Raw genomic sequence first — 57,671 nt, forward strand, 5'->3', positions numbered from 1 at the left:
GGCAAAGCCGCGAGAGTTGTGCTAAACACCTAACAAGTAGTTCAATCGGACTTGTAACGCTTGTCTCGGTTTTTGCAAAAAACGCAAAAACACAAGCCAATCATTACAAGCCGGTTAACTAAAGCGTTAGCTTTACCATGAACCTATTCGAAGATTGCAGAAAATTATTATCTTATTTTGATGCGGGATACCTCAAGGCTGAAAGTGTTGTGTCTTGGGCTGATAAACAAGTTTTAAAATATAACGGTGACTTACCTGATTGGTTGATGGATTTAAGTACCTATGGCCCTGAGAAATACAAAAAGATAAATGGTTTAAATTATCCTGAGAGTTACAAGCTTTCTTATATAGAAATTTTCGATCTCGAAGTTGAAATTACAGATTATAAGAACTCACTTGAACTTAGAAATTTTATAGACAAAATATCTATGTTGGCTATGGGAGAAGATACAAATATAGAAAAAGTTTGGGTTGGCTATCGTATCGATGATGCAGAAAGCTCTGATAACCCTTGTGATGCTTTTTTAATAGCCAAAGACGCAATTATTAAATTTAAGCCACATTGCTTAAATCTAAGTAAATTAGTAGGGTAAAGCTAACAAGTAGTTCAATCGGACTTGTAACGCTTGTCTCGGTTTTTGCAAAAGACGCAAAAACACAAGCCAACCATTACAAGCCGGTTAACTAAAGCGTTAGGTGTCATTCGTATTGCATTGAAGTTGTTAATCTTTCAGGCAATTTTTGATATCAAACACAGGCATACTTAAAAAGGAGTTTTCTCTAGCGTTAATGGATTAATTCAACGCTCTACTTTCCATTTGCCAGTTAACCTTTTAAGTGTCGTTAAAAATATAAACTTAGGTGTTTTTCCAATTACTCGGGTGTTGGCGGCGAAGCCGCGATAGATTGGCTGAACACCTAACAAGAGACTATGGCGTCAACAACTAATTTTTAACTGTTGGCGCTTCCCATATCACACCGTCTCTGAGCATCGAATTTAATATCACCACCATCTTTCTGATACAGGCAATTATCGCCACTTTTTTGGGTTTGCCTGCAACGACTAATCGTTGATAGGTGTCTTTAAACACGGGATTACTTTGAATCGCTGACAGCATCGCCATGTATAACACCGTGCGTACTTGGTGCCGTCCACCTTGGATTCTCCGTTGTCCTTTATAACGCCCACTTTCTCGGTTCATCGGTGCAACGCCAACTAAACTGCTCGCCTGTTTACCCGTCACATAGCCAAGCTCTGGTAAATTACTGATGATTGACGCTGCCGCTATTTTGCCAATACCTGTCAGTATCGTATTTTTCGCCTGGTATTCGGGGCAAGATTCGATAAGCTCAACGAGTTTATTTTCAATTTTTAAGATTTGATTTTTCAACGCGGTGAGTATTGGTTTTATCGTCATTAATAGGCTTTTCGGCAGCGATTGAAGGCGGTTCTTTTCCATCGTTTGCATCACAAGTAACTGATTTCTTCTGGCGACTAAATCACTCATGGCCTGCATGGTGCTTGGTTTGAGCTGTGACAGTGCTGGTTTGATGGCTTCCCCATAGTGCGCAATAAGCTGTGCATCAAGTTTGTCTGTTTTAGCACGTTGACCAATGGCACCTGCAAAGCGTTTGATGTGAATAGGATTAGCGATAACAAAAGGCAGTTTGCTGTTCGCACACGCCATAATAAAGGGCATTTCTAACCGTCCTGTGGCTTCAATAACGATGCGTTCAATGGGGTATTGCTTGAGTTTTGTTATTGCTTCTGCAATGCCTTTTTCGTCATTGGGGACGGTGAAGTAAACCTCTAACGGACGAAGGTAAATATCCAGTTGGTATTTACCTGTATCAACACCAACGTGAATCTTTTGATTGATGGCTGTTTTCATAATAAGCTAACCCTTGCTTGCATAATGCGGGTTCGAGACCCAGTAGACTATTCGAGTATGTTGCTTGGAGTCTTTTACAGCGTTCGTTCTTGTTACCGGTCTCTCAATTGAGGAGCCATTAATCAATCGAACTACTGTAAAAGAAGGCCTTAGTTGCCGCTAAGGCTTGGGTCTCACTTTACCGAAAATGGTTATTTAGGTGGGTTATTATCCATACAAGAAAATCAATCGGACTATGCAGTTCCCCCGTTTTAGTGGACACCTCCTGATTTAAATGAGGAGGCCATTATGCCCAGATACACCAAACACAAAAAAGGCGCTTATAGCGCCTTTTCAATACTTTTTTAAACCATATGTTTAAAGCTATGAGCTCAAAGCCAAAAACAAACTAGCTTTGGCTTACGCCCCTAATTTTTCATCTAGCTCTTCAATTTTCGCCTGCCAAATAGCAGGACCAGTCACATGAGCAGATTCACCTGTGCTGTCTACAGCAACGGTTACTGGCATATCTTCAACGTCGAACTCGTAAATCGCTTCCATACCTAAGTCTTCAAAGGCAACCACTTTTGCGTGTTTAATCGCTTTTGATACTAAGTATGCGGCGCCACCTACAGCCATTAAGTACACAGATTTGTTGGCCTTAATAGACTCGCACGTTGCTGGACCACGTTCCGCTTTACCGATTGAACCAATTAAGCCGGTTTGCGATAACATAAGGTCAGTGAACTTATCCATGCGAGTTGCGGTTGTTGGGCCTGCTGGGCCTACTGCTTCATCGCCAATAGCATCTACTGGGCCAACGTAGTAAATAAACTTATCAGTGAAATCTACTGGTAACTCTTCACCGTTTGCCATCATTTCTTGAATGCGCTTATGAGCTGCATCGCGACCGGTTAAAATCTTACCGCTTAGTAACAAGGTCTCACCAGTTTTCCACTCGCTCACATCGGCTTTTTTCAAGTCGTTTACATTAACGCGGCGTACGTTTTCACCGACTTCCCAAGTGATTTCTGGCCAGTCTTCTAATTTAGGCGGTGTTAAGTCCGCAGGGCCTGAGCCATCTAAATGAAAGTGCACGTGACGCGTTGCCGCACAGTTAGGGATCATCACCACTGGCTTAGACGCCGCGTGTGTAGGTGCCGAGTTGATTTTCACATCAACGACAGTGGTTAAACCGCCAAGGCCTTGTGCGCCAATGCCTAGCTTGTTAACACGTTCGTAAATTTCTAAACGCAATTCTTCTTCAGCATTTTGTGGGCCACGATCAATCAGTTCTTGAATGTCTACTGGATCCATTAAGCTTTCTTTGGCTAATACACCTGCTTTTTCAGCGGTACCGCCAACACCAATACCAATCATACCCGGTGGACACCAGCCAGCGCCCATTTTGGGTAAGGTTTCAACCACCCAGTCAGCGATTGAGTCAGAAGGGTTTAACATCGCCATTTTGGTTTTGTTTTCACTACCGCCACCTTTAGCAGCAATCATAACTTCAACTTCGTTGCCTTCCACTAGGTCGATATGGACAACTGATGGCGTGTTATCTTTGGTATTTTTACGTGTGCCTGCAGGATCAGCCACAATCGACGCACGCAATGGGTTATCTGGGTTCATGTATGCGCGGCGCGTACCTTCATCAACCATTTGCTGAACTGTCATCTCAGTGCTGTCCCACTGAACAGCCATCCCCACTTTCACGAAACAAGTCACGATACCCGTGTCTTGACAAATTGGGCGCTTACCCGTTGCCGACATGCGTGAGTTAATCAGAATTTGTGCAATGGCATCTTTTGCCGCTTGGCTTTCTTCTTTGTGATAAGCCTTTTCAAGCGCTTGAACGAAATCCAATGGATGGTAGTAAGAAATGTATTGCAGCGCATCTGCAATCGATTCAATAAAGTCTTGTTGTTTAATGATAGCCATTTACTTTTATGCCCTCTTAGCGCTCTTGCTGAGCTGATGTTTATGCTTTCAACTTTGCTAAAGCTTGCCCAAGCTTTGCCTTGAGTGTAATGCAGTGAGGTTTATTTACTCGTCACTCAAGAGTTGAAAGTTAAATTTTTGCCGATATGATACCCTGCTTATATCAGTGCTGCTAGTCAATTATTGTGATTGCGACTATAGATATTTTCCATAAAAAGCACTGAATTTTTCAATGTAAACGCTAGCCACACAGGTGTCATTTGCCAGCCCTAGATAAGAGTTTTGAGCTTGTTGCTCGCCCGATTAATGTTTCTGAGCCACAAGCGGTTGTCAGCCTATTTTCCCACTATGCGAATCAGCCTTGGAGCTTTTGGTTAGACTCCAACGAAAGCGATCACCAAGATAGCCGCTTTGATATTATTGTTACAAATCCAGTGCTGACGATAGAAACAACAGCGAAGCGCAAAGAACATAGCAGCGGTAACCTAGCCCATGCAGTAAGCACTAAAGTCGTTGCTCATAGCATTGAATATCAAACACTAGCTGGCGAGTCTTCTGGTGACCCATTAGCACTGTTAAAGCAGCTTGAACGCAGCGTTTTTGAAAACGTCACTCTACCGGAAACTCACTTGCCGTTTAAAACAGGGGCGATTGGTTATTTTAGTTATGACCTAGGTCGCTGTTTTGAGCGCTTACCAACAATCGCCAGTGATGATATTAATTTACCTTTGATGGCGGTTGGTATTTACACTCAGGCACTGGTGTTTGAGCGCCAGCAAAGGCAACTGTATTTAATAGCGCCATCTGAAACGTGGCAACAGCAAGCCGATAAGGTAATGACGCTTGTCGCTGCTAAAATCGACCACAGCGATAAATCAAGTAAAAGTAACAAAAGAGAGCAGCAAAGCTTTTCGTTAACCTCTGATTGGCAAGCGAATATGAGCAAGGCGCAATATCAGCAAAAGTTTGCGCAAGTGCAAGCATATTTACACTCGGGCGATTGTTATCAAATTAATCTCGCGCAACGTTTTCAAGCAAGTTATCAAGGGGATGAATTTAGCGCTTATCTAAAGCTTCGCGAGGCTAATCAAGCGCCCTTCTCGGCCTTTATGCGCTTGCCAAGCCACAGCATTGTCAGTATTTCACCTGAGCGCTTTTTACAGTTATCCGGCAATAAAGTTCAAACCAAACCAATCAAAGGCACGTTAACACGTGGTGAAACTGCCGAGGCTGACAAAGCCAATGCCGAGCAGCTCAGTAAATCAACTAAAGATCGCGCGGAAAACCTAATGATTGTTGATTTACTTCGCAATGATCTGAGCCGCGTTTGCCAAGCTGGTAGTGTTAAAGTACCTAAATTGTTTGATATTGAAAGCTTCCCCGCTGTGCATCATCTCGTGAGTACCGTTGAAGGCGAGTTAGCGAGCGAACACGACGGTAGCGACTTATTACGGGCGGCTTTTCCGGGGGGCTCAATTACAGGCGCACCCAAAATTCGCGCCATGGAAATTATTGAAGAGCTAGAGCCACACCGCCGCAATTTGTACTGTGGCTCGATTGGCTATTTATCGGCATGCGGCAACATGGACACCAGCATCACCATTCGCACCCTAATTTGCCAAAACCAGCAAATTTATTGCTGGGCTGGCGGCGGCTTGGTAGCCGATTCAAAAGTTGATAGCGAATACCAAGAAACTTTTGATAAGGTAAGGAAGATACTACCCGTGCTAGCCAACTAGCAGCAGGGTAAAGGTGCAATATAAGTGCAATAGAACAAAAGTAAGGTGGAAAACAAATTATGAATAAGCAGGATTTTATTCAAAAATTTCAGCTACAACCACTTGAACCGTCAAGCCAAACATTTGTTTTCCCAAGCAAGCTGAAAGAAGCGGCAGTATTAATTGCGCTTTGTGAGATGAATAAAGGTGAAGTTAGCAATGCTGAGGTTGCAAGCGACAAAGCGCAAGACGAACTTTCTTTATCTGTAGTGTTAACCAAACGCGCTAGTCATTTAAAACATCATGCTGGGCAAATTAGCTTTCCTGGCGGTAAAGTCGAAAGTTCAGACACCTCAAAAGCAGAAACCGCACTGCGCGAAGCGGAAGAAGAAATTGGCTTGAATCGCCAACAAGTTACTGTACTAGGCCAACTAAGCGATTATCACACCATTACTGGCTTTAATGTTACCCCTGTGGTTGGCGTGATCAGCGGGGATTTCGATTTATCGATTGATGAAAATGAAGTAGCTGAAGTATTTACTGTGCCGCTTAAACATTTTATCGATGGTGATAGCCACACTAAACTGCCCATGTACCATCGCGGTCACAAGCACTATGTGCACTTTATGCCCTACCAAGAACACCAAATTTGGGGAGCTACTGCGGCCATCATCGCAGATTTAGTCGCTCACCTCATGCCGCAACCTGCTTAACCTTCAAGCACCCACACATCACTAGTCAACTATTCCTGACACTGTCATCTATAATTTAGCTAACAAGCTAAGACACAAGTTTTTAATTGAATAGCTTTTCGGTAGAATTGCCGAATTATATTTCTCAATAAAATAACTATACGATTATTTATTCAGGTATTTGCATGATAAGTGTATTTGATATGTTTTCCATCGGTATCGGCCCTTCCAGCTCTCACACCGTTGGGCCAATGCGAGCAGCAAAATTATTTGCGGAACATTTAGCTGAGCAAGCGCTAGTGGCGAAAACTGATCGCATTCGCTGTGAACTCTTTGGTTCGCTCGGTCAAACCGGAATTGGCCATGGCACAGGCAAAGCGGTAATTCTTGGGCTTACTGGTCAAGCACCAGAGAGCATTCCAGTCGAGTCGATAGAGCAAATTCTTGCAGATACCGTTGCCAGTGAACAAATTAACTTGTTGGGCGAGCACAAAATAGCTTTTCCAAAAGCAAATGCGATTGTCTATCACCGCCGTAAAACCTTGCCTGCTCATGCCAATGCAATGACCCTTTACGCATACCATGCTGACGAGGTGATTTTTGAAGAAACTTATTACAGCATTGGTGGCGGTTTTATTGTCCAAGATTGCGACTTTGAGAAAGAGAAAGACAAAGCACTATCGCTGCACACCAATATTAAACGCCCACATATTTTTTCAACTGCTGACGAGTTAATTAAAGAAGCGAATGAAAAAGGGCTAAGCATCAGTACCATAATGATGAATAATGAGAAGTGTTTATCAGATGAAGCATCGATCCGCACTGGTTTGGTTGCCATATGGCAAGCAATGAAAGACAGCGTTGAGCGCGGTATGCGCACAGAAGGCATTTTACCCGGCGGTTTAAAAGTGAATCGTCGCGCTCCTGCCCTGCATCGCTCGTTATCGGTCGAGAATAACAACGATCCATTAAGTGCCATGGACTGGGTGAATTTATTCGCCTTGGCTGTAAATGAAGAAAATGCAGCGGGTAGTCGCGTAGTTACCGCACCGACCAATGGCGCTGCGGGTATTATTCCAGCTGTGCTTTGCTATTACGACAAGTTTATCAAACCGGTTACCGATGAAGATTGTATCCGCTATTTATTAACCGCCGCAGCGATTGGTATTTTGTATAAAACTAACGCGACCATCTCTGGAGCTGAAGGCGGCTGCCAAGCTGAAGTTGGTGTTGCTTGTTCAATGGCAGCCGGTGCCCTGACCGAAATCATGGGTGGCTCACCAACACAAGTGGAAAATGCCGCCGAAATCGGCATGGAACACAACCTTGGTTTAACCTGCGATCCGGTTGGTGGTTTAGTGCAAGTACCATGTATTGAGCGCAACGCCATGGGCGCCGTAAAAGCCATTAATGCCTCACGCTTAGCACTACGCGGTACTGGTACACATAAAGTTTCACTGGATAAAGTGATTAAAACCATGTGGGATACCGGTAACGATATGAAAACTAAATACAAAGAAACGTCACGTGGTGGCTTGGCGGTAAATATTATCGAGTGTTAACTAGCCGCCCAATCAAGTATAAAAAGCTAGGTATAAAAAAAACGAGCATTAATGCTCGTTTTTTGTTTGTCGTATCAACTTAGACTCACTACTTAGTCGGTAACTCAATATCCGACATCATCTCGTCTATTTCGACATTATTTTTCAACAACATGGCTTTCGTTACTAAGTCGCGATTTAAGTGCGGTGCAAAACGTTCAATAAAGTCGAACATATAGCCACGTAAGAAGGTGCCACGTCTAAAACCAATTTTGGTGGTACTGGCTTTAAATAAATGGCTAGCATCTAATACCACTAAATCGCTGTCGGTTTCTGGATCCATTGCCATGGTAGCAATTACACCAATGCCCACACCTAAGCGTACATATGTTTTAATCACATCCGCATCAGTTGCAGTAAACGCAACTTTTGGCTCACAACCTGCGGCACTAAACGCTTTGTCTAGCTCTGAACGCCCCGTAAAGCCAAATACATAAGTGACTAGCGAATACTGCGCAATATCAGCAATGGTTAAATTAGTCACTTTAGCTAATGGGTGGTCTTTGCGAACAATGATGCTGCGATTCCAGTGGTAACAAGGCAACATAATCAAATCGTTGTATAGGTGCAAAGACTCAGTAGCAATGGCAAAGTCTGCTTCACCTTTTGCTGATGCTTCGCTTATTTGCTGCGGTGTGCCTTGGTACATATGCAGTGATACTTTAGGGTATTTTTTCATAAACCCTTGAATAACATCTGGCAATGCATAACGCGCTTGAGTGTGTGTGGTTGCGATGCGAAGCTTGCCCTCGTCTGGCTGAGTATGCTCGCGGGCGACCGCTTTGATCGCTTCAACTTTATTGAGAATTTCTGTCGCAATGTTGATCACTTCATGGCCTGCTGAAGTGACATGGGTTAAATGTTTACCGCTACGACCAAAAATTTGAATGCCTAATTCATCTTCCAACATTCGAACTTGCTTACTAATGCCGGGTTGCGAAGTGTAAAGGCTCTCGGCTGTTGCCGAGACATTGAGGTTATTGTTTAGTACCTCAACAATGTATCTTAGTTGTTGGAGCTTCATTTTATTCCATTACCACATTGATTTTGAGTATTTTTATTCCAAAAATATATACTTAAATACTGCAATATTCCATATTATTTTTAAAATTTTACAGCTTATAACAAAAGTTTAGCAAGCTTCCGCCATATTGCTTGGAGTTTTTACTGTTTTACTCATCTTCATTTGCAAGTAGCCGTATAAATTAGAATGTTTTTCCTAATTTCAGATATTTAGCGCTATGCTAAACAATACAATTTTTGTAGACTGCTATAAGCTGTATCAGATTATTTAATTGAGAAAAAAACATGATAGCAATAATTGTCGGATTGATTATCGCACTCATTATTATTGTCGTAGTTGTGAGCGCAATCCAGCAACACAAAGAAAAAATGGAAGCTGAAAAGCGTGCACAAGTTGCCAAGCACAAAGCTATCATTGATGAAACAGAAGAGCTGATCATGGCAATGGCATTATTGCCAGAGAACCCAACTGTTGTTGAAGTGCTAAGCCGCCGTAGCTTGAATGCAGCAAAAGCAATTGAGCAAATTATGCCTGAAATGAAAGGTGTTAAAGGCCGTATTCAAGAATTTGAAAATCGCTTAAAAGCGTCTGCTGATATGGCGGCTAGCAATAGTGGCAAAGAACAACAGTTCACCCTACCTGACAATGAACAACAGCTTGTGCAAATTCTACAATGCATTAAAAAGCTGCGCGCAACCTTAAAATCTGAGCAAAATAAAGGCGCATTGGATGCTCAGGTATTTATGCAGCAAGACTTACGTTTAGACTCAATGCAGATCAAGATAAATATTGAGAGCTTACTTAAACGCGGTAACGCAGCATACTCAAAAGAAATGTTGGGCTCAGCTCGTCAGTACTATGAAAAAGCCTTATCTTCGATTGATAATACGGCAAATCAAAATGAGTACACGCAAAGTAAAAAAGCTGAAATTCAAGAAAAGCTGCAAGACATTACTAACGAATTGAAGAACACCAACGCTCGCGACGCAGAAAAGAAAGCCAAGAGCGAAGAGGACGATTTGGACTTGCTATTCCAACCAAAGAAAAAGTGGTAATAGCGAATTACCTTTCGAATACCAACAACCGGCCTAGTGCCGGTTGTTTCGTTCTATGCATAGGCTTTTAAGGGAAACAAAGTTTTCATATACTAGGCGCTTTACCTAATTATCATTAGTTGCTTTACCACTCGTTGTGACAAAACATTCATCATCTACAATCGTGCTGCCGTCGTTTTTACGTAAAACGATGAAAGCCTATGCACTTAAGGCTGCTATTCGCGAGTGTGGCTGTGAGCTCAATCGTATTGGTCGATCGCGCAATTGGCGCCTTATTGCCGACAAATACCAACTCCAAGACATTATTGACTTTATTGAAGCAAATGATGAGCAGAGCTGGTTGTGGCTGGCAAAGCATTTGAAAGCCCAGCAAGAAACACTGACACATGATGACTTAGTGTTTATCGCGAAACAAAATACGGGCATTACAGTTAATCAATTGATTGCAAAAACTGACTGCACAGCTGCGCAAGCCAGACGTGTAATCGACGAGTTAGAGTTTCTTTGATTTAGATGAATTAGATTTAAGCAGACCTACCCTATTCGCTCCTTGTCGCTTTCTCCCTTATCTTCCCTCAAGATCAATCAATAAAACATTTAGCATTTACAATCAATCACTTAAACACCTTTAGCCTCTTGTACATTTCTTATTAGCAACACTCGTTGTGCAGTTTTTCTTTACAAAAAATCACATTAACACTATATTGATATCATATTGATATCACTTAGAGGTGTTTATGAAAGAAAAATTAGGATTTTCACTCAATGGTTATTTAGCAGCGCTGATATTACTGGTGCTACAAGTCCTATCGGTGATCAGTTTAATCAGCTATGCAGATCAGCCTAGCGCGCCAATTGGCAGTATTTTATTCATCCTGATTGTCGGTGTTTGTTGGCCAGGCTTATTTATTATTCAACCTAATCAAGCCAAGGTAATGACCTTCTTTGGCAGTTACGTTGGCACAGTTAAACACAGCGGTTTGCGTTGGACGATTCCGTTATTTGTGCGCCGCAATATTTCACTTCGTATTCGTAACTTTGAAAGCGGCCAGCTTAAGGTTAATGACAATCACGGTAACCCGATTGAGATTGCTGCAGTCGTTGTTTGGGCAGTAGATGACACCGCAGAAGCGGTATTTGAAGTGGATGATTACGAGAGTTACGTCAGCATTCAAAGTGAAGCGGCATTGCGTAATATGGCGACGACCTACCCGTATGACCTGCACGAAGGTGATGCTGTCGCACTACGTAGCCACCCTAAAGAGGTTTCTGAGTCGTTAAAAACAGAAATTCAGCAACGCTTAGATAAAGCTGGCGTACATGTTTTGGAAGCACGAATCAGTCATTTGGCCTATGCACCAGAAATTGCCAGTGCTATGCTCCAGCGCCAGCAAGCGTCAGCGATTGTCGCAGCACGCAGTAAAATAGTTGAAGGTGCTGTTGGTATGGTTGAAGCTGCGCTAGCAAAATTGTCAGAAAAAGAGATAGTTGACCTAGATGAAGAGCGTAAAGCAGCGATGGTGAGTAATTTATTGGTAGTGCTGTGTGGCGAGCATAATACTCAACCTGTGATTAATGCTGGTAGTCTTTATTAGCAGTTGGCACCCTTTGTTACCAATCACTAGGAGATATTATGGCAGCGAAGAAAAGCTTTCCACTACGCATTAACCCAGATGTGCTAGCCGCAACACAGCGCTGGGCAGACGATGAATTGCGTAGTGTTAACGCCCAAATTGAATATCTGCTTAGGGATGCGCTGATTAAATCTGGGCGAATTAAACTCGTTCAGCAAGTAGTGACCGAAATTGAAGTCTTGGATACAAGCACTGCTGACAGCAAGAAAGAAAAGAGCACCAAATAAAAGAGTAAAGAAAATAGCTCAATAAAAAATAAAGTAATAAAAAAGGAGTGAGTTGGCCAACTCACTCCTTTTTAGGTTTACTTGACCCGCCCCAAATATGGCTGTTTTATAAGCTTACTGCTGGAAACGATATACACTGCCTAGCGCTAAAATTTGCGTTAATTCATCAAGTGCCGTGCGCGATTCTGTGACTAACGCAGGGTCACGTAAATCATCGAACGTTAACTGGTCGCGATAATGCTTATCAACCCAAGTATTTAATTCGATAAACTTAGCATCCGTTAATAAACATTGCTGGTTAACGGCATTCACTTCTTGCTCGCTCATCGCTACTCGTAAACGTAAGCACGCTGGGCCACCACCATTTTTCATACTTTCGTTCACATCAAAGTAGTGAACTTGCTTGATTGGTGTATTAAGCGTCACTAATTCATCTAAGTAAGCTTTTACGCTTGGATTATCATGACAATGCATTGGCGCAATGATGGCCATTTCACCAGACGGCAAGGTAATAATCTGTGTGTTAAATAAGTAAGTGCTAACACAATCAGCAACGGATACTTGCTCAGTTTTAACCTCAACCGCGTGTAACTCACCACCAAACTTAGTGCGTAATTCGTTTAGGAACAGCTCGGTATCAAGGAAAGCTTCTTGGTGATAGAAAAGCACATTTTGGTTACCGACCGCGATGACATCGTTGTGGAAAACCCCTTGGTCAATTACGCTTGGGTTTTGCTGTACATAAACAGTTTGAGCGTCAGACAAGCCATGTAAACGCGCGACCGCCTTACTTGCTTCAAGAGTTTGGCGTGCTGGGAATTTACTTGGCATCGGTTTGTTACGATTAAAGGCGTAACGACCAAATGTGAAGATCTCCACACCTGCTTCATGATAATCACCACATAGGCGCGTATGGTTTGCCGCACCTTCATCACCAAAGTGATCATTGTCTGGTAAGTGTTGGTGATGTACGAAGTGGTTTTCGTCGTTAAATGTCGCTTTTAAAATATTGCCTGTCGTATCTGGCTCTAAAGAACGGTGAAACTTATTGGTTAAGTTTGCAGGAGTAAAATGTACCTTACCATCAGCAGTGTCTGCTGCAGGTGATACGGTGGCAGCATTGGCTGTCCACATACTTGATGCCGAACAACACGCTGACAAAAGTGCTGGTGCTTGCTTGTACGCTGCTTCCAATACTTGGGCATCAGTACCGGTAAAGCCAAGGCGACGTAGTGCATACATATCAGGACGTTCTTGCGGCGCTAAAATACCTTGTGTCATCCCCATGTCATGCAAGGCTTTCATTTTTTTCAAACCTTGCTTAGCCGCTTGTTTAGGGCTAGAGGTATCATTAGCGTTGCTTAACGATGCAACATTACCTTCCGACAATCCAGCGTAGTTATGGGTTGGGCCAACCAAGCCATCAAAGTTAACTTCTTTGCTGTTTACTAGCTTTGTATTCATTATTACTCCTAATTTTGACGGCTTTTATTCACTGTGAGTTGCGTGTTATTTGCTAGCTTGTCATCGAATGTTTATTCAATTGCTTAGCGGAAAAATAATTTGCAAAAATTGCGCGCATTACACTAAACATCACTAACAAACATGACTAAATAATGTTCAAGATATAGCACAACGCCTAACTTTTGCGTTTCATTTACGCTTTTGACACTCAACCTAATACACAGGGAAGATTTGTCTAGCTGCACTTTTTAAACGGATAAGGAAACAATCCGCACTAAAATTTGAAGGTTATTATGCCTTTTTTTACTAGCTTACCAAAGTTAAATTGGCTAACGGAAAGCCCTAAACCCCTTATTTTAAAAGGGCTCAAGCAAGCTCTGTGCATAATTATTCATGTGCCGATGATATTAATTCTTTCCTTATTAGTGCAATTCAACGGCCATCACAAAGTGGCAAATCATAAAAACAGAAAAGCCGCAATAAGCGGCTTTTTGTATTCGTTTTGGCTTGCTGTTTTCAGCTTATGCTTGGGCTTTTGTTTCGCCTTGTGCATCAGCTAGGCCCTGCTCGCCAGCAAATTTATCAACCCATAAAGCAATAGCACCATCACCAGTAACATTACAAGCCGTACCGAAGCTGTCTTGCGCTAAGTAAAGAGCAATCATCAGGGCTAATGCTGCATCGGTGAAACCTAGCATAGTGCCGAGTAAACCAAGCGCTGACATCACCGCACCACCTGGTGCGCCCGGCGCAGCAATCATGGTTACCCCTAGCATTAAAATAAACGGCACCATGCCGCCAATACCTGGTAAGGCAATTTCAGGAGTTAATAACATGACCGCAGTCGCACAAGTTACGATGGTAATGGTTGAGCCACTTAAGTGAATTGATGCACAAAGTGGTACGGTAAAGTTAGCAATACCATCGCGTACTTTGTTTTCTTTGGTCGCACGAAGGGACACTGGAATTGTTGCTGCGCTCGACATTGTACCTAGCGCGGTAAAATAAGCCGGAAGCATGTTTTTTAAGAGGCTAAGCGGTGATTTACCCATGGCTGCGGCACTACCGATATATAGCACTGAAATCCATAACCAATGCATCACAATCGCCAGCACTAGCACTACACCAAAAGTTTTCAATGTTGAGAATACCGTGCCATCCACCGTCATTTCCGCAAATACACCGGCAATGTATAGCGGTAAAGCTGGAATAATTACCTTACTTAATAACACTTCCACAATATCACGCGCTTCGTTAATGCCCTTACGCAAGCTAGTCGCATTAATTGCACTAATACCGATACCTAAAATAAAGGCTAACGCTAACGCAGTCATTACCTCAAAAAGCGGTGGAATGCTAATATCGATAAAGCCTTTGAGCTTTTCGCCTTCCGCGGCAGCTTCCAAGGCATTACCCGACACTAAGCTCGGTAAAATTGAGCTAGCAATTAGAAACGCTAACGTACCGGCCACTATGGTTGAGCCGTAGGCTAAACCGACGGTTTTACCAAGCAGAGAACCTGAGCCTTGCGGCAAAGATGCGATACCGCTAGCAATATAAAAAAGAATAATCAGTGGGATGGTAAATTTAATCAGCTGGCCAATCAGTGTTTGCGCAGTAAACAGCAATTGAACAATAAAATCTGGCGCGTAAAGGCCAATCAGCATACCGCCAACGATACCGGCGATGAGTTTAATGACTAGGTTCATGAATGATCTTCTCTCTGGAACAATATTTTTGTTGTTATGGAATTTATAAAAATCTTATGCAAGGCATTCTAACGTGTTTTTTAACTGCTATGCACGCGCTTGCCACTCAAGTGCAAGGTAAACCGCTTTTTTACCTTGAGCTTTTGGCAAGAAAGGCTGACAAATAAAGTAGTCTGGAATCGTTACTAGCTCAAGCTCCCCTGCTTCTGAATTCGCAAAAACAAACGGCATTCGCTTACGCTGCCATGGCGCAATGCTAAGCTCTTGTAATACCTTTTTCATCGACCGTGAATGGGCACGATAATCCGGCAGAATTTTAGGGTTATGATGGCGAAACTGAATAACAAGCTTATTCACTGAATCTGGTATCGCAATCACTAAGCTAGTTGGCTTCTCATTTTCTTTTGTTGCATTATTTACAGTATCGGGCACTTGTAGTTTGGTAACCACTAACTTACCTAAGCCATCCGGTAGTTCAACCGTTTGTGCATTGCTAGCTAGATCCGTCACCCTAATTTCGGCAGTAAATTCACTCACATCTGCAAAGCTTGGTGTAAAAAACAACTGGCCTTTATAGCGCCGTGCCCAAACATTACCTAGCTTAACTTCTGGCACTTTATCTTCTGCCACATTAAGTTGCTGATAAAGCTGTTGCAGCTGTGCTTGCGATGGCATTTGAACAGCTTCGCCCCTAGGCATTGTCAATTTAGCTGAAAGAAAGTAGCGAATAAGGTTATTGAAGCGTGCTTCGCTAAGCTTAGCGAGCTTTTCTATGGCTAAACCTGCTTCGTAATCAAAACTTGCTAAGTCTTGCGCGGCAAGTTCATCTACTAATTGCTGGTTTTGCTGGCAAAGCTCAGCACTGCGCGCTGCGGCTTGGCTAAATGCAGGCCAACGTGCAGTTAAGCTAGGAATAACTTCATTGCGTAAGAAGTTGCGGTCGTAACGACTATCGGCATTTGACTCATCGGTTACCCAATCTAAGTGTTGATTCGTTGCATAGCTTTCAATATCACTGCGTGACACCGATAACAAAGGCCGACAAAGCTTGTGCTGCGCTAAATCACTCTCACTTGCCATTGCTCCTAAGCCTTTAACGCCAGAGCCACGTTTCAGCGCTAACAACATAGTTTCTAGCTGATCATCAATATGGTGCCCAGTGAGTATTAGAGCAGGCTTTTCACTGGCAGCAGTTAACGCTTGGTATCTCGCCTCACGCGCCAAAGCTTCAATACTTTCGCCACTATTCAGTGCTAAGCTGACTTTGGCCACGTTAAGGGCAACACCTCGGCGCTCGCATTCAAGTTCAGCAAATTGCCGCCAGCTATCGGCATTATCACTTAAGCCATGATGAATATGGCAAACTAGCAAATCACGAACACACGCTTTTTGCTTTTCTTCTTCAGTACCTTGAGTAGCTTGGCTTTCTTCTTTTAATATTTGGCAAACCAAATCCAGTAATACTTGCGAGTCAGCGCCGCCACTGTAGGCAACAATCACAGGGTAGTTAGGGTACTTGCTAAAAAGCTGTCGAAGTTTATCGAGCGCGGTATTCATAAAGAAAAGATCGTAAAAATAGCAATAAGTGACAGATTAACAATAAAAAAAGCGGCTTAATAGCCGCTTTTTCGTGATTTGATTCGCTTTGCCTAAAATTAACCGGCTTGCTAAGGTATAGCTGGCCTAGCTCGGTTTATTTGGTCTAGCAGTAGCCAAACGACATTAAACGCTCGTAACGCTTTTCGATAAGCTCGTCTTTCGACAAGCCTTCAAGTGACGTCAAGTCAGCTTTAATCGCTTGTTTTAACATCGCTGACATTTGATCCATATCGCGATGCGCGCCACCTAATGGCTCTTCAACGATATTGTCAATCAGCTCAAGCTCTTTGATGCGTTTCGCAGTAATACCCATCGCTTCTGCCGCCGTTGATGCTTTTTCTGCGGTTTTCCACAAGATTGACGCACAGCCTTCCGGTGAAATTACCGAGTACGTAGAATATTGCAGCATGTTCACACGATCACCCACACCAATTGCGAGTGCACCACCTGAACCGCCTTCACCAATAACCGTACAAACAATTGGTACAGTTAAGCGTGCCATCACTTTTAAGTTACGTGCAATCGCTTCACTTTGACCGCGCTCTTCCGCACCTACACCTGGGTAAGCGCCTGGTGTGTCAATAAAAGTGATAATTGGCATATTAAAGCGCTCTGCCATTTCCATTAGGCGCAAGGCTTTGCGGTAACCTTCTGGGCGTGGCATACCAAAATTGCGTTTTACTTTTTCCGCCGTTGAACGACCTTTTTGGTGGCCAATAACCATCACAGGCTTGCCGTCTAAACGCGCAGTACCACCAACAATAGCTTTATCGTCAGCATAGGCACGGTCGCCAGCTAATTCGTCGAATTCATCAAAAATACGGCTTAGGTAGTCTTGTGTGTATGGACGCTGCGGGTGACGAGCAACACGAGCCGTTTGCCATGGGTCTAAATTTGCGTAGATTTTTTTCGTTAGTTCGTTGTTCTTATCACGCAATTGGCTGATTTGCTCTTCTAAATCAAGATTCAGCTCTTGGCCGTTGTTAACCAATTGCAGTTCTTCGATTTTTTCTTCTAGTTCGGCAATCGGTTGTTCAAAGTCTAAAAAATTTAATGACATATGCGTTGGTCTACCTAACCTGTCGTTAACTGATATTTGCTTATTTAAGCCTAGCTACCAGTATTTTGTTATTTGAATTGCAAAGCAAGGTTTTCCTCACCTAGCAGTTGTTTCATTTCGTGCAGTAACATGTCGGCAGGGGTTACCCGCCACTGCACGCCCAGTTCAAGCATCCCTTGCGCCTCTTGGCGTTTGTAGAAGACTCGCACTGGGCAAGTACCGTCTTTGTATGGTGACAATACCTGCGTAAATTGTTCGATAAAATCCGCACCGATTTGACTGCTATCAACGTTAAGGTCAAGAGATTTAACGTGATTTTCTCTGGCGTCTGCGATCGTGATTATATCTCGGCCGGACATTGTATATCCACCAGAATAATCATCAAAGCTGACCTGTCCACTACACACCAAAATTGCATCGTTAACCAGAAGGTCTTGAAACCTATCATAATCATCTGGAAAGAGTCGCACATCAAGGCGTGCACTACGATCATCAAGCGTGACTAACGCCCAGCGACGACCGCGTTTGTTGACGAGCACCCGTACGCCAATAACCAAGCCCACCAAGGTGGCAGACTTATCTCGCCCAGTTGGCTGAACGCCAACTAACCTGCTGGATGCATAATGTTTAATTTCAGCAAGGTAGCGATTAATTGGGTGACCCGTCAGGTATAGCCCTAGGGTTTCTTTTTCCCCTTCCAGCCATTCTTGCTCTGGCCAATGTGGTACTTCTTTAAAGGTTTGGCGAGTATCTTCTGGCTGCTCGTTAATCAAGCCAAATAAATCATCTTGCCCTAATGCTTGTGCTTTGGCGTGTTGTTCTGCCGCCTTAATCGCCTCTGGCAAGGTTTCAAACATGGCAGCGCGATGCGGCCCTAGCTTATCCATTGCGCCGGATTTAATTAAGCGCTCTAAAACCCGTTTGTTGGTTTTCTTGATATCAACACGGGCACAAAAATCGAATAAATCAGCGAATGGACCACCGGCTTCACGGGCTTCAATAATGGCCTCAATTGGCCCTTCACCAACCCCTTTAACTGCGCCAATACCGTAAACAATTTCGTTGTCGTCGTTGACGGTAAATTTGTATTGGCCAGAATTCACATCAGGTGGCAATAGGGTTAGCCCCATGTTGTTACACTCGTCCACTAGGGTGACGATTTTATCGGTGTTATCCATATCCGCCGACATTACCGCGGCCATAAATGGCTCAGGGTAATGGGCTTTCATCCACAGTGTTTGGTAGGAAACTAGCGCGTATGCCGCCGAGTGTGATTTGTTAAAACCATAACCAGCGAATTTTTCTACCAAGTCGAAAATTTTCATCGCCAATTCGCCATCAACGCCTTGGCCTTTCGCACCTTCTTCAAACACGGCACGCTGTTTTGCCATCTCTTCTGGCTTTTTCTTACCCATGGCTCGGCGCAGCATATCCGCGCCACCTAGCGTATAACCAGCAAGCACCTGTGCAATTTGCATTACTTGCTCTTGGTAAAGAATAATGCCGTAGGTTGGCTCAAGTACCGGTTTTAGCCACTCGTGCTGCCAAGTTGCATCTGGGTAAGAAACTTCTTCACGGCCGTGCTTACGCTCGATAAAGTTATCTACCATGCCAGAATCTAGCGGCCCCGGTCTAAACAGAGCTACCAGTGCGATAATATCTTCAAAACAGTCAGGCTTTAGCTTTTCAATTAGCGCTTTCATACCAGACGATTCCAGCTGGAATACGGCGGTGGTTTGCGCTGCTAAAAGGACTTTAAAGGCGTCTTTGTCGTCGAGCGGTATGGCTGCGATATCAATAGGCTGACCATCGGTTTTGGCGATTTTTTCATTCGCCATATTGATCGCCCACTGTAAGATAGTCAGGGTTCGAAGGCCAAGGAAGTCAAACTTAACCAGACCTGCATCTTCAACATCGTTTTTATCGAATTGAGTAACCGGGTTTTTACCTTCATCGTCACAGTAAAGCGGCGCAAAATCTGTGATCGTGGTTGGCGAGATAACAACACCACCAGCGTGTTTACCCGCATTACGTGTCGTTCCCTCTAGGATTCGACACATATCAATTAAATCTTTAACTTCCGAGTCTTGCTCATAAATTTCTGGCAGCTTAGGTTCAACGTCAAAGGCTTTTGCCAGTGTCATCCCTGGATCGCCGGGAATTAACTTAGAAATGCGGTCAACAAAACCGTACGGGTGACCTAATACACGACCAACATCACGTATTACCGCTTTTGCTGCCATGGTACCAAAGGTAATAATTTGCGATACCGCATCACGGCCATAAAGCTCGGCGGTATGATCGATTACCTCATCGCGGCGATCCATACAGAAATCGACATCGAAATCCGGCATCGAGATACGCTCTGGGTTAAGGAACCGCTCGAATAAGAGGTCAAATTCTAGTGGGTCTAGGTCGGTAATTTTTAATGCGTAAGCAACCAGTGAGCCTGCACCAGAGCCACGCCCCGGCCCCACTGGAATATCGTTATCCTTACTCCACTGAATAAACTCCATTACGATCAAGAAGTAACCGGGGAAGCCCATATTGTTGATAACGTCTAATTCGATTTTTAGGCGTTCATCATAGGGTTTTCGCTTTTCCGCAAAGTCCGGTGCGTCTTTATCAAATAAGAACTCTAAACGCTCTTGTAAGCCTTCTTCCGACACTTTGACAAGGAAATCATCAATCTTCATCCCCTCGGTTGGGAAATCAGGCAGGAAGTATTCGCCAAGACGCACAGTGGCGTTACAGCGTTTGGCAATTTCTACCGAGTTGGCAAGCGCCTCAGGAATGTCTGAGAACAGCTCACACATTTCTTCCTCAGAGCGCAGGTATTGCTGCGGCGAATAGCGTTTTGGACGACGCTTATCATCAAGAGTAAAACCGTCGTGAATCGCTACGCGGATTTCGTGAGCATCGAAATCTTCAGGGTTAAGAAACACCACTTCGTTAGTGGCGACCACAGGTAAGCCTTGCGCACTTGCCAACTCAACGGCTAAATGCAGATAGGTTTCTTCGTCTTGTCGGCCAGTGCGAATCAGCTCAAGATAGTATCTGTCAGCAAAATGGGTTTGATAAAAGCTGACCATTTCAGCAACCAGCGCTTGGTTACCTTTTAACAGTGCCTTACCAACATCCCCTTCACGACCGCCAGATAGCAAAATAATGCCTTCGGCATGCTCAACTAACCATTCTTTGTCCAGTACCGCTTTACCTTGCACATGACCGCGTAGATAAGCTTTTGAAATAAGCTCTGTCAGGTTTTTATAACCGGTATTGTCAGATGCAATCACCACCAAGCGAAACAGTTCATCTTCCAATTCTTCGCTTTTTACCCAAAAGTCCGTGCCTATAATTGGCTTAATACCAGCACCGTGACAGCCGTGATAAAACTTTACCAAACCACACAAGTTAGTCTGATCGCTAATACCAATCGCGGGCATATTTAGCGATTCGGCCTTGCCAATAATCGGCTTCATTTTCGCTAAGCCATCACTCATCGAAAAGTCACTGTGGACTCTCAAGTGAATAAATTTAGGATCGGTTTGGGTTACTGGCTCTGACATCTAGTTGGGCTTATCTTCTGTGTTACTTATATGAATGCTGAAATCAGCTACATTCTTTTTATTATTAATTTTTTATTTCAATGATTTACTAAAGAAAACTACTTGCTACCGTTAACAATTGCAGCAACTGGCTTAAAACTTTTACGATAACAGTCTAACACGCCAAGTTCAGCTATTTTTTCAAAGTGCGCTTTGGTTGGATAACCTTTGTGTTTGGCAAAGCCAAACTCAGGATGTTGCTTATCCAATTCAATCATATCGTTGTCGCGCTCAACCTTAGCGAGAATTGACGCGGCACTAATTTCAGCAACACGGGCATCACCTTTAACCACGGCCTGCGATGGAATACCTAACTCTGGGCAGCGGTTACCGTCAATAAGCACATAATCTGGCGTCACATTTAAATCAGCAACTGCACGCTGCATCGCCAGCATAGTGGCATGCAAAATATTGATAGTGTCGATTTCTTCTGGTGTTGCACGGCCAATTGCCCAAGCAACGGCTTTTTCTTTGATCTCTTCGGCAAGCAAGGCGCGCTTTTTCTCAGACAACTTTTTAGAGTCCATTAACCCTTCGATGGGGTTATCCATATCTAAAATCACTGCTGCAGTGACCACATCCCCCACCAATGGCCCTCGCCCGACTTCATCAACACCAGCGATACAGTAAGCAACGGGATATTCAAACGGTGGTAATTCGGCTTTTTTACGGGTTGTCATAGTTAGATTTCTATTGAAAGTGTTGGGTTAACAAATAAGGGCGCTACTGCGCCCTTGGTAATATCTTTAATGCACTCAAACCTTACAGGTTTATGCCTGCATCAATTCAAGCACAGCCTTTGCTGCTTGCTGACTGGCGTCTTGCTTAAGCGTTAAGTGAATATCGGTAAAGGCTTGATTTAGCGACGACTGGTCTTGATATAACCGATCTTTTAGCAGTGGCACGATATTCTCTGGTGTTACATCATCTTGCAAAAGCTCTGGCACTAGGGCTTTATCGGCAAGCAAGTTAGGCAGTGAGAAGTGTTTTAACTTCACCATTATCTTGCCCATTTGATAAGTCAACCAATTAAAGCGATAAGTAATCACCATAGGGCGTTTAATCAGGGCCGCCTCTAGTGTGACTGTACCTGATGCGGTCAGCAAACAATCACTTGCCGCCATAACCGCTTGCGTCTTGCCAATAAACAGTTTGATTGGCAACTCTGGCGCAATCTCATGGTGAAGCGCATTAAATTGCTCAGCACGCTTTTCTGAAATCATCGGCACCACGAGGGTTAACGCGGGATCTTCTGCCAACAATTGTTTCGCCGATTGTAAAAACGGCTCAACTAAGCGAGATAATTCACCACCACGGCTGCCCGGCATTAAGGCTAATACTTTACCTGTTTGCTCGAGGCCAAGCTCTTCTCTCGCCGCGGCTTTATCTGACACAAGTGGAATATCATCTGCTAGCGAGTGACCAACAAACTGACATGGCACTTGATATTTATCGTAGAAGGCTTTTTCAAACGGCAATAAGGCAAGCACTAAATTCGTTGCCGCTTGCACTTTAAATACACGCTTCTCACGCCATGCCCATACTGACGGGCTTACATAGTGAACGGTTTTAATACCTTCTGTTTTTAAGCGCTGTTCAAGCGCCAGGTTAAAATCTGGCGCATCTATACCAATAAATACATCTGGCTTATTTTGGGTGAAATATTCGGTTAGTGATTTACGAATATGCAACAGTCGACGAATGCGACCTAGCACTTCTACAATGCCCATCACCGCTAATTCTTCCATTGCATAAAGACTTTCAAAACCCAGCGCATTCATTTTCGGGCCGCCAATACCGATAAATTTGGCATTCGGCTGCTTTTCAAGAATGGCTTTCATCAAGCCCTCACCCAAGGTGTCACCTGAGTGCTCGCCAACGACGATGGCAATCATCGGAGCGTCGCTTTGAGACTTATTTTGGGATTGGCTTGGGAAGTTATTTTGAGACTTGTTTTTAGCATTGTGACCAGCTGAATCACTGGTCACTTGAGAGGTTAAGGTCGACATTTGTGAGTGAAGAATTAACGAATAATGCCGCGTTGCGAGCTTTTAATAAACTCGGCAAAATCATTAACGGCTTGATGGTCTTTGGCTAATTCGTTAACACCCACTAGCGCTTCATCCACATTTAGCCCTTTACGGTACACTTCTTTGTAGGCGCGGCGAATCGCTAAAATCGTTTCTTTTGCAAAACCACGGCGCTTTAAGCCTTCCGTGTTTAAGCCAAACGGCGAAGCGCCATGACCAGATGCCATCACGAAAGGCGGCACATCTTTTAGTACTAAGGAGTTCGCAGCAATGAAGCTGTGCGCACCTATGTGGCAGAACTGATGAACACCGACCATGCCACCTAAAATTGCCCAATCGCCAACATGTACATGGCCAGCAATAGAGGCGTTGTTCGCCATAATACAGTTGCTGCCGACCATGCAGTCATGAGCCACATGGGTGTAGGCCATAAACAGGTTGTTACTACCGATTTGTGTCAGGCTATTGTCCTGAATTGTGCCGCGATGGATGGTACAACATTCACGGAAAGTGTTGTTGTCGCCAATAATCAGTTGCGTTGGCTCACCTGCGTATTTTAAGTCTTGGCAATCTTCACCAATGGTCGCGAACTGATAAATTGTGTTGCCTTTACCAATGGTCGTTGGCCCTTTGATGACAACATTCGAGCGAATATCACAGTTATCGCCAATGACGACATCCTTGCCAACATACGTCCAAGGTCCAATGGATACGTTTTCACCTATTTGAGCACCCGGCTCGATAATCGCTTGTTCGTGGATCACAGATTATAACTCTCGTCTTGCACACATAAGGTCAGCACTACAAACGACTTTGCCGTCAACGCGTGCTTCACCGTAGAACTTCCACATGCCGCGGCGTTCTTTTAGAAATTCAACGTGCAGGTGCATGGTATCGCCCGGCACAACTGGCTTTTTAAATTTAGCGTTGTCAATCGATGCAAATAAGTACATCTCGCCGTCATTGCGGCCTTCAGTTGACTTAAAGCCTAGCACACCTGTTGCTTGTGCTAAGCTCTCTAAAATCATCACACCCGGAAAGATCGAATATCCTGGGAAGTGACCAGTAAAAACTGGCTCGTTGACAGTAACGTTTTTAATGCCATGCAGCCATTTGCCTGGCTCGAAATCAACAACGCGGTCAATTAATAACATTGGGTAGCGATGTGGGATGAGTTTTTGGATCTCTTCTACATCAATTGTGTTTGGTTCTCTTTCCAACTTAACTTTCCTTTTGCTGCTCGTTAAGCGTTTTTTCTAATGAGGTAATTTTCTTGGCCATCACATCTAGCTTGCGCAATCGAGCATTCATTTTGTTCCAGTCTTTATTTGGCTGGGCAGGTATACCTGACGAATAGACACCGGATTCTTTAACCCCTTTGGTGACCATTGACATACCGGTAAATACAACATTGTCAGCAATTTCGATATGACCATTGATTGCCGCCATACCACCAATAGTACAGTTGTTGCCAATTTTAACACTTCCAGCCACCACTGTGCAGCCAGCAATTGCAGTATTTTTACCAATCACCACGTTATGGGCAATTTGCACTTGGTTATCAATGATACAACCGTCACCAATTATAGTGTCTTCTAGTGCGCCGCGATCGACTGTGGTGCTTGCACCAATTTCTACGCGATCGCCAATAATAACACGGCCCAGTTGCGGTATTTTATGCCATTGGCCTTGGTGGGGTGCGTAGCCAAAACCATCGGCACCAATCACTGTATTGGCTTGAATTAAACAATCGCTACCAATCTCAACTTCATGGTAAACACTAATATTCGACCACAGCTTAGTATTCGCGCCAATTTGGGCATATTTACCAATGAAACATCCCGCGCCAATCATTGCCCCATCAGCGATTGAGGCGCCTGCTTCAATAACGGTGTTAGCACCAATCGCCACACCTTCACCAATAACAGCGTTGTCATCAATAACCGCTGTTGGATGAATATTGGTCGCTGATGCTGGAGTGTGGTCTAGCAGCTTAGCTGTTAATGCATAGCCCATGTAAGGGTTATCCATCACCAAGGCATTGGTTTGACATTGCTCAGCCATATCAGGCGTTACAATTACCGCACAGGCTTGTGTGTCTTTAAGTTGGTTTTGGTATTTACTGTTTGCCAGGAAGGCAATTTGATCATTTTTTGCAGTCGCTAATGTAGCAAGACTGCTAACGGAAATGTTGCCATCTCCCTTAACAGTCGCGCCAATATGCTTTGCAATATCAGTTAGGGTATAACTCATTGCAATGTTCTTTTTCCGAATTGTATTAGTTTAGCTTACTTACTTGCTCAACTACTTGTTCAGTAATGCTAGTTTCAGGCTTTGAGAAAACTACCGCTTTTTGCTCAATAACCATGTCGTACTTTTCTTTCGCTGCAATGTTGTCGATTGCTTGACGAACTAAAGCGATAATTTTTGAAGTTTCTTCGTTTTGACGAACTTGCGTTTTTTGCTGAAAGTCTTTGCCTTTCGTTTGGTATTCTTGGAATTTAGTCGCAATTTCTTTATCAAGATCCGTCTTTTCTTTGTCAGTCATTAACGAAGAATCACGCTTTTTCTTTTCTTGAAAGTACTTGATGTCTTTTTCCAATTGCGCAAGTACGGCTTTTTCGTCTTTAAATTCAGTTTCTAACTTTTGCATTACAGCAGCAGTTTGAGGAATCTTTGTCATTACTTCTTGGAAGTTAACAACGGCAATTTTTTGTGCCATAGCAGAGCCAGCTAACAACATGCTTGATGCTGCTGTGGTTAGTGCCAATGTTTTCATTAACTTTTTCAACGTTTTCTCCTAAATATGAATACTTATTATAATCTCAGCAAACTCAGCTGCTGGTTAGAATGTTTGACCAATGTTAAAGCTGAAGAAACTTGTATCATCCCCATCTTCTTTTTTCAATGCTTTGGCGAAGCTAAAGATCATTGGTCCCATTGGCGATAACCATTGTACAGATAAACCAGCCGAACTACGGTAGCGGCCAATATCTGAATAATCATCAATCTTGATAAATTCGTTCGGGTCGAGGTCGCGGTAGTCATCAACGTCAAACTCGGTATCCCACACGTTACCAACATCAACGAATAAGCTGCTACGTACACTGTTCGAGAAGCCTTCGTCAACAAACGGTAATGGGAATACTAGCTCCACACCACCAATGGCAAGAGCGTTACCACCTACAGAATTTCGTGAAATATCAATAATGTCATGGTCTGGTCCTAAGCAACAGGCGCCACCATTTCCAACAGGATCTGGTGTACCGCCGATTGCGGTTGGACGTCTAAAGATTGCTCGTGGGCCAACAACGTTGTTTTCAAAGCCACGTAGCGTGTCTGAACCACCTGCTCTGAAGTTTTCCCAGAAAGGCAGTATTTGGTCATTACCATTGATAGTATCGTAACCGTTCGCATAACCCGCTTCAAAGCGCGTTAAAACAGTCCACTTTTGATCACGAGTTAGCGGGAAGTACCACTTGGTTTTCAAATTTAGTTTAAAGAAGTTAACGTCTGAATTTGGCGTTGTCACCTTTGCAGAGAAGCTTTGTTGTGAACCCGCCGTAGGGAAAGTACCACGGTTAAGGGTTGAGCGTGAAATACCGGCTGATAAATCAAAGGTTTCAAACGTTAATCTTGCATCTGGGTCATCCGGATCTGAGTATAATTCATAGAAGCGTTGAATTTGCTCATAGGTTTGTAAACGTGTAATACCGTTACTCTTGTAACCTAAACCAAAGTTAACGCGCACATACTCGTTAATTGGGAAACCAAGGTTTACGCCAACACCATAGGTTTTATTTTCGTATTCAACTAAGTTTGCACTACCTGCATCGAACTCGTTGTAGTACAAAGAGCCGCCAAGTGAAATGCCATCAACGGTAAAATATGGATCTGTGTATGATACGCTCACCGCACGTGAGTAACTTACCGTATTAATATTAAATGCTAATCGGTTACCCGTTCCTAAGAAGTTATTTTGCTGAACACCGGCATTTAAACTTAAGTTAGTTTGCGAGCCATAACCAATACCTGCGGTAAATGAGCCTGAAGGTTGCTCTTTTACATCAAAGTCAACGTTTACCAGATCTTCTTCACCCGGTAGCTGGGTGGTTTCAAATTCAACAGTTTCCATGTAAGGCAAGCGTGATAAGCGCGCTTTTGAGCCTTCTACCAAACTGTTTGATAACCATGCACCTTCCATTTGACGAAGCTCGCGACGCAATACGCGATCGGCAGTCACATGGTTACCTTTAAAGTTGATGCGGTTTACGTAAATACGCTTACCAGGGTCAACTGAAATCGACAGCTTAACGGTTTTGTCGTCATCATTGATTTCTGGAATGGTAGTGACTTTCGGGTAAGCGTAACCGAATCGGCCTAAGAAACGGCTAATAGTTTCTTCAGTGTAAGTAACTTCTGCGCCGTTATATAACTTGCCAGCTTTTAACGGGTTAATCGCGCGAATCGTTTGCTCAAACCCCGCCATATCACCGATAAAGTCAACTTCGCTAACCGTATACTGATCACCTTCGGTTACGTTAAGGGCAATATAAACTTGCTCTTTATTTGGCGTCATCGACACTTGCGTCGAATCTACTTTAAAGCGCAAGTAACCGCGATCTAAATAGAAGCTTTCAATGGTTTCCATGTCCCCTTGCAGGGTTTGCTTTTGGTAGCGGTCTTGCGCCAAGAAGTCCCACCATGGCGAGTCATAAGTAAGCTCAATGTTCTTAAGCACTTCCTCGTCAGTAAAGACTTCATTACCCACTAAGTTAATCTGTTCAATCGCAGCGGCGTCGCCTTCTTCAAAAACAAACTTTAAGTTAACTCGGTTACGCGGTAAGTGAGTAACTTCAGCCTTAACATTCGCGTTGTACTTACCAACACTGTGGTAGAAATCTTCCAGGCCCATCTCTATGCCTGAAATAACTGTACGATCGAGCGTTTCACCGACGCGAATATTACTGTCGTCTAGACTTTGCGTTAGTTGCTCGTCTTTGAGGTCACTATTGCCTTCAAAGGTGATCTCACTAATAGTTTCACGCTCTTGAACGCTATAAATAACGCGATTGCCGTCTTTAAACACCTGAATGTTGTTAAAGTGGCCGGATTTATACAAAGCTTTTATCGATTGTGATACGCGGAATTCGTTTAGGGTGTCGCCAACATTAAATGGAATATGCGTTAATGCTGCGCCTAACGCGACACGCTGTAGCCCTCTGATTTGGATATCTTCAACTTGGAAGTCATCTGAAGCTTGTACAGACGTGCCTAAGGTGCCTAATAGAACCGCTAAGGCAATTTTTTTAATCATCATAAGTGTAACTTTGTTTACTTCTTTTTATTAAAGCCGCGATATATCGTTAAAGATGGCGATGCTCATTAAGGTGAGTAACGCAAGTGCACCGAATCGAAATCCCAACTCTTGAATTTTTTCTGGTACAGGCTTTCCTGTTAAAAGCTCTATAAGGTAATAAAGTAAATGGCCGCCATCAAGTACTGGTAACGGTAAAAGGTTAATTATTCCTAAATTAATGCTAATTAACGCTAAAAAGCCCAAAAAATAAACGAATCCATAGCCAGCACTATTTCCTGCGCCTTGTGCGATGGAAATTGGCCCACTTAAGTTCTTCACTGACACATCGCCTGTGATTAACTTGCCAATCATTTCGAAACTTAAGACCACTAAATTCCACGTACGTTCCATACTTTCAGGAAAACTTCCCAAAACGCCGTGAGCAATAGTGATTCTGTGTCCCTCAGGCCAAGGATCTAATTTAGGTGAAATTCCAAGATAACCGACTAATTTACCATTAACTTCACGAGCATCTGGCACAACAGTTAGTGCTACTTGCTGACCGCTGCGTAACACAGTCAATGCAACCTCTTGCTTGGCCAAGGCTTTTATTTCAGTCGCAAAAAGTCGCCAATCATTATTAATCGCCTCGCCATTAATTGACAGCAGTGTATCGCCTATTTGCAGGCCAGCTCTTGCGGCAGCGCTGCCCTCTCCAATCGCTGCTACCTCGGTATGGACTTTAGGAGAAAATGGCACAATGCCCAAGCTTGCTAATGACGAGGTTTTCTCTGGTGCAAATTGCCAGTCAGAGGTGTCTAGCGTGAACTCTTTGGCGTAAACGCTATCAGGTTGTCTCGCTTTAATGGCAATGGACGATTGGCCAATCTCGCCCACCAACGCCATGTTAATGTCTTGCCAATCTTTGACAGACTTTCCTGCGACCTCAACAATTTCGCCGTTAACAGGCAGTTCAGCTTTTGCCGCAATCGAATTAGGCGTTAACTCACCAATGTAAGGTTTTACACTAGGTACGCCAATTAAAAACATTAAATAGAAAGCAACAATGGCAAAAGCGAAGTTGGCTAACGGGCCGGCAGCTATGATAGCGATGCGCTGATAGACGGATTTATTGTTAAAGGCGAGGTTAGCTTTACCAGCAGGTACATCGTCAACTCGCTCGTCGAGCATTTTAACGTAACCACCAAGCGGAATAAGCGCTACGACAAACTCAGTACCGTGTTTGTCAGTTCGTCGCCAAATCGGTTTGCCAAAACCAACCGAAAAGCGATCTACTTGCACACCACATTTACGTGCTACCCAAAAATGACCGTACTCGTGCACAGTCACTAAGATGCCAAGAGCAACAACAAAAGAGGCTAGATTCCAAATCACATCAAACATTTGCTCAACCTCACTCGCTTTCCATTAATTTTGCTAGTTGCTCTTTAGCATATAAGCGCACATTCGCGTCTAACGAAATAACGTCATCAATCGTATTCACTTGTTGTGAGACAAATTGCTGCACCGATAATTCATTAATACGGAAAATGTCGGTAAATTTGATTTGGTGATTTAAAAAGGCTTCAACCGCAATTTCATTAGCGGCATTAAGCGCAGTACAAGCCGCTTGACCTTGAGAGCAGGCATCTATCGCTAGCTTTAAATTTGGGTAGCGCTCAAAATCAACCGCTTCAAATTCAAAAGGTTTGGTATTGAAAAAATCAAGCGGTTCTACGCCAGCATCAATGCGCTCTGGGTATGCCATGGCATGCGCAATTGGCGTACGCATATCTGGGTTACCCATTTGCGCGATCACTGAGCCATCTTTGTATTGCACCATTGAATGAATGGTACTTTGCGGGTGCAGTACCACCTGAATTTGCGACGGTTCAACATTAAATAGCCACTTCGCTTCAATAAACTCCAAGCCCTTATTCATCATAGTGGCAGAGTCTACTGAGATTTTCTTGCCCATGTCCCAATTTGGATGAGCGACCGCTTGCTCTGGCGTTACATCAGCTAATTCGTTAACCGGCTTAGTGCGAAAAGGCCCGCCAGAGCCCGTGAGTAAAATTTTACTAATACCATTGTCGGCCAGTTGGCATTCGCCCGGCCTGTGCTGTTCAAACTCTGGTAAGCACTGGAATATCGCATTGTGCTCGCTATCAATTGGCAATAATTTTGCGCCTGAGGCTTTTACAGCATCGATAAAGATCTGGCCGGAAGTGACTAACGATTCTTTATTGGCCAGCAATACTCGCTTACCTGTTTTAACGGCCGAAAGCGTTGGCATTAAGCCAGATGAACCAACAATTGCTGCCATGACTGTATCAACTTGGTCACTGCTCGCGATATCACACAAGGCTTGTTCACCATAGCTGATGTTAATATTGGCTAAGCCTTTTTCAGCTAGTAGCGTTGACAGTTTTGTCGCGGTTTCTTGGCAGCCCATCACCACATATTGTGGTTTAAACTCAAGACACTGCGCTAACATTTTCTCAACGCGAGAGTTTGCTGACATTGAAACGACTGTAAAACGCTCAGGGTGGCGCCTAACAATATCTAAGGTGCTTTCACCAATAGAACCCGTCGAACCTAAAATACAAAGTTGATGTTGCTGCATACTAATCACAAATAAACACTGAGCTGCTTACCAGCCAATTAGCACATAGCACAGTGCGTAAATTGGCGCAGTCGCGGTTAAACTATCAATGCGATCGAGTACACCGCCATGACCCGGTAAAATCGAGCCGCTGTCTTTCACCCCTGCTTGGCGCTTAAACATGCTTTCGTTTAAATCCCCTAATACAGAAATAGTGGTAATGACAACCGTTACAGGAAGTACAATGGCGAATTGCTCTGCGTTCCAACCAATGATTTTGCCAGCGGTAACCACCAGCAAACAGGCAGAAGCGATACCACCGAAGAAACCCTCTAACGTTTTACCTGGGCTTACATTTGGCATTAGTTTGTGTTTACCAATTGATTTGCCAACAAAGTACGCTCCAATATCAGCGCTCCACACCATCAAGAACAAGAACATAATGAGCTGTGCACCATGATATGGGTCGGTTTGGTACTCGCTTGAACGGATCACCATAAACGCAAGCCAAGCAGGTACTAACGTTAGCCAGCCAAAGACACCGCGAATAGAGCGATGGCTTGACCAAAATGAGCTAAATCTCGGGTACAGGAATGTTAATAATGCGGACAATCCCCACCAAGCAACCGCAAGCCACAATATGTAGATGGCGTTTTGTTGCAGCACACCTTTTTCTAGCCATAAAGACTCTGGCGGCATAAAGGACCAAATCGCACCTAAAATAACGACACTGGCAAATACGAAAAATAATCGACGGGTTTTACGAGCAAAGCCCATTAGTGGGCCCCACTCCCATGCACCAATGGCCATAATAGCAACCATTAGTGCGCCGAACAGTGGCAACGGCAAATAGAAGATTGCCGCAATAGCTAACGGCGCTAAGACAACGGCCGTAAGAATTCTTTGCTTTAACAAGCGATATTCCTTTTATTGTTGTTTTACTTGCTCACCAGTTTGACCAAAACGGCGTTCACGCTGGCAAAAAGTATCCACCGCTTTATTAAACTCGTTTTCATTAAAGTCAGGCCATAGGGTATCAGTGAAGTAAAACTCCGCATAAGCCGCCTGCCACAGTAAAAAGTTACTAATACGGTGGTCACCACCTGTGCGAATAAGTAAGTCTAATTCTGGCATATCTGCCAAGCTAGTATGCTGGTGCAACAACTCCTCGTTGATGTCAGCAGTTGAAATTTCATTAGCTTGAACTTGTGCGGCTAACTTTCTTGCGGCATGGGCAATATCCCAACGACCACCATAGTTTGCTGCAACAGATAACACCATGCCTTGGTTGTGCTCGGTGAGTTGCTCTGCGGCTCTGATTTTTTCTTGTAGTTTGTCAGAGAAACGCGACACATCACCAATCACTCGAAATTTTATATCGTTTTTATGCAAGCGCTTTACTTCGCGATTTAGCACTAACATAAACAGTTCCATTAACACCGAAACTTCTTCTTCAGGTCGCAACCAGTTCTCGCTACTAAAAGCGAATAGGGTTAACGCTTTTACGCCCATTTTGCGAGCTGCACTAACCGAAGCACGAACAGACTCAACACCAGACTTGTGGCCAAAAACGCGTTTTTTGCCCTGCTGCTGAGCCCAACGCCCATTGCCGTCCATAATGATGGCAACATGCTGCGGTGCGCTGATAGCTGAAGTTTCTAATTCAGAGATATTTGACACTTAAATCTCACTATATAAAAACGCCGTAGTAAAACTTCACTACGGCGTGTATTCCTTTCGCTGGAAAATTAAATTTCCATTAATTCCGCTTCTTTTTCAACCAGTAGTTGGTCTACTTGTTTCACATATTTGTCGGTGATTTTTTGGATTTCATCTTCCGCTTGGTGCATCTCGTCATCACTGATTTCTTTTTCTTTGTTCAGTGTTTTCACATCAGAGTTTGCATCACGGCGAATGTTGCGAATGGCAATTTTACCGTTCTCACCTTCGCCTTTAACCACTTTTACTAGATCTTTACGACGTTCTTCAGTCAGCGGCGGCAATGGAATGCGAATAAGCGTACCTTGTGAAGAAGGGTTTAAGCCTAAATCAGACGATAAAATCGCTTTTTCAACAGCGCCGATCATTGATTTATCAAACACAGTGATCGCTAATGTACGTGCATCTGGAACTGAAACGTTACCCACTTGGTTAAGTGGTGTATCAGCACCGTAGTAATCTACTGAAATGTTGTCCAATAGTGAAGGATGCGCACGACCCGTACGGATTTTATTTAAATTTGTTTTTAATGATTCGATGCTCTTACTCATGCGAGTTTCTGCACCTTTTTTAATATCTTCAATCACTTGGATATTCCTTAATACTGAACAATTAATCTAAGTTTTCGGCGTGATCTATGGTTGTGCCTTCAGCTTGGCCCATTACCACACTTTTTAATGCGCCTGGCTTGTTCATGTTGAATACACGAATTGGCATGCTGTGATCACGCGCTAGGGTAAAGGCAGCTAAGTCCATTACCTTTAATTCTTTTTCTAGCACTTCTTGGTAAGTTAAGTGGCTGTATAAAGTTGCTTCTGGATTTTTTACCGGATCTTCCGAGTAAATGCCATCAACTTTTGTCGCTTTTAATACAGCGTCAGCTTCAATTTCGATGCCGCGTAAACACGCAGCTGAATCTGTGGTAAAGAATGGGTTACCTGTACCTGCACTGAAAATAACCACACGACCAGACTTTAACATGCCAATCGCATCAGCCCAGTTGTAAGTATCACACACGCCAGCTAAGTCGATTGCCGACATTAAACGTGCATTTACAAACGCACGGTGAAGTGCATCACGCATCGCAAGACCATTCATTACCGTTGCTAGCATACCCATTTGGTCGCCAACAACACGGTTCATGCCCGCTTCAGCAAGACCAGCACCACGGAATAAGTTACCACCACCGATAACTAAGCCTACTTGAATACCTAACTCAACGAGTTCTTTAATTTCTTGCGCCATGCGGTCAAGAATTTTCGGATCAATACCGAAACCTTCATCACCCATAAGGGCTTCACCACTGAGTTTTAGAAGAATACGACGATACGTAGGTTTAGGGTTGGTGCTCATAAGCTCAAGATTCCTGTAGATAAAACTGTCGCAGCCGAAATTGACCGCGGCTATTTTAATGGTTTTTACAAAACATCTAAAGCTTTAAATAAAGAAAGGGAATTTAGCGACGCTTTAATAGAAAAAAGCGGTTATTTAATATGCGAATTAGATATTTTACTCCACTTTTAAGCGCAGCTTTAACCACAATGCCAATACGCCAAATGCCAATTCTGCCGCTAGATAAATATACATGATGAGATTTGGGTCACCATCAATCACTATACCTGTAAGCCGACCCAATGCCATTGATAGCAAAAAGAGCGCGACCATTGTTAATGCTAAGTCAATATCATTTCGAACTTTTACGATCACCAATAGCAGCAAACCAATAGCCAATTGTGCGCCGCCATACGTGGCTCGAAAATCAATGATAGCAGAAGTACTCGTTGGACTTGCATCGGTTATCAACATCGCCATTTCAATTGGGAAAAAGATAAACCCTAAGCCATAGAGCAAAAAGAAAACCGCAGTTGCGTAACATAATAGTTTTGCCATTCAAATTCCGGTGAAGCTAAATACGTAAAGACTACATTACTTATGTAGTCAATACCTAACTAGAATTATTCGTATGGAATATAGATTTCCACAGAGGCTCTGTTTTTAAACGTCGAATTTGTAATGAAATTTCGTTCACATAGGAAGCATGTTTTTTGTCTAGCCATAGATATAGCTCAACAGACGCAACGCTTTCGACCTTCAACAGCCCACTTGTATCGATAATGACATTTGGTATTACGAGCACATCTAATCTGCTTTGTTCAAGCATTTTCACGCCCTGGTCCAATAACGTTATTTCTGCTATTGACGCACTTGTTTTGGTTTGAAGGTACTTGATAAGTGCATGAGAGCGAAAAACACCAAGCACTTGTGACTTAGCAAGACTGCTCAAACAGCTCTGCTCTGCACTACAAACATCTTCCTTGAGGACAAATGCATCGACATCTACATTCATAATAGGCTCAGGTATATAGATGATATCATCCCGATCAATTTGTGTAGGAAAGTCAATGGACGATACAAAAAAGCCACCACACTTACCGACTTTAAATAAGTGTTCAGCTCTTTTAGCTGGGCTAAAAAACAATTTAGGATTAAGGTTGGTTGTTTCAAATAATTCCGCCATAAAAGTATCAAGTTTGATATTTTTTGCAGAACTCGATGCTTGCCCAATACATATGGTCAAAAGCTCTTTTTGTGTCTGCTCTGCTGAAGCATAGAAGCAGCTAATGCTGAACAACAAACAAAAAACTAACCTATTGGTTGTAATAGTATTTTTCATTTTATGCCTCTAGCGATTAAGCATTAATTTACTTCATAATTTTTGTAAAGTTAGCAAGTTACTTTTATGGCATAGAAATAGTACAAATAGCTTCCTATCAACTTGTGCGACTTATCCATGCCAAATCAGCATTACCTTTCAAAGGTTTATCAGTTTTTTAATTCGACAACACGATCATTAGAAGCCAGCAGGAATTTTATATTCGAGGAGACTGCAGAAACCCATTACGAAAGCTAGATTTAAAATGGAGATTACGATAAATAGATAAATTCCTACATAACATTTATTAGCTTAGTCAGTATTTTATTAATCAGAAAGGTTCCAACAAAACTAAGCAAAACTGGGTTGTAGTTGTGAGCTGAGCTGGAATTAGAAAATCGCAGATGAGAATGGATGGATTAATGGGTTGAACAATAAGCCTTGGTTTAAGACATAAACTAACGCTTATTATCGGAAATAAAAAAACCGCTCAGTTGAGCGGTTTTTAGTAAGCTTGATTTTAAAATAGCAAATAGCTAGTTTAAATTATTCGCCTTTAGCTGCAGCGATTTGCGCTTCAACTTCTGCTGCGAAATCTTCTTCTTTCTTCTCGATACCTTCACCTACTTCTAGGCGAACGAATGCAGAAACTGAAGTTGCTTTTTCTTTAAGAACCTGACCAACAGTGCTCTTTGGTTCCATGATGAAAGCTTGACCCGTTAAAGAAATTTCACCAGTGAATTTCTTCATGCGGCCAGTAACCATTTTCTCAGCGATTTCAGCAGGCTTGCCTTCGTTCATCGCGATGTCGATTTGGATAGCTTTTTCTTTTTCTACTACGTCAGCTGGTACATCTTCAGGGTTGATGAACTCAGGCTTAGACGCAGCAACGTGCATTGCCATGTGCTTAAGTGTTTCAGCGTCACCTTCACCAGCAACAACAACACCAATTTTTGCACCGTGCTTGTAAGAAGCTAGGTTAGCACCTTCAACGTATGCTACGCGACGTACGTTGATGTTTTCACCGATTTTAGCAACTAAAGCAACACGCTCTTCTTCGAACTTAGCTTGTAAGTCTTCGATAGATAATTTTTCAGCGGCAGCAGCGTCAGCAACTTTGTTAGCAAAGTTTAAGAAGTTTTCGTCTTTTGCAACGAAGTCAGTTTGACAGTTAACTTCTACTAATGCGCCGTCTTTAATGATGATTTGGCCTTCAGCAGCGATGTTACCCGCTTTTTTAGCAGCTTTTGCTTGACCAGACTTACGCATGTTTTCGATCGCAAGTTCCATATCACCGTCAGTTTCCTGAAGGGCTTTTTTACAATCCATCATGCCTGCGCCAGTACGGTCGCGTAATTCTTTAACTAATGCAGCAGTAATTGCCATGAGTTAATTCCTCAATATATAAAAATCTAGAGTCTGCAATGCCAAGTATGGAGGCCTGACATTGCAGATAAATTAAAGAGTGTTAGTAAAAGCGATTATTCCGCTTCAACGAAACCGTCTTTTTCAGCAGCAACAGCGATGTTTTGCTCACGACCTTCAACAACAGCGTTAGCTACTGCATCTGTGTATAGAGAGATCGCACGGATCGCATCGTCGTTACCAGGCACGATGTAATCAACACCGTCTGGGTTTGAGTTAGTATCAACTACAGCTACTACTGGAATACCTAGGTTGTTTGCTTCTTTAACAGCAATGTGCTCGTGATCAGCGTCGATGATGAATAAAGCATCAGGTAAACCACCCATGTTTTTAATACCACCAAGGCTCTTCTCAAGCTTTTCCATTTCACGAGTACGCATTAACGCTTCTTTTTTAGTTAAAGCGTCGAATGTACCGTCAGTGCTTTGAGCTTCTAGGTCTTTTAAACGTTTGATTGATTGACGAACTGTTTTCCAGTTAGTCAACATACCACCTAACCAACGGTGATCAACGTAGAATTGGTCAGCTTTGATTGCTGCTTCACGAACTGCTTCGCTAGCTGCACGCTTAGTACCAACGAATAAGATTTTACCTTTCTTAGCAGAGATGCCAGATAAGAAAGCTAAAGCGTCGTTGAACATTGGAACAGTTTGCTCTAGGTTGATGATATGAACTTTGTCGCGCGCACCGAAAATGAATGGCTTCATTTTAGGGTTCCAGTAACGAGTTTTGTGACCGAAGTGAACACCTGCTTTAAGCATGTCGCGCATAGAAACGTTTGGCATAATTTTTCCTCTTGGGGTTAAGCGTCCATACATCCGATATACACGACTCATAGCAGCGTTAAATTACGCTTGGAGCACCCCGGGTATACCTCTGCAAGATGTATGTGAGTTTATAAAAATGTGTTTCTCATCAAGAGATAACACGACTTAAGTTAATAATGCTATGACTTACCGCTACTACTGACCGGCAACTGTTATTGAATAAGTTACCCACCAAACGATAAATTTAGCGGCGCGTATTATTCCACAACACTTGATTAAACACCAGCAAAACCCACTCACAAATTGTAGAATTTATCGCCACCCTATTGGCTTGCCGTTTTTGATAAAAAAGAACTCTTTAACGCAAGCAACAGAGCGCCAACGCAGGTTGCAAATAATGGTAACAACGCGCGTTAGCGTCACTCTCTTTTTCCACCAAACAACTAAGGTATAAGAGTAACTAAAACGCTGTTGCATTTGATTAACCCTGTTTGAAACTGATTAACGATAGTAATCGCCACCGACAACAGCTAAAATTAGGCCATTAATTACCTCAATAGAAATAGAGATTTACGCCAATGGCCACTGAGCTATTTTTTATTTACGACAGCCACTGCCCGTGGAGCTATGCCACCACTAATTTAGTAAGCGCTGTTGCCGAGAAATTGCCCAAAATTAAAATTCACTTCTTGCACAGCGGTTTATATGACGGTGAAGATAAAATCACTCGTAAAATCACCAATCAGGTGAGTGAGCTAAGTAACATTAAATTTGGCGAACAATACTTAGCCAAGTTGAGCGAAACAAAAGACAGTACCTTAGGCGCTAACCTGATGGCTTGGTCGCAAGCAAAATGCCCAGAAAAATCGTTAGCGATTTTAAAAGCAATGCAACAAGCGCATTTCCAAGCGGGTAACCCATTAACCAACGCTGATGATGTTGCTGATATTGTCGAGCGATTAAAACTATCGCCTTCAAGTAAATGCTTGCAATCAGACAAGTTTGTAAAAGACGCTGAGTTTATGCTGGCTGATATCGAAGAAATTCAAGATATTATTGGCACTCGTGCAATCCCTGCACTCTTATTGGCGCACAATGATGAATTAGTATTGCTTAATCACAACCTTTATCTGTTAGAGCCATCAGCCATTGTTGATGCGATTAATCAAGAAATACGTTAGCTTTTAGTTGGGCTGGCATAGCTAGCGCCAGATTATCAATCAGCTATCAAGCGCCAAGTGTTTTACCCAGCACTTGGCGTTTTTTATTTGGCTGCTATCCAGCGCTCCTTTCTCAACTTCTCGTCCTTTATACCCCCTTTATAACAACCGAATCTCAAGAATTTATCCGCGCATTGAATTGGCATTATTGTCTAGTTGCAAAAACGAATGGTAAACCCCATGGCAACTTAATACGTTTAGTGATTTGATAAGCAAAACCAATCATTGGGAAAGCCCTTAAAAACATGTAGAATGTGGGCAATTTTATTTGAGAAAATATAGAGATTTAGATGACGATTCCGATTAAAAGTCAGGAAGAAATTGAAAAAATGCGCGTGGCAGGCAAGCTAGCCGCAGACGTATTGGAAATGATTGAGCCGCACGTCAAAGCTGGCGTAACAACAGACGAGCTCAATACCATTTGCGCCGAGTACACCGAGAAAGTGCAAGAAGCTATCTCTGCACCGCTTAACTACCACGGTTTTCCAAAGTCAATTTGCACATCAGTCAACCACGTTGTATGCCACGGTATTCCTGACGGCACAGCTTTAAAAGACGGTGATATTATCAATATTGATATTACGGTGATTAAAGACGGTTATCACGGCGATACTAGTAAGATGTTTTTAATTGGTGATGTTTCGCCAGAAGATCGCCGTTTATGTCGCATCACGCAAGAAGCGCTATACACAGGTTTGAAAAAAGTGAAGCCAGGTGTTGCGTTTGGTGAGATTGGTGCAGCAATACAGAAATTTATCAAAAAGTCTGGCCGATTCGGTATTGTCAAAGAGTATTGTGGTCACGGTATTGGCGCGCAGTTCCACGAAGAACCACAAATTGTGCACTACAAGAACAACGATAAAACTAAAATCCAAGAAGGTATGTGTTTTACCGTTGAGCCAATGATCAACATGGGCAAAGCGGGCACTATCTTAGATAAAGAAGATAATTGGACGGTTTACACGGTTGACGGTAAAAAGTCAGCACAGTGGGAACACACAATCCTAGTCACCAAAACCGGTTGTGAAATTTTAACTTTGCGCAGTGACGATACCATTCCGCGCCAGTTAAACAACTAATTCAGCAAACGATTAACTAGACGTTCAACAAGACAAACTAAAAAGCATTACTGTGGAAAATAACAACTTCATACCCAGTCATTTTCAAGAGCCGCTGTGTGTTACCGCACCGACAATGACCAGTGCCGAAGTCTGCGCATTAAGCAAAGACTTCAATCAGTGGCTGCTCTCCATTTTTATCGAAGAAGACATGGAAAACTTGGTACGTGCTCGTGCCCAGTTTGTTGATTTGGTGCTCACGAAATTGTGGGTGCAACATCAGCTTGACGAATATCAACTGAGCCTTATCGCTGTAGGTGGTTATGGCCGTGGTGAGCTGCACCCGCATTCCGACGTTGATATTTTGCTACTCACCCAGCAAAGCATTGAAAAGGATCTCGAAGAGAAAATTGGCGCCTTTATTACCCAACTCTGGGATGTAAAGTTTGATATTGGCCACAGTGTACGTGACGTACAAGAATGTTTAAAACAAGCGGTCAACGACGTTACCATTGCCACCAACTTGATGGAAATGCGCTTGATTTGTGGTAATCAGGCACTGGCTGAGCAATTGCAACCGCTGCTACAAGAAGATGTGTTCTGGACGTCAGAAAAATTCTTTATCGCCAAGCGCGAAGAGCAATTTAAACGTCACAATCAATACCACGGCGCCTCTTATACGCTTGAGCCTAACTTAAAGGCCAACCCAGGCGGTTTGCGTGATATCCAAACCATTGCATGGGTCGCTAAACGTCATTTTATGGCGAACTCGCTGGTTGAGCTGGTTGAACACAAGTACTTAACCTTGAACGAGTATACCGAGCTTATTGAGTGTCAAGATTACTTGTGGCGTATGCGCTTTGCCCTGCATCATGTTGCTGGGCGCAGTGAAAACCGCTTGTTATTTGATTACCAAGCTGATGTCGCGAAAATGATGGGCTTTGGCAGTGCTGGTAAAAAATCGGTTGAACGTATGATGAAGCGTTTTTTCCGCATTATTGGCCGCGTTGCTGAACTCAATAAAATGTTACTGCAACATTTTGAAGAAGAAATTTTGGTGAACAAAACTGAGCCGGCCGTTGTTGAGCTCAACAAAGACTTTATTGTGGTTGGTGGCCTAATTAAAGTCACTAACAATCGGTTATTTATGCGCCCAGTTAAAATTATGGAAATGTTTTTAACTATCGCGCAGAACCCCGTGATTAAAGGCTTGCATTCAGAAACGTTGCGAACCTTACGCAATGCACGCCGCCGCCTTGTATCGCGTTTAAACGATTACGAAGAAAACCGCCGAATTTTCATTGAAATTATCAAGCACCCTCGTGGCTTAGGCTTAGCCTTTAGCCTAATGCACAGACACAGTATTCTGGGCGCTTACCTGCCAGAGTGGCGTTCGATTGTTGGTCAAATGCAGTTTGACTTATTCCATGCTTATTCCGTAGACGAGCACAGCTATCGCTTGATTAAAAACCTGTATCGCTTTAGCCAACCAGAGCATAACCACGAATTTCCGCGTTGCAGTAAAATTGTGCAACGTATTCGCAAGCCGGAAGTTTTATATTTAGCGGGTATTTTCCACGACATCGCTAAAGGTCGTGGTGGCGACCATGCGGAACTTGGCGCAGTAGATGCCCTTAACTTTGCCAAAGAGCACAAACTTAACGACCACGATGGCCGTATGATCGCGTGGCTGGTTCAGCAGCATTTATTAATGTCGGTAACCGCTCAGCGACGTGATATTTCAGACCCAGATGTGATTAAGCAATTTGGTGAAGTTGTACGCGATGAAGCCCACTTAGATTATTTATATTGTTTAACCGTTGCCGATATGCGCGCCACTAACGAAAGTTTATGGAATAGCTGGAAAGCTAACTTATTAGAAGAGCTTTATCTTGCCACTAAGCGTGCTTTCAGACGAGGCCTTGAGAAACCTGTTGATTTGGCCGACCAAATTAAAGAAAACGAACAACAAGCGCAGGAATTACTGCTTGCAGAAGGTATCGCTGAAGATGCGATTAGCGAACTATGGCAGGAGTTTGGCTCTGATTACTTCCTACGCTATTCACCTACGCAAATAGCTTGGCACACGCAACATATTCTGGGCCATGACCGCAATGAGCCACTGGTGATAGTGAGTCCAAAACCTTATCGCGGTGGTACGGAAGTCTTTGTCTTCACCAAAGAACGCTCAAATATTTTCGCCAATACCGTCGCCCTGCTCGGTAGCAAAAAACTGTCGATTCATGACGCGAAAATTATTACCAGCAATACAGGTTACACGGTTAATACCTTCGTCGTATTGGATCATCAATCAAAGGCCATTACTGACGAACCTCGCCAGCTTGAAATAGCACGTTTGCTTGCCTCTCGTTTAAGCCAAGAAACACTAGCAACGATCGAAGTTCAGCCGGTATCTAAACGTTTGCAAACGTTTAACTTAAAAACACAAGTAGGCTTTATCCAAACAGAAGATGACAGCACCACCTTATTGGAAATTATCACCACTGACCGACCTGGCTTACTAGCCAGCTTCGCGCAGGTGTTTGCCGACTTAAAGCTAAACATTCACAGCGCCAAAATCACCACATTTGGCGAGCGTGCTGAAGACGTATTTACCGTCTCAAATGCAGACTACCAAGCATTAACGACAACAGAACAACAACTTTTAAACGAACGTCTTTGTGACGATATCGTTTAACAAATGAAGGATTTAACATGCAAAATCAAGAGATTACAGACTTGCAAGCAACGATTGAACAAGCGTTTGAAAATCGTATGTCTATTACGCCTGCAACGGTAACCAACGAAGTTAAAGATGCGGTATTGGCAGCACTTGCTGCGCTAAACAATGGCTCAGCCCGAGTGGCTGAAAAAGTCGCTGGCGAATGGGTTGTTCATCAGTGGCTAAAAAAAGCCGTACTGCTTAGCTTCCGCATTTGGGACAATGAAATTATTGACGGCGCAGAGAGCAAATTCTTCGATAAAGTGCCATTAAAATACAGTGACTACACACAAGCAATGTTTGAAGCTGATGGCGTACGCGTTGTACCACCAGCAACCGTGCGTACAGGTAGCTATGTCGGTAAAAACGTGGTTGTGATGCCGAGTTATGTCAACATCGGCGCCTACGTTGATGAAGGCACTATGGTCGATACCTGGGCCACTGTAGGCTCGTGTGCACAAATTGGTAAGAATGTTCACCTTTCTGGCGGTGTTGGCATTGGTGGAGTATTAGAGCCACTGCAAGCAGGCCCAACGATTATTGAAGATAACTGCTTTATTGGCGCACGTTCTGAAATTGTTGAAGGCGTTGTTGTTGAAGAAGGGGCAGTGATTTCAATGGGTGTTTACATCGGCCAAAGTACGCGCATTTATGATCGCGAAACAGGTGAAACACACTATGGCCGCGTGCCTGCCGGCTCTGTGGTAGTGCCAGGCAACTTGCCATCGAAATGTGGTACTTACAGCCTTTACGCTGCAATTATCGTGAAAAAAGTGGATGCAAAAACACGTGCTAAAGTAGGTATTAACGCCCTACTTCGTTCAGTTTCTGACGAATAAAAGTAACAAATAAACATTTTGAGAGTTGACTAGGTTAAGCTAATAACATGGGTTTAACCTGACTAAAATACCAAGCGCTAGATTTTTGACAGTAAAAATCTAGCGCTTTTTTTATCACTAAAAACGCTCGTTTTACGAAAATTCCGTACTAACAAATAAATTTAAATCGCATTAATTTTAATCACTTAGCCTAATTAACCAAGTGTCAAAAATGCATTGGTATAGCGCTTGCTCAGACTGGTATTAGAAACACAACAGTCATTATCAGTAGTTGCCATGAAAGTTATTAGCCAGTTAGTTACCTTAGCCTTTGTTTTAGTATTGAGCGCCTGCTCTAGTACCGAGAATGTTGCATACCAAGATTACAAAAAGCCATTAACTAATGATACTGAACTGCTCATTAGTTTATTAAAGCGTCCAACGACGGCGGATCAAATTATGATGGCGCAATTTGAGCAAACGCGAAACGAGGCGCTTGGCCTACAAAATGTCGGTTATGTGAAGATTAAGGGTGAGCGTGATAACAAAGCGCCAGCAACTGCCCGCCCTAAACACCGCCTTGATTGGTTATACGACCACTACAGTCGCCAATACAACACTCAATTTGTGAGCTTAACCGGTGACACTAATACTCCTAAAAGCACTAAACTATAGCGCGCTTGATACGTACAGCTACGAACCCGCTAACGGATGGCACCCAAAGCCTACACTTTGATATCTTGCCAATCTAGCTTTTCAAATACTGATAACCACTGCTGATCAAACGCCGCTTCAATCACCAGCGGCTTTTTTGTCACTGGGTGTTCAAACGCCAGCTTTTGAGCAAACAACATCAAACGGCGGTAACCAAATTCCTCCGCGAAAAACGGATTTTGTTTGTTATCACCATAGTTAACATCGCCAATGATAGGGAAACGCAGATGCGATAAGTGCCGGCGAATTTGATGACGACGACCCGTTTCAGGGCTGGCTTTCACCAAAGAATAACGCACGGTAGCGTAACGCCCTAATGGCTTATTGATAACGCCTTGGGCAATCGTGGTAAATTGCGTGACAGCAGCTTGCGCTGGCTTGTCTTCGTTTGCGTATTTGTCGCCAATTTTATCCAGCTTTTCCTTTAGTGGATAATCAACACGTACCTCATCCGCCAAAAAACCACGCACTAAGGCATAATAGGTTTTCTCAATATCACGCGTAATAAATTTATCGTTTAATGCCCTTGCTACTTCTTGGTCAAGCGCAAACAATAAGACACCGCTAGTTGGCTTGTCGAGTCGATGAATGGGGTAAACATATTGTCCTATTTGATCGCGCAGTAATTGCAAAGCAAAATAGCGTTCGTGCCTATCTAAAAAGCTGCGATGGACAAATAAACCTGCTGGTTTGTCTATCGCGACCAAGTATTCATCTTGATAAAGAATCGTTAATACTGGCTTTTGCTCTTCACACGCCTTTGCCTCTAAAAATTCCGGCTGATTGGCGCTATCGATTACTGACTTACTCATTGCGTAAAAACTTCTGTTGTTGACGCTGACCACTTAGCAATTCATCAATATCGCCAATAATGTTAATTAAACCTGCTGCCTTATCTGATAAGCCAACAAATGCCTCTTCCGCCATCGGGCATAACGCTATCTGTGTCGGTAGCGGCTGTTGATTTTTAATTAGCTGGTACATTTGTGGTAGGAAGATATATTGTAACCACTGCTCAAACCGCAAGGTATCGACACAAAACGGTGCTGTGCTCATTAACTTTTCAGGGTTAGGTTTAACTAAACTCCAAAGGGTTAAGCGACGCAACTCTTGCTCTAGTTGATAAAGTAACTCGTCGATACTGTGTTTTTGCGGATTCATTGGTAGGCAATCTGATTTTGACCATAGTTTTATCGGCGCATTATCCTTATAATTCGCCTCAAATTCGACTACTTTTTCAATTATGGATCGCATCGATACTATCTCAGAGCTGTTGCAATTTTCTGGCTCGCAATTCCGCATTTACGATATCGGCCGTAAAATTACTAAAATCAGTAAAGATGACTTTAACCGCGTCGAACAAAATATGATGCCCTACCCTTATCCTAGCCAGGGGCATGCTCATATCGCGATTGCTTTTTGGCAAGCAAAGTCGAAAGCGCCTTATTTATGGTTTATCAAATTACCACTAGATGAACGCGGCCTGTTAAACCAAGGCTCACGCAATCACTTTATTGCCATCATTATCGAAGCACTGGGCCAAGACTTAACGGTTGACCCTACTGAAAAACAAGAAGAGCTGCTTAATAGCAATCCATACCATATCACGCCTGCTGAATATAAATTGGCCGCGATAAATACGTTAGTTAGAAAAGAGTTAAAACAGCCTGCAAGTATTCACTTCGAGCACTTTCAAGAATACGCTAGTGGTCAGCTTACTTGGGATGAATGGCAATCTATTGGTATCCAAGGGATCAGCGATTTGGCGGCAGAAATTAATCAGCCAAGTATTAACGAAGCGGTGGCAAAAAATATCGCAAACTTTGACGCTAATGTACTCATTCCGTTTTGCCATGCACTAGAAAACCAGCAATTACCGTTGAATGTGTTGGACGCACTGATTGCATTGATTAAAATAGCAGAAGACAGCGAAACCAAAGCACAATTGATCAGAGCACTGGCAAGCACTGCTGAGCATCCACATGTTATCGCTTTAATCAGCGAACTATTAGTTAAGCCTCAAACGGATGATATTTATATCACACTAGCTGGTCGCTGTTGGTTAGGCCTAAACGCAACAACGCTTGAGCAGCTATTATCACAATTAGCAGCCAAGTCAGATCTCGCGTTATTTACCGCGATTTTTAAAGACCTAGTTGCAATTCCTGCGTTGCGACCTCATGTCTTTGCTGTCATGCGCAGCGAAACTCGCAGTGACGCACTGGCAAAGGCCATTGGCCAGCTGTTTGGCTAACGCGAGCAACAACATCAAGAAATAACAGAGAAACATATGGGCGATATTTATTTACTGTTGGGGATTTTCTTAGTCGGTTGGTATTTTTGGTACTTACGAAAAGTTGCCGAAATCGCTAAGGTTCACGCCAAACGCCACTGCGAACAGCAGGGTTTACAGCTCATTTCTGTGTTCCGCAAAAGCGCAATGCCTCGCTTTAACAAGCGACAAGGCTTTTATATTCGAAGTCTGTTTGATTTTGAGTTTAGTGGTGATGGTGAATCCAGCGCCACTGGCACCATGGAGCTATACGGCTTAAAACTAAATGACGTTAATATGCCCGCATATCGGATATAATCAACCAATTAGCGCTTAGCACTCTTTTCTTTAGCAGCATTAAAAAAGCGAAAATCAGCATAGGCCTATTTTCGCTTTTTTGTTTTTACGTTTTGCTTTTTACTTCAAGCTTTTGCTTTAGGCAATAAACCCTATTTTAAGCTGATGGTGGTATGTACCTCAGAGCCATCTTGATGATCTGGTTCAAACCAACGCGCGGTGACTGATTTAGTTTGCGTCCAGAAGCTAATCACTTGCTTGCCGTTCGGCCCTAAATCCCCCAACTTTGAACCACGTGAACCAGTAAAGCTAAAATAAGCAACGGGTACTGGAATGGGTACGTTAATTCCCACTTGACCGACATCTATCTCATTTTCAAACTTGCGAGCATACCAACCGCTTGAGGTAAAAATAGAAGTGCCATTACCGTTCGGGTTAGCATTGATAATATCGATAGCATCATCAAGGGTTTCCGCTTCCAACACACAAAGTGCTGGGCCGAAAATTTCCTGAGTGTAAATATCCATATCCCTGGTCACTTTAGAAAACATGGTCGGACCGACAAAGTTACCTTGTTCATAGCCTTCAACCACACAGTTGCGGCCATCAACAAGCAATTCAGCCCCTTGCTCAACACCTGAATCGAGCAACCGTAAAATACGTGCTTTCGCTTGTGGCGATACCACAGGGCCTAAATCGGCATCACGCTGAGAGCCTGGCCCTACTTTTAAGGCTTTGGCACGCTCTGCTATTTCAGGTAACCAGTTTCGAGCTTCGCCCACTAAAATCGTTACGGGGTTTGCCATACAGCGCTGCCCTGCTGCGCCAAAAGCTGAGCCTAATAAATCGTTAATCGCTCGGTCTTTATTGGCATCAGGCATGATCACCATATGATTTTTGGCGCCCATCATCGCCTGAGCGCGTTTACCATGCTGGCTTGCATGGTTATAAACATGAGTACCAACATGGGTTGAACCAATAAAAGATACCGCTTTAACGTCTTGGTGTTCACACAATGCATCCACCACCTCTGGGCCACCATGAACAACATTAATCACGCCAGCAGGAATACCCGCTTCTAATGCCAATTCGACAAAGCGAATCGTTGATGATGGGTCTTGCTCAGATGGTTTAAGCACAAAGGTATTGCCACACGCAACGGCTGGCGGGAACATAAACGCAGGTAGCATTACCGGGAAGTTAAACGCAGTAATACCAACACCAACACCTAGCGGCTTATTCAGTGTGTACGTATCTACCCCAGTGGCCGAATTGTTGGCCATTTCACCAAGCTGTAATCGGGTGATAGCACAAGCATTTTCAACTGCTTCCAACGCCCTGCCGACTTCGCCTTCGGCATCTGGCAAGGTTTTACCATGCTCTAAGGTGATCAACTCGGCAATTTCGCTGGTGTGCTCGCGCACTAGTTCTTGAAAGCGCACCATAATGCGCATGCGATTAGTTAATGACACTTGCGACCATGTCTTAAATGCTTGTTTAGCACTAGCAACCGCTGCGGCAATCTCTTGTGGTGTCGCCATTGGCACTTGTGCTACCACCTCTTGAGTGGCTGGATTTAGCACATCTAACCAAGTATCCGTTGCAGATTGCACTTTTTCGCCGCCAATAATCAGCGGAATTTTTCGGATCGTCATAACTTATCTCTAGGCTTAACTTAATATGAGTTCATAGCGCTACGTTAGCGCTTAGTGTTTCCCCCAACAACAAGCATAAACGCAAGAAATCTTGCATAATTGCAAGCAAACTGCTTTAGCTTTTATAATGCCTCAATTATTATGCCTAAGAGCGCTATCACTGGTAGAGCAGATGAACTGGGAAGATTTACGGATATTTTTAGAAGTTTCACGCGCTGAAAAGCTATCAGTCGCGGCGCGCCGATTGGGTATCGACGCATCAACCGTTTCTCGGCGTTTGCACCAACTAGAAACCAGCTTGTCAGCACAGCTATTTGAGCGAACAAGCAATGGCCATGTATTAACGCCTGACGGCAAATTATTGGTGGCCAGAGCGAGTAAAATGGAGCAAGATGCTACATTAGCCTTTGAACAAATTGCCCTGCACAATACCAGTGAACACGGCACTGTTCGCATCGGCGCTACCGAAGCGTTTGGCAACAATTTTATCGCCCCAAATTTAACTGGCTTGCAAACCAATCACCCAAAAATAGAAGTAGAGCTTTTGCAGTTCGCCCGCGATGTCAAAATCAGCCGCAATGAAGCAGATATCGCTATTATGGTTGAGCGCCCGAAAAGTACATCGATGATCGTCACTAAACTAACCGATTATCAGCTACAAATTTATGGTAGTCGTAAAAATCAACATCATTACCAACACTTAGCCTTATCACAATTACCTAGCCAGCCATGGGTGAGTTATGTTGATAACTTATTATTTACCGAGCAGCTTAGCTACTTAGATGAAGTGGCTGAAAATATAAAACCAGTATTTCGCAGCACCAGTATTATCAGCCAATACAGTGCGATAAAGTCAGGCTTAGGGATTGGTATTTTGCCATGCTTTTTAGCTGAGCAAGATGCTGAGCTTGTAAAGCTTGTCGCAGATGAAGTTACCATTACCCGTAGCTTATGGTTGGTCACTCACCCTGAGCTTAAACGCCTAGAACGCGTTGCCACTGTCTGGGAATTCTTAAAAATGCTTGCCAAAGAAAAACAGCATTTATTGCTTCCTCAGACTAAATAAACCTTTTAGAGCTTAATCAAGGCATCAAAGAAGGTACATCAAGCTAACTGAAATACGCTTACCTGCTCATCAAAAGCATCAGCAACCAAATCGGCATCTGCTTTATTAAAACCTAATTTGCGTAAAAGTTGCTGTGAGGCGTCATTATCGACACTAGTTACTGCTAACACAGGGCGAATATCAGAAAAGTGCGAAAGCACTCCTTCAGCCGCTTCAAAAGTGTAACCTTTTCGGTAATATTGCGGTAGCAAAGCATAGCCGATATCTGGGTATGGCATGTTATCTCGTTGCAACAAGCCACAAAGGCCAATGACCTTTGGTTGCGCGTCAGTTTGTGATGAAGAGCTAAGGTCTGGTGACAACTCCATTGCCAACATACTAAAGCCATGAGTTTCTTGGCAAAGCATAGGCCCCTGCTCTAGATAAGCTATGGCATCTGATTGAGTACGAATACCTTTGTCGGCGACATTGCGAATAAAATCAGGCTGGCTAAAAATATCAATCACAAATTGCCAGTCATCTAATGTCAGTGGTCTGAGTGTTAACCTTCGGGTTGTGATCATCTCTAGGATGTTCCTTATGCCTTAATTGCTTTGTCTTAGCCGATTATGTCTCAGATACTCAGAGATTTACTGTTATTGATAAACGCTTGATAGCGTTCCAGCGCATCAGCTCGCCCTAGATTTGGCTGGCAAACACTTTTCTGATATTGGAAGTTAAACAAATCAAACCACAATGACAAATGCTCACTTGCTTGATCATCACCATTTAATGCAAGTAGCTGAGCAGCCACTTGCGCTGTCGAAAACTGATTCTCTACCTCAGCTTCACGAATATAATTAGCCGATAGATTTTCTGCTTGATTACTTTCATTTTTCAGCAAGTCAGCGCCCGCACTCACACTGACAACGGGGAAGTTATCTAAATAGGGGCTTTTACGAAACATTTTTTTCGCTTCACGCCAGCTACCATCCAATAACACAAATAGTGGTGTTTTCTGCTTTCCTACTTTTTGTTCGTTAACGCCTTCGCCAGCGACTTTAGGAACTTGATTCAGATAAACCTGTCTAGGCGCAACCGCATATTGCTCAGGAAAAACAACACAAGGTTGATAGCAAGGGGTTGCCAGTAAAGCTAGCAACTGGGTATTAGGCTCAGTACGTGACCAAATAAACGCCGATGTATTGGGTACCACATCAGCAATTAAACGCGCAGTATTACTCGGTTTAAGCACTTCAGCATCATGCATGATAATTGCGAAATGCGCATTTGCGAGAGAGGGCTGGCGCAAATGGCAAATACAATTGTCGTTAGCTAGCTGACAATACTCGCAGCGCAGCACTTTTTTGCCACGCGCATTAAATGGTTTAGTGCTAATGCCTTTGCGGTAGCGATATAATTGTTGCACTGAGTGATTCATAGTTGATATTTACTGCATGGCTTGCGAGGGTGTATTGCTTTGAGTCTTACTTTGCATTAGTGAGAAAGCGCATTAAAATTGCCAAATGTTACCGCCAAGCTAAGTAATTCAGCGCTATTCTACTGCGAACAAGGTAAAACGTGAAGTTTACGCACTACGACTTAGGAATTCTAATAAAAAATCAGGTTGTTGAAGTTTCATTGTCAGGTAACGCCGCCAACGTCTACTTAATGGAATCAAAGCACTTCCAAGAATATAAAAGAGCGCGTAAACGCTTTGGGATTGGCGGTCTGATGATGCACACACCCGTTCGACTTATTGTGCCACACTCAGGCCATTGGTTAGTGACATTGGATTTTGGTGGGTTTATTGGCAAGGTAGACAGTAACGTTAAAGTTTACCCCGCCAATACCAGCATTGAATCTTAATTTTAATTGGCTTTCTATCTAACCTGCCCTTACACAACAGCTGGGCTTAAATTCGTTGGCAAAGGACAAGATAGACAAAAGTTCGAGAAGACAGGCTAAGCATGCAACTATATTTTGTTGTTATGATGAGCCGATACTTCTAACAAATCAAAATCAGCAAGCTCACTAATCTCATCACGCATCTGCGCTTCTAACTCATCAATAACAACAATTGATTGACACAAAGCATCTGCTTTAGCTTCCAGTAACTCAGCACGCGCTTCCATTTGTTGTTCGATATCGGCGCCAAAATTTTCCATTCGGGTTTCTAAAGCTTCCATATCACCGCCAGCAAACAACATTTCCTGCCCTACGGCGATAAGCAAAGAACCAATCGAATCTTGAATGGCACTTTCGATGGTGTCTTCTACACGCTCTTCAAAATCTTCTCCTAAGAAATCTTCGCCAATAGCACCATTTTCATCAAAGCGAATGCCTGACTCCAATGAAAGGCGGGTATCCAATTCACTGCCCAGCTTGTTTAATTCTTGCGTAAGGTTATTTGCGAGGTTATTGCCCTCACCTAGTAATTCATTAAACGCTAAATTAACGCCTTCTGTAGCCAATGCAATTCCCTCTATTGCGATACCTTTAACTTCCGGTACCACTGCGCGAATGCTGTCAGCGTAATCTGCGACCAAAGCTTCTTGATGAGCTGCTAAAGAAACTTCTTCACCGTTCACTACAAGGGTATTTTCACCAACAATTTTATATAACACTTTGTCATTTTTTGTGAACTCTATGACCTCATGGTTGATATACATGCCGGTTTCTAGGTTGACATCACATGCATCGCTATTAATGTCGTGAGCCGATACTGGTGCTGAAATCAGGGTTGCTGAAATTAGTGTAACACTGGCCGCTGTTAATTTTTTCATTATTCTATCCTTAACCTTAAGTTCGTTGCATTGCTATTGACCTATAAGCAAATGCTGTTCAATAAGTCGTTATCAGCAACTTTCATTTCAATTCCAATGCCATGTATTTTTATCTTTTAAAACAAAACCTTAATTTAAACCCATCAGAGTCAAAAAATTATATTTCCAATATATTGGCTATATTTCCTAAGTTTTAGTTATTTTAAAAAGTAAAATTAGAATGGAGGTCAATAATAGTCATTAGCAAGCACGTAAGTATGTGGTAACGTGAACCTTTGATTTATAGCGGTAGGTATATGCTATGTACTTCGCTTACGGAAAAGCTAAGGGCGAATGTTAGCGACTAAATGAAGAAAATGACGCAACCAATAAATTATTCAAAAAAGCCCAATGGCACAGGTATAACACGTATTGTCAAAGCAACTTACTGCTCTTACAAAGGTTTCAAAGCAGCACTATTTCATGAAGCGGCTTTTCGCCAAGAGTTAGCAATATGTCTGATCCTCACCCCAATCGCATTTTTCTTAGCGGCTTCAAGTTCGCAATTATTAATACTATTGATAACTTTAGCATTTGTGCTGTTTGCTGAACTTATTAACTCGGCAATAGAAGCTTTAGCCGATAAAATCACCACAGATCATGACGAGCTTATTGGTAGAGCAAAAGACTTAGGATCTGCTGGCGTCACAGTTGCCTTTAGTATGTTGATTTTATGCTGGGGTTATATTGCTTATGAGCGATTGTTCACATAAGAGAATACAAATTAAGTGACCTACGCTCTTCAAGCTATCAGCTAACAGCTAACAGCTAACAGCTAACAGCTAACAGCTAACAGCTAACAGCTAACATCACAATGCTAATATAAGACTTGAGAGCTGTGAAGGTGAAGCCGCTCTCATCAGTTAATGAGCGTCTACAGAAAGGTTGCGCATCCACTTCTTTGACCATGTGCGCCAACCAAACAAAATAAGCTTTGCAACTTCCTCGCTATAGGCGACTAGGGCAACCCAAATAAGTGGCAGGTCCCAAACCGTCGCCGCAATATAGGTCAGCGGAATACTTACCGCCCACATGCCAAATATATCAGTTATCATGCAAAACTTATTATCTCCGCCTGCACGAATAACGCCGAGTGCCAACGTCATGTTACATACTTTTAGCCATGCCCCCAGTGCAATTAGCGTAAATACTTGGTGAGCTGTGGCTAGTGTTTGTGCTGACATATTTTCATACGGGCTGAAGATAATTCCTTCGAGCAATAACGCCAAACCACCTAAACCAATTGCGACAACTGGACAAAGTACAAAGAAGGATTTAGCGACCTGCCAGGCTTGCTCAAAGGCATCAGCCCCAAGCTTTTGACCCACCATAATCGAGCAAGCAGAAGCTAAACCAAAAAATATGGATAAAAATATTCCTTCAATTGGTGAAAGCAAACTCATCACCGCAAGGGCTTCTGTACCTAATTGCCCGTAGATAAGTTGATACATGAATGTACCGATAGACCAAATGCCAAAACTCATCATCATTGGCCAAACTAACTGAAATAGATGCCACCAAGCTCGACGATTCGCCAATAAGCTAAGGTCGCCATTCTTAGGCGCTAGTAAATGGCGATTTTTAATTAAAAAATGCCAAATAATCGCTAAGTGCAAGGCACGCGATATTAACGTTGCCCAGGCAGCGCCTTCTACTCCAAGTGCAGGTACTCCTAAGCCGCCATTGATAAGCCAATAATTAAGGATGATATTGATCACTATAGCGACACAGCTAAATGCTAAGGGCAGTTTAACCTGACCAATGCTGCGCAGTGCGTTTTCTACAATCAATATTAGGCCAACAAAGATCAAACTCGGCATGGTAATCCAAAGGTAAACCTCACCAAGCGCAACAACTTCTGAATCAGATGAAGCCCAGCCGATGACAAGATCAGCAGTGTAAAAATTAACAATGGCTATCGGGGTAAATGCCAAAAGAGCAAAAACAGACGCTATCTGAATGCTACGGCGAATTCTGTCACTTTTACCAGCCCCGAAGTATTGCGCGGCTAAAACACCCACGCCCCATGAAAGGCCTGTCGCAATAACCAACACGACAAACTGAATACGATTACCTAAACCCACAGAAGCCACTGCTGCATTGCCAAGGTGACCAACCATTACAACATCAATCATACCGAGTAGCGTGACTAACATATTTTGCAGAGATATCGGCCAAGCAAGCTTGATCGTTTGCCCTAATTGCGAAGAAGAGGTCATTTATAGAAAGGAAATTATATAGAAAGCAACAAGCTGATATTCTAGTGATATTTAACGTATATTGCTCGTTGAATACGTATTAATATTCACTTTATTATTTGCAAAACTAAGCTAAAAACAGCTAAACATTATTAACTTCAACAAGGACAACACATGCCGATCACTGGAAAGTTATTTCCTACTCTATTAAATACTAAAAAATCAGCACGAATCATCGCGTACTCTGCGCTAATAGCATCGGCGTATAGTAGCCTAGCGGCTTCAGCTAGCGATCCGAAAGATGGCAAACTAGCACAAGCACATCCTCCAGTTGTGATGCCAGCACCTTTAGTATCTATTGCTTCACACGATGCTTTTTTTGATCGAATAAAAGCGTTTTGTGGCCAAGCATTTACAGGCAAGGTGTCGCTTGATACGGGTGGTGACGATAGCTTCAACGATAAGCAGCTGATCATGCATGTTAGAAAATGCGATGAGCGAGAACTACAGATCCCTTTTCACATTGGCAAAAATGCATCACGTACTTGGATTATCACCAAAACAGGCTCTGGATTGTCACTTAAACACGACCATCGTCATCCCGATGGCAGCCATGATGTACAGACCATGTATGGCGGCCAAACGCTTGACGCTGGATGGCCAGAAGTGCAGTCATTTCCAGCAGATCAATACTCAAAAGAGCTTTTTGTAAAGCAAGGTATACCACAATCAGCAGATAATACGTGGCAAATGTTTATTTACCCAAATCGTTTCAGCTATAGGATGGTTAGACAGGGTAGAGAGTTTCGCGTTGATTTCGACTTAACGAAGCCAATCACTCCACCTAAAGCCCCATGGGGATATCAAGATTAGCACTAAGTTTATCTGGGCCTAGCTGCTAAGCGAGCAAATAAAATTCAGATACCCGAGCACCTGATTTATTTCTATGCTTGATTTGGCTAAATGGTGCTCGCTGTCACTAAATTTTTGACATAAAAAAATGCGACTCATAGAGTCGCATTTCTTTATCTAGCTTTGTTGCGCATCCTGCGCACAATTAGTGTTTCCCGCTTCATCCTTAAAGAAACTGTCCTTAGTATATCCTAACGATCCCTTCGCTGTCCTACCGCCTAATCCTAAAGCGACTACATTTCCTAATGTAACACACACCTTGTGTTTAAAGCTTACCTGCTTATCTTCCTTAACTCAGCTTTCCTTTGCTAATTCACATCCTTGTTCTATCATCCTATGCAATATCCTATTGCATGACCTAATCCTAAGGCCTCCCTTGACAGGAATTCATTTCCTGTGTCGTCCTGACAGTTGTAATATTACGTTATCCGCGATTATAAACTAGCAAGTGTGATAAAATATTTTCCATAGGATGAAGTGCAATTTTCACACAAAAACATTAACAAACTGTATTTAAAGGTTTTTTACCCATGCACTTTCCTTTTTTCGCGAACAACTTACTCAATATCCTACGCCCATGTGCGACATATCTCACATTTACATTTCCATAAATGACATTACACCTTGTTAACACATTCACATAACTTGGTTTACTTTTGTACAAATGCATTACACCTATGCTTGAACTTAAATGAGAAGAACAAAAATGTCTCATGTGCTTTTTATATCGCAATAAAAAACGGCCACCTATTGGTAGCCGTTCAATCAATGACTTAAGCAAATAAGGCTTAAGTTAGCAAATAAAATAAGCGAGCTGTTATTTCATCTGACGAGTATGGCTGTTAATTAGCCACCACATTTACCTTCGCCACACTTACCTTTTGCTTTTTTCTTGCCTTCACCGCATTTGCCTTCGCCGCATTTGCCTTTGGCTTTACCTTCACCACACTTGCCTTCACCGCATTTGCCTTTGGCTTTACCTTCGCCACATTTACCTTCGCCACACTTACCTTTGGCTTTACCTTCGCCACATTTGCCTTCGCCGCACTTACCTTTGGCTTTACCTTCACCACACTTGCCTTCACCACACTTGTCGCCACCAGCAGCAACAGACACAGAAACTACGTCTTCAACAGCAAACGGGTTAACATCAGCCTTCGCAGGCGCAGAAACTAAAAGGCCTAAAGAAAATAAGCCCATTACAGCAGCTAGAGTTGATTTCTTGATTAAATTCATCATGTTTTCCTTTGTTATAAAAAATATAGCTAACTTATACTGTTATAAGTGTTTTTATCTAGACCTCTAAGATAGCATATTTATTTCAAATTTATTCTCTCGCGTGAGAATTTGTTTGACCTTATCAATAGGCTAAAATACAAGCCTACACTTCTATGAAAGAATAATTTTGAACGTAAAGCAAATTTTTTTAGCACCAATGGAAGGGGTCGTTGATCACTTGATGCGCGATCTACTCACACAGATTAATGACTATGATTTATGCATAACGGAATTTGTTCGGGTAGTTAATCGCAAAGTCCCGAAACACACTTTCTACAAGCTTTGTCCAGAACTTAAACTCGGCGGCAAAACACCATCGGGAACCCCTGTAAGAGTTCAGCTATTAGGCCAAGATCCAAACTGGATGGCAGAAAATGCCCTAATAGCTCACGAATTAGGGACAAGTGGCGTCGATATTAACTTTGGCTGTCCTGCAAAAACTGTCAATAAAAGCCAAGGCGGCGCTAGCTTACTTAAAGACCCAGAATTGATGTACCAAGTCATTTCAAGTGTAAAGTCTGCTCTATCTGGTACTGAGCAGGCACTGTCTGCAAAAATACGATTAGGCTTCGACGACACCAGCTTACTTGATGAAATTGTTGATGCCATCGCTCAAGCTCAGCCAGACATGTTAACCGTTCATGCCCGAACTAAAAGACAAGGTTACAAGCCTCCTGCTTATTGGGAGTATATTGCGGATATTAAAAGCAAGCTAACCATACCAGTTATTGCTAATGGCGAAATATGGCAACGTTCAGATGCACAGCGATGTATTGAGAAATCTCACTGTAATGATTTAATGATTGGACGAGGAGCACTTGCAACACCTAACCTTGCAAATGTGCTGAAATACAACGATACACCTATGACATGGCAAGAGACATGTCAATTGATTCTAGATTGGACTAAGCTGGATGGCGGTGAATTTAAGCCTTTCTACTTTTCAAGTCGCT

At 43.0% G+C, this 57,671-nt stretch carries 53 protein-coding genes (1 of these 53 cut by a window edge); 20 read left to right on the forward strand and 33 right to left on the reverse strand.

Annotation, left to right across the window (positions count from 1 at the left end):
- The first annotated feature begins 137 nt into the window (after nt 1-137).
- Entirely contained in the window at nt 138-593 is a 456-nt protein-coding gene (locus ACSLUR_RS11180; RefSeq protein ID WP_448554575.1) for a hypothetical protein, read from the forward strand.
- Nucleotides 594-944: 351 nt separating this feature from the next.
- Here the strand turns inward: ACSLUR_RS11180 and ACSLUR_RS11185 are convergent, their stop codons facing one another.
- On the reverse strand, nt 945-1,892 hold the full coding sequence (locus ACSLUR_RS11185) for an IS110 family RNA-guided transposase (RefSeq protein ID WP_448554577.1): 948 nt from the start codon (nt 1,890-1,892) through the stop codon (nt 945-947).
- A 399-nt stretch (nt 1,893-2,291) separates the two neighbouring features.
- Nucleotides 2,292-3,815: a fumarate hydratase gene (locus tag ACSLUR_RS11190; RefSeq protein WP_448554579.1), complete on the reverse strand. Its 1,524-nt coding sequence runs from the start codon at nt 3,813-3,815 to the stop codon at nt 2,292-2,294.
- Between the two features lie 260 nt (nt 3,816-4,075).
- On the opposite strand from ACSLUR_RS11190, the gene pabB reads away from it, so the two are divergent.
- The 3 genes from pabB to ACSLUR_RS11205 all read left to right on the forward strand — a co-directional run bounded on the left by pabB (nt 4,076) and on the right by ACSLUR_RS11205 (nt 7,787).
- Nucleotides 4,076-5,554, forward strand: coding sequence for an aminodeoxychorismate synthase component I (pabB, locus tag ACSLUR_RS11195; protein WP_448554581.1), 1,479 nt, complete (start codon nt 4,076-4,078; stop codon nt 5,552-5,554).
- A gap of 59 nt (nt 5,555-5,613) precedes the next feature.
- Nucleotides 5,614-6,246, forward strand: a complete 633-nt coding sequence (locus ACSLUR_RS11200; RefSeq protein ID WP_448554583.1) for a CoA pyrophosphatase — start codon at nt 5,614-5,616, stop codon at nt 6,244-6,246.
- A 164-nt stretch (nt 6,247-6,410) separates the two neighbouring features.
- Nucleotides 6,411-7,787 carry an L-serine ammonia-lyase gene (locus ACSLUR_RS11205; protein WP_448554585.1) on the forward strand — a complete coding sequence of 459 codons (1,377 nt, stop codon included), beginning with the start codon at nt 6,411-6,413 and terminating at the stop codon, nt 7,785-7,787.
- An 88-nt stretch (nt 7,788-7,875) separates the two neighbouring features.
- On the opposite strand, the gene cysB is transcribed toward ACSLUR_RS11205, so the two are convergent.
- Nucleotides 7,876-8,850, reverse strand: coding sequence for an HTH-type transcriptional regulator CysB (gene cysB, locus ACSLUR_RS11210; protein ID WP_116000774.1), 975 nt, complete (start codon nt 8,848-8,850; stop codon nt 7,876-7,878).
- A gap of 284 nt (nt 8,851-9,134) precedes the next feature.
- Here cysB and ACSLUR_RS11215 point away from each other — a divergent pair, with 284 nt between their 5' ends.
- The 4 genes from ACSLUR_RS11215 to ACSLUR_RS11230 all read left to right on the forward strand — a co-directional run bounded on the left by ACSLUR_RS11215 (nt 9,135) and on the right by ACSLUR_RS11230 (nt 11,766).
- Nucleotides 9,135-9,905 (forward strand): hypothetical protein, encoded by a 771-nt coding sequence (locus tag ACSLUR_RS11215; RefSeq protein ID WP_116000775.1) that lies wholly within the window; start codon nt 9,135-9,137, stop codon nt 9,903-9,905.
- 190 nt (nt 9,906-10,095) lie between these two features.
- Complete coding sequence (locus ACSLUR_RS11220) at nt 10,096-10,413, forward strand: ribosome recycling factor family protein (protein WP_448554588.1); 318 nt, start codon at nt 10,096-10,098, stop codon at nt 10,411-10,413.
- A 229-nt stretch (nt 10,414-10,642) separates the two neighbouring features.
- Complete coding sequence (locus tag ACSLUR_RS11225) at nt 10,643-11,500, forward strand: SPFH domain-containing protein (RefSeq protein WP_448554590.1); 858 nt, start codon at nt 10,643-10,645, stop codon at nt 11,498-11,500.
- A 38-nt stretch (nt 11,501-11,538) separates the two neighbouring features.
- A complete protein-coding gene (locus ACSLUR_RS11230; protein WP_448554592.1) occupies nt 11,539-11,766 on the forward strand; it encodes a type II toxin-antitoxin system antitoxin in 228 nt (75 codons plus the stop codon).
- Between the two features lie 114 nt (nt 11,767-11,880).
- On the opposite strand, the gene astB is transcribed toward ACSLUR_RS11230, so the two are convergent.
- The 22 genes from astB to rpsB all read right to left on the reverse strand — a co-directional run bounded on the left by astB (nt 11,881) and on the right by rpsB (nt 37,722).
- Nucleotides 11,881-13,230 (reverse strand): N-succinylarginine dihydrolase, encoded by a 1,350-nt coding sequence (gene astB / locus ACSLUR_RS11235; protein ID WP_448554594.1) that lies wholly within the window; start codon nt 13,228-13,230, stop codon nt 11,881-11,883.
- A 521-nt stretch (nt 13,231-13,751) separates the two neighbouring features.
- The gene (locus tag ACSLUR_RS11240) at nt 13,752-14,939 is read right to left on the reverse strand and encodes a dicarboxylate/amino acid:cation symporter (protein WP_448554596.1); all 1,188 of its coding nucleotides are present in this window, start codon (nt 14,937-14,939) and stop codon (nt 13,752-13,754) included.
- Nucleotides 14,940-15,026: 87 nt separating this feature from the next.
- Nucleotides 15,027-16,496: a tRNA lysidine(34) synthetase TilS gene (gene tilS, locus ACSLUR_RS11245; protein ID WP_448554598.1), complete on the reverse strand. Its 1,470-nt coding sequence runs from the start codon at nt 16,494-16,496 to the stop codon at nt 15,027-15,029.
- 145 nt (nt 16,497-16,641) lie between these two features.
- A complete protein-coding gene (accA, locus tag ACSLUR_RS11250) occupies nt 16,642-17,598 on the reverse strand; it encodes an acetyl-CoA carboxylase carboxyl transferase subunit alpha (RefSeq protein WP_116000782.1) in 957 nt (318 codons plus the stop codon).
- A 68-nt stretch (nt 17,599-17,666) separates the two neighbouring features.
- Nucleotides 17,667-21,167 (reverse strand): DNA polymerase III subunit alpha, encoded by a 3,501-nt coding sequence (gene dnaE, locus ACSLUR_RS11255; protein ID WP_448554601.1) that lies wholly within the window; start codon nt 21,165-21,167, stop codon nt 17,667-17,669.
- A gap of 98 nt (nt 21,168-21,265) precedes the next feature.
- A complete protein-coding gene (rnhB, locus tag ACSLUR_RS11260; protein WP_116017939.1) occupies nt 21,266-21,886 on the reverse strand; it encodes a ribonuclease HII in 621 nt (206 codons plus the stop codon).
- Between the two features lie 90 nt (nt 21,887-21,976).
- Nucleotides 21,977-23,101 carry a lipid-A-disaccharide synthase gene (gene lpxB, locus ACSLUR_RS11265; protein WP_448555103.1) on the reverse strand — a complete coding sequence of 375 codons (1,125 nt, stop codon included), beginning with the start codon at nt 23,099-23,101 and terminating at the stop codon, nt 21,977-21,979.
- A gap of 128 nt (nt 23,102-23,229) precedes the next feature.
- Nucleotides 23,230-24,000 carry an acyl-ACP--UDP-N-acetylglucosamine O-acyltransferase gene (lpxA, locus tag ACSLUR_RS11270; protein ID WP_448554603.1) on the reverse strand — a complete coding sequence of 257 codons (771 nt, stop codon included), beginning with the start codon at nt 23,998-24,000 and terminating at the stop codon, nt 23,230-23,232.
- Nucleotides 24,001-24,003: 3 nt separating this feature from the next.
- Nucleotides 24,004-24,456 (reverse strand): 3-hydroxyacyl-ACP dehydratase FabZ, encoded by a 453-nt coding sequence (gene fabZ, locus ACSLUR_RS11275; protein ID WP_116000787.1) that lies wholly within the window; start codon nt 24,454-24,456, stop codon nt 24,004-24,006.
- Nucleotide 24,457: 1 nt separating this feature from the next.
- Entirely contained in the window at nt 24,458-25,495 is a 1,038-nt protein-coding gene (lpxD, locus tag ACSLUR_RS11280) for a UDP-3-O-(3-hydroxymyristoyl)glucosamine N-acyltransferase (RefSeq protein WP_448555105.1), read from the reverse strand.
- 19 nt (nt 25,496-25,514) lie between these two features.
- Nucleotides 25,515-26,027, reverse strand: a complete 513-nt coding sequence (locus ACSLUR_RS11285) for an OmpH/Skp family outer membrane protein (RefSeq protein WP_116000789.1) — start codon at nt 26,025-26,027, stop codon at nt 25,515-25,517.
- A gap of 54 nt (nt 26,028-26,081) precedes the next feature.
- Complete coding sequence (bamA, locus tag ACSLUR_RS11290; protein ID WP_448554606.1) at nt 26,082-28,556, reverse strand: outer membrane protein assembly factor BamA; 2,475 nt, start codon at nt 28,554-28,556, stop codon at nt 26,082-26,084.
- A gap of 27 nt (nt 28,557-28,583) precedes the next feature.
- On the reverse strand, nt 28,584-29,939 hold the full coding sequence (rseP, locus tag ACSLUR_RS11295; protein WP_448554608.1) for a sigma E protease regulator RseP: 1,356 nt from the start codon (nt 29,937-29,939) through the stop codon (nt 28,584-28,586).
- 10 nt (nt 29,940-29,949) lie between these two features.
- Complete coding sequence (gene ispC / locus ACSLUR_RS11300; RefSeq protein ID WP_448554610.1) at nt 29,950-31,161, reverse strand: 1-deoxy-D-xylulose-5-phosphate reductoisomerase; 1,212 nt, start codon at nt 31,159-31,161, stop codon at nt 29,950-29,952.
- Nucleotides 31,162-31,188: 27 nt separating this feature from the next.
- Nucleotides 31,189-32,055, reverse strand: a complete 867-nt coding sequence (locus ACSLUR_RS11305; RefSeq protein ID WP_448554612.1) for a phosphatidate cytidylyltransferase — start codon at nt 32,053-32,055, stop codon at nt 31,189-31,191.
- 12 nt (nt 32,056-32,067) lie between these two features.
- The gene (gene uppS, locus ACSLUR_RS11310) at nt 32,068-32,820 is read right to left on the reverse strand and encodes a polyprenyl diphosphate synthase (protein ID WP_116000794.1); all 753 of its coding nucleotides are present in this window, start codon (nt 32,818-32,820) and stop codon (nt 32,068-32,070) included.
- Nucleotides 32,821-32,888: 68 nt separating this feature from the next.
- Nucleotides 32,889-33,410, reverse strand: coding sequence for a ribosome recycling factor (gene frr, locus ACSLUR_RS11315; protein WP_374188852.1), 522 nt, complete (start codon nt 33,408-33,410; stop codon nt 32,889-32,891).
- A 61-nt stretch (nt 33,411-33,471) separates the two neighbouring features.
- Complete coding sequence (gene pyrH, locus ACSLUR_RS11320) at nt 33,472-34,212, reverse strand: UMP kinase (RefSeq protein ID WP_116000796.1); 741 nt, start codon at nt 34,210-34,212, stop codon at nt 33,472-33,474.
- Between the two features lie 156 nt (nt 34,213-34,368).
- Nucleotides 34,369-34,749 carry a DUF4345 domain-containing protein gene (locus tag ACSLUR_RS11325; RefSeq protein WP_448554615.1) on the reverse strand — a complete coding sequence of 127 codons (381 nt, stop codon included), beginning with the start codon at nt 34,747-34,749 and terminating at the stop codon, nt 34,369-34,371.
- Nucleotides 34,750-34,804: 55 nt separating this feature from the next.
- Nucleotides 34,805-35,533 carry a transporter substrate-binding domain-containing protein gene (locus ACSLUR_RS11330; protein WP_448554617.1) on the reverse strand — a complete coding sequence of 243 codons (729 nt, stop codon included), beginning with the start codon at nt 35,531-35,533 and terminating at the stop codon, nt 34,805-34,807.
- Nucleotides 35,534-36,058: 525 nt separating this feature from the next.
- Nucleotides 36,059-36,898 (reverse strand): translation elongation factor Ts, encoded by an 840-nt coding sequence (tsf, locus tag ACSLUR_RS11335; protein WP_116000801.1) that lies wholly within the window; start codon nt 36,896-36,898, stop codon nt 36,059-36,061.
- A 95-nt stretch (nt 36,899-36,993) separates the two neighbouring features.
- Complete coding sequence (rpsB, locus tag ACSLUR_RS11340; protein WP_116000803.1) at nt 36,994-37,722, reverse strand: 30S ribosomal protein S2; 729 nt, start codon at nt 37,720-37,722, stop codon at nt 36,994-36,996.
- A gap of 560 nt (nt 37,723-38,282) precedes the next feature.
- Here rpsB and ACSLUR_RS11345 point away from each other — a divergent pair.
- The 5 genes from ACSLUR_RS11345 (at nt 38,283) to ACSLUR_RS11365 (ending at nt 44,197) form a co-directional block, all read left to right on the forward strand.
- Complete coding sequence (locus ACSLUR_RS11345) at nt 38,283-38,885, forward strand: hypothetical protein (protein ID WP_448554620.1); 603 nt, start codon at nt 38,283-38,285, stop codon at nt 38,883-38,885.
- 329 nt (nt 38,886-39,214) lie between these two features.
- A complete protein-coding gene (gene map / locus ACSLUR_RS11350; RefSeq protein ID WP_448554622.1) occupies nt 39,215-40,003 on the forward strand; it encodes a type I methionyl aminopeptidase in 789 nt (262 codons plus the stop codon).
- Between the two features lie 52 nt (nt 40,004-40,055).
- Nucleotides 40,056-42,680, forward strand: coding sequence for a [protein-PII] uridylyltransferase (gene glnD, locus ACSLUR_RS11355; protein ID WP_448554624.1), 2,625 nt, complete (start codon nt 40,056-40,058; stop codon nt 42,678-42,680).
- Between the two features lie 17 nt (nt 42,681-42,697).
- Nucleotides 42,698-43,543: a 2,3,4,5-tetrahydropyridine-2,6-dicarboxylate N-succinyltransferase gene (dapD, locus tag ACSLUR_RS11360; protein WP_448554626.1), complete on the forward strand. Its 846-nt coding sequence runs from the start codon at nt 42,698-42,700 to the stop codon at nt 43,541-43,543.
- A gap of 276 nt (nt 43,544-43,819) precedes the next feature.
- A complete protein-coding gene (locus ACSLUR_RS11365) occupies nt 43,820-44,197 on the forward strand; it encodes a hypothetical protein (RefSeq protein WP_448554628.1) in 378 nt (125 codons plus the stop codon).
- Nucleotides 44,198-44,247: 50 nt separating this feature from the next.
- On the opposite strand, the gene truC is transcribed toward ACSLUR_RS11365, so the two are convergent.
- Both truC and ACSLUR_RS11375 read right to left on the reverse strand, forming a co-directional pair.
- Nucleotides 44,248-45,048, reverse strand: a complete 801-nt coding sequence (gene truC, locus ACSLUR_RS11370; RefSeq protein ID WP_448554630.1) for a tRNA pseudouridine(65) synthase TruC — start codon at nt 45,046-45,048, stop codon at nt 44,248-44,250.
- Nucleotides 45,041-45,490 carry a YqcC family protein gene (locus tag ACSLUR_RS11375; RefSeq protein WP_448554632.1) on the reverse strand — a complete coding sequence of 150 codons (450 nt, stop codon included), beginning with the start codon at nt 45,488-45,490 and terminating at the stop codon, nt 45,041-45,043. The genes truC and ACSLUR_RS11375 overlap by 8 nt, the downstream gene beginning before the upstream one ends.
- Between ACSLUR_RS11375 and ACSLUR_RS11380 the strand changes: the two genes are divergently transcribed.
- A complete protein-coding gene (locus ACSLUR_RS11380) occupies nt 45,480-46,490 on the forward strand; it encodes a DUF3549 family protein (protein WP_448554634.1) in 1,011 nt (336 codons plus the stop codon). The genes ACSLUR_RS11375 and ACSLUR_RS11380 overlap by 11 nt on opposite strands.
- 36 nt (nt 46,491-46,526) lie before the next feature.
- A complete protein-coding gene (locus ACSLUR_RS11385; RefSeq protein WP_448554636.1) occupies nt 46,527-46,826 on the forward strand; it encodes a DUF3301 domain-containing protein in 300 nt (99 codons plus the stop codon).
- 131 nt (nt 46,827-46,957) lie between these two features.
- Here ACSLUR_RS11385 and ACSLUR_RS11390 read toward each other — a convergent pair whose 3' ends face one another.
- Nucleotides 46,958-48,460: a CoA-acylating methylmalonate-semialdehyde dehydrogenase gene (locus ACSLUR_RS11390; protein WP_448554638.1), complete on the reverse strand. Its 1,503-nt coding sequence runs from the start codon at nt 48,458-48,460 to the stop codon at nt 46,958-46,960.
- A gap of 127 nt (nt 48,461-48,587) precedes the next feature.
- Between ACSLUR_RS11390 and ACSLUR_RS11395 the strand changes: the two genes are divergently transcribed.
- Nucleotides 48,588-49,526: a LysR family transcriptional regulator gene (locus ACSLUR_RS11395; protein WP_448554640.1), complete on the forward strand. Its 939-nt coding sequence runs from the start codon at nt 48,588-48,590 to the stop codon at nt 49,524-49,526.
- Between the two features lie 38 nt (nt 49,527-49,564).
- On the opposite strand, the gene ACSLUR_RS11400 is transcribed toward ACSLUR_RS11395, so the two are convergent.
- Both ACSLUR_RS11400 and ACSLUR_RS11405 read right to left on the reverse strand, forming a co-directional pair.
- Nucleotides 49,565-50,089: a GNAT family N-acetyltransferase gene (locus tag ACSLUR_RS11400; protein ID WP_448554642.1), complete on the reverse strand. Its 525-nt coding sequence runs from the start codon at nt 50,087-50,089 to the stop codon at nt 49,565-49,567.
- Between the two features lie 50 nt (nt 50,090-50,139).
- The gene (locus ACSLUR_RS11405; protein WP_448554644.1) at nt 50,140-50,946 is read right to left on the reverse strand and encodes a tRNA-uridine aminocarboxypropyltransferase; all 807 of its coding nucleotides are present in this window, start codon (nt 50,944-50,946) and stop codon (nt 50,140-50,142) included.
- Between the two features lie 140 nt (nt 50,947-51,086).
- Here ACSLUR_RS11405 and ACSLUR_RS11410 point away from each other — a divergent pair, with 140 nt between their 5' ends.
- Nucleotides 51,087-51,374: a DUF1883 domain-containing protein gene (locus ACSLUR_RS11410; RefSeq protein WP_448554646.1), complete on the forward strand. Its 288-nt coding sequence runs from the start codon at nt 51,087-51,089 to the stop codon at nt 51,372-51,374.
- A gap of 107 nt (nt 51,375-51,481) precedes the next feature.
- Here the strand turns inward: ACSLUR_RS11410 and ACSLUR_RS11415 are convergent, their stop codons facing one another.
- Complete coding sequence (locus ACSLUR_RS11415; RefSeq protein ID WP_448554648.1) at nt 51,482-52,291, reverse strand: DUF2884 family protein; 810 nt, start codon at nt 52,289-52,291, stop codon at nt 51,482-51,484.
- A 356-nt stretch (nt 52,292-52,647) separates the two neighbouring features.
- Here ACSLUR_RS11415 and ACSLUR_RS11420 point away from each other — a divergent pair, with 356 nt between their 5' ends.
- Nucleotides 52,648-53,043, forward strand: coding sequence for a diacylglycerol kinase (locus tag ACSLUR_RS11420; protein ID WP_448554650.1), 396 nt, complete (start codon nt 52,648-52,650; stop codon nt 53,041-53,043).
- Nucleotides 53,044-53,193: 150 nt separating this feature from the next.
- On the opposite strand, the gene ACSLUR_RS11425 is transcribed toward ACSLUR_RS11420, so the two are convergent.
- On the reverse strand, nt 53,194-54,549 hold the full coding sequence (locus ACSLUR_RS11425) for an MATE family efflux transporter (RefSeq protein WP_448554652.1): 1,356 nt from the start codon (nt 54,547-54,549) through the stop codon (nt 53,194-53,196).
- Between the two features lie 315 nt (nt 54,550-54,864).
- Between ACSLUR_RS11425 and ACSLUR_RS11430 the strand changes: the two genes are divergently transcribed.
- A complete protein-coding gene (locus ACSLUR_RS11430) occupies nt 54,865-55,401 on the forward strand; it encodes a hypothetical protein (protein WP_448555108.1) in 537 nt (178 codons plus the stop codon).
- 885 nt (nt 55,402-56,286) lie between these two features.
- On the opposite strand, the gene ACSLUR_RS11435 is transcribed toward ACSLUR_RS11430, so the two are convergent.
- A complete protein-coding gene (locus ACSLUR_RS11435) occupies nt 56,287-56,679 on the reverse strand; it encodes an HvfA family oxazolone/thioamide-modified RiPP metallophore (RefSeq protein ID WP_220347657.1) in 393 nt (130 codons plus the stop codon).
- A 196-nt stretch (nt 56,680-56,875) separates the two neighbouring features.
- Here ACSLUR_RS11435 and ACSLUR_RS11440 point away from each other — a divergent pair, with 196 nt between their 5' ends.
- On the forward strand, nt 56,876-57,671 hold the 5' portion of the coding sequence (locus ACSLUR_RS11440) for a tRNA-dihydrouridine synthase (protein WP_448555110.1). 143 nt of this gene lie beyond the right edge of the window; 796 of the gene's 939 nt are visible here — the first part of the coding sequence; the start codon lies at nt 56,876-56,878; its stop codon lies beyond the right edge, outside the window.

The sequence above is a fragment of the Thalassotalea montiporae genome (assembly GCF_053485855.1).

What these genes read in the sequence shown, in the direction of transcription:
- ACSLUR_RS11180 (WP_448554575.1), top strand. Translation starts at nt 138, where the DNA reads ATGAACCTATTCGAAGATTGCAGAAAATTATTATCTTATTTTGATGCG.
- ACSLUR_RS11185 (WP_448554577.1), bottom strand. Translation starts at nt 1,892, where the DNA reads ATGAAAACAGCCATCAATCAAAAGATTCACGTTGGTGTTGATACAGGT.
- ACSLUR_RS11190 (WP_448554579.1), bottom strand. Translation starts at nt 3,815, where the DNA reads ATGGCTATCATTAAACAACAAGACTTTATTGAATCGATTGCAGATGCG.
- ACSLUR_RS11200 (WP_448554583.1), top strand. Translation starts at nt 5,614, where the DNA reads ATGAATAAGCAGGATTTTATTCAAAAATTTCAGCTACAACCACTTGAA.
- ACSLUR_RS11205 (WP_448554585.1), top strand. Translation starts at nt 6,411, where the DNA reads ATGATAAGTGTATTTGATATGTTTTCCATCGGTATCGGCCCTTCCAGC.
- cysB (WP_116000774.1), bottom strand. Translation starts at nt 8,850, where the DNA reads ATGAAGCTCCAACAACTAAGATACATTGTTGAGGTACTAAACAATAAC.
- ACSLUR_RS11215 (WP_116000775.1), top strand. Translation starts at nt 9,135, where the DNA reads ATGATAGCAATAATTGTCGGATTGATTATCGCACTCATTATTATTGTC.
- ACSLUR_RS11220 (WP_448554588.1), top strand. Translation starts at nt 10,096, where the DNA reads ATGAAAGCCTATGCACTTAAGGCTGCTATTCGCGAGTGTGGCTGTGAG.
- ACSLUR_RS11225 (WP_448554590.1), top strand. Translation starts at nt 10,643, where the DNA reads ATGAAAGAAAAATTAGGATTTTCACTCAATGGTTATTTAGCAGCGCTG.
- ACSLUR_RS11230 (WP_448554592.1), top strand. Translation starts at nt 11,539, where the DNA reads ATGGCAGCGAAGAAAAGCTTTCCACTACGCATTAACCCAGATGTGCTA.
- astB (WP_448554594.1), bottom strand. Translation starts at nt 13,230, where the DNA reads ATGAATACAAAGCTAGTAAACAGCAAAGAAGTTAACTTTGATGGCTTG.
- ACSLUR_RS11240 (WP_448554596.1), bottom strand. Translation starts at nt 14,939, where the DNA reads ATGAACCTAGTCATTAAACTCATCGCCGGTATCGTTGGCGGTATGCTG.
- tilS (WP_448554598.1), bottom strand. Translation starts at nt 16,496, where the DNA reads ATGAATACCGCGCTCGATAAACTTCGACAGCTTTTTAGCAAGTACCCT.
- accA (WP_116000782.1), bottom strand. Translation starts at nt 17,598, where the DNA reads ATGTCATTAAATTTTTTAGACTTTGAACAACCGATTGCCGAACTAGAA.
- dnaE (WP_448554601.1), bottom strand. Translation starts at nt 21,167, where the DNA reads ATGTCAGAGCCAGTAACCCAAACCGATCCTAAATTTATTCACTTGAGA.
- rnhB (WP_116017939.1), bottom strand. Translation starts at nt 21,886, where the DNA reads ATGACAACCCGTAAAAAAGCCGAATTACCACCGTTTGAATATCCCGTT.
- lpxB (WP_448555103.1), bottom strand. Translation starts at nt 23,101, where the DNA reads ATGATTGCCATCGTCGTTGGCGAGCACTCAGGTGACACCTTGGGTGAG.
- bamA (WP_448554606.1), bottom strand. Translation starts at nt 28,556, where the DNA reads ATGATGATTAAAAAAATTGCCTTAGCGGTTCTATTAGGCACCTTAGGC.
- rseP (WP_448554608.1), bottom strand. Translation starts at nt 29,939, where the DNA reads ATGTTTGATGTGATTTGGAATCTAGCCTCTTTTGTTGTTGCTCTTGGC.
- ispC (WP_448554610.1), bottom strand. Translation starts at nt 31,161, where the DNA reads ATGCAGCAACATCAACTTTGTATTTTAGGTTCGACGGGTTCTATTGGT.
- frr (WP_374188852.1), bottom strand. Translation starts at nt 33,410, where the DNA reads ATGAGTAAGAGCATCGAATCATTAAAAACAAATTTAAATAAAATCCGT.
- pyrH (WP_116000796.1), bottom strand. Translation starts at nt 34,212, where the DNA reads ATGAGCACCAACCCTAAACCTACGTATCGTCGTATTCTTCTAAAACTC.
- ACSLUR_RS11325 (WP_448554615.1), bottom strand. Translation starts at nt 34,749, where the DNA reads ATGGCAAAACTATTATGTTACGCAACTGCGGTTTTCTTTTTGCTCTAT.
- ACSLUR_RS11330 (WP_448554617.1), bottom strand. Translation starts at nt 35,533, where the DNA reads ATGAAAAATACTATTACAACCAATAGGTTAGTTTTTTGTTTGTTGTTC.
- tsf (WP_116000801.1), bottom strand. Translation starts at nt 36,898, where the DNA reads ATGGCAATTACTGCTGCATTAGTTAAAGAATTACGCGACCGTACTGGC.
- rpsB (WP_116000803.1), bottom strand. Translation starts at nt 37,722, where the DNA reads ATGCCAAACGTTTCTATGCGCGACATGCTTAAAGCAGGTGTTCACTTC.
- ACSLUR_RS11345 (WP_448554620.1), top strand. Translation starts at nt 38,283, where the DNA reads ATGGCCACTGAGCTATTTTTTATTTACGACAGCCACTGCCCGTGGAGC.
- map (WP_448554622.1), top strand. Translation starts at nt 39,215, where the DNA reads ATGACGATTCCGATTAAAAGTCAGGAAGAAATTGAAAAAATGCGCGTG.
- dapD (WP_448554626.1), top strand. Translation starts at nt 42,698, where the DNA reads ATGCAAAATCAAGAGATTACAGACTTGCAAGCAACGATTGAACAAGCG.
- ACSLUR_RS11365 (WP_448554628.1), top strand. Translation starts at nt 43,820, where the DNA reads ATGAAAGTTATTAGCCAGTTAGTTACCTTAGCCTTTGTTTTAGTATTG.
- truC (WP_448554630.1), bottom strand. Translation starts at nt 45,048, where the DNA reads ATGAGTAAGTCAGTAATCGATAGCGCCAATCAGCCGGAATTTTTAGAG.
- ACSLUR_RS11380 (WP_448554634.1), top strand. Translation starts at nt 45,480, where the DNA reads ATGGATCGCATCGATACTATCTCAGAGCTGTTGCAATTTTCTGGCTCG.
- ACSLUR_RS11375 (WP_448554632.1), bottom strand. Translation starts at nt 45,490, where the DNA reads ATGCGATCCATAATTGAAAAAGTAGTCGAATTTGAGGCGAATTATAAG.
- ACSLUR_RS11385 (WP_448554636.1), top strand. Translation starts at nt 46,527, where the DNA reads ATGGGCGATATTTATTTACTGTTGGGGATTTTCTTAGTCGGTTGGTAT.
- ACSLUR_RS11390 (WP_448554638.1), bottom strand. Translation starts at nt 48,460, where the DNA reads ATGACGATCCGAAAAATTCCGCTGATTATTGGCGGCGAAAAAGTGCAA.
- ACSLUR_RS11395 (WP_448554640.1), top strand. Translation starts at nt 48,588, where the DNA reads ATGCCTCAATTATTATGCCTAAGAGCGCTATCACTGGTAGAGCAGATG.
- ACSLUR_RS11400 (WP_448554642.1), bottom strand. Translation starts at nt 50,089, where the DNA reads ATGATCACAACCCGAAGGTTAACACTCAGACCACTGACATTAGATGAC.
- ACSLUR_RS11405 (WP_448554644.1), bottom strand. Translation starts at nt 50,946, where the DNA reads ATGAATCACTCAGTGCAACAATTATATCGCTACCGCAAAGGCATTAGC.
- ACSLUR_RS11415 (WP_448554648.1), bottom strand. Translation starts at nt 52,291, where the DNA reads ATGAAAAAATTAACAGCGGCCAGTGTTACACTAATTTCAGCAACCCTG.
- ACSLUR_RS11420 (WP_448554650.1), top strand. Translation starts at nt 52,648, where the DNA reads ATGACGCAACCAATAAATTATTCAAAAAAGCCCAATGGCACAGGTATA.
- ACSLUR_RS11425 (WP_448554652.1), bottom strand. Translation starts at nt 54,549, where the DNA reads ATGACCTCTTCTTCGCAATTAGGGCAAACGATCAAGCTTGCTTGGCCG.
- ACSLUR_RS11430 (WP_448555108.1), top strand. Translation starts at nt 54,865, where the DNA reads ATGCCAGCACCTTTAGTATCTATTGCTTCACACGATGCTTTTTTTGAT.
- ACSLUR_RS11435 (WP_220347657.1), bottom strand. Translation starts at nt 56,679, where the DNA reads ATGATGAATTTAATCAAGAAATCAACTCTAGCTGCTGTAATGGGCTTA.